The organism is Odoribacter laneus YIT 12061, assembly GCF_000243215.1.
GTDB classification, from domain to species: Bacteria; Bacteroidota; Bacteroidia; order Bacteroidales; family Marinifilaceae; genus Culturomica; species Culturomica lanea.
Window position 1 is genome coordinate 2,316,392 of sequence record NZ_JH594596.1, and the last position, 57,671, is coordinate 2,374,062.

General features: G+C 41.8%; 43 protein-coding genes, 2 tRNA genes and 1 rRNA gene (1 of these 46 cut by a window edge). 23 read left to right on the forward strand and 23 right to left on the reverse strand.

What is annotated here, in order from left to right; genetic code table 11:
- The 3 genes from HMPREF9449_RS09690 to HMPREF9449_RS09705 all read right to left on the reverse strand — a co-directional run bounded on the left by HMPREF9449_RS09690 (nt 1) and on the right by HMPREF9449_RS09705 (nt 5,087).
- Nucleotides 1-1,465: ribosomal RNA gene (locus HMPREF9449_RS09690) — 16S ribosomal RNA — on the reverse strand.
- Between the two features lie 523 nt (nt 1,466-1,988).
- Entirely contained in the window at nt 1,989-3,509 is a 1,521-nt protein-coding gene (locus HMPREF9449_RS09700) for a BACON domain-containing protein (protein WP_009137082.1), read from the reverse strand.
- 87 nt (nt 3,510-3,596) lie between these two features.
- Entirely contained in the window at nt 3,597-5,087 is a 1,491-nt protein-coding gene (locus HMPREF9449_RS09705) for a leucine-rich repeat protein (RefSeq protein ID WP_009137083.1), read from the reverse strand.
- A gap of 434 nt (nt 5,088-5,521) precedes the next feature.
- Here HMPREF9449_RS09705 and HMPREF9449_RS09710 point away from each other — a divergent pair, with 434 nt between their 5' ends.
- Nucleotides 5,522-7,255 carry a tetratricopeptide repeat protein gene (locus tag HMPREF9449_RS09710; protein WP_040611775.1) on the forward strand — a complete coding sequence of 578 codons (1,734 nt, stop codon included), beginning with the start codon at nt 5,522-5,524 and terminating at the stop codon, nt 7,253-7,255.
- 221 nt (nt 7,256-7,476) lie between these two features.
- Here HMPREF9449_RS09710 and HMPREF9449_RS09715 read toward each other — a convergent pair whose 3' ends face one another.
- The 7 genes from HMPREF9449_RS09715 to HMPREF9449_RS09745 form a co-directional block, all read right to left on the reverse strand.
- A complete protein-coding gene (locus tag HMPREF9449_RS09715; RefSeq protein ID WP_009137085.1) occupies nt 7,477-7,926 on the reverse strand; it encodes a V-type ATP synthase subunit K in 450 nt (149 codons plus the stop codon).
- Between the two features lie 58 nt (nt 7,927-7,984).
- Nucleotides 7,985-9,787 carry a V-type ATP synthase subunit I gene (locus tag HMPREF9449_RS09720; protein ID WP_009137086.1) on the reverse strand — a complete coding sequence of 601 codons (1,803 nt, stop codon included), beginning with the start codon at nt 9,785-9,787 and terminating at the stop codon, nt 7,985-7,987.
- A gap of 73 nt (nt 9,788-9,860) precedes the next feature.
- Nucleotides 9,861-10,460, reverse strand: a complete 600-nt coding sequence (locus HMPREF9449_RS09725) for a V-type ATP synthase subunit D (RefSeq protein WP_009137087.1) — start codon at nt 10,458-10,460, stop codon at nt 9,861-9,863.
- A 126-nt stretch (nt 10,461-10,586) separates the two neighbouring features.
- Nucleotides 10,587-11,909, reverse strand: a complete 1,323-nt coding sequence (locus tag HMPREF9449_RS09730; RefSeq protein WP_009137088.1) for a V-type ATP synthase subunit B — start codon at nt 11,907-11,909, stop codon at nt 10,587-10,589.
- Between the two features lie 68 nt (nt 11,910-11,977).
- Nucleotides 11,978-13,735: a V-type ATP synthase subunit A gene (locus tag HMPREF9449_RS09735; protein WP_009137089.1), complete on the reverse strand. Its 1,758-nt coding sequence runs from the start codon at nt 13,733-13,735 to the stop codon at nt 11,978-11,980.
- 26 nt (nt 13,736-13,761) lie between these two features.
- Nucleotides 13,762-14,595 (reverse strand): DUF2764 family protein, encoded by an 834-nt coding sequence (locus tag HMPREF9449_RS09740; protein WP_009137090.1) that lies wholly within the window; start codon nt 14,593-14,595, stop codon nt 13,762-13,764.
- A gap of 86 nt (nt 14,596-14,681) precedes the next feature.
- Nucleotides 14,682-15,287, reverse strand: coding sequence for a F0F1 ATP synthase subunit B family protein (locus tag HMPREF9449_RS09745; protein ID WP_009137091.1), 606 nt, complete (start codon nt 15,285-15,287; stop codon nt 14,682-14,684).
- A gap of 286 nt (nt 15,288-15,573) precedes the next feature.
- Between HMPREF9449_RS09745 and HMPREF9449_RS09750 the strand changes: the two genes are divergently transcribed.
- Complete coding sequence (locus tag HMPREF9449_RS09750; RefSeq protein ID WP_009137092.1) at nt 15,574-16,458, forward strand: LysR family transcriptional regulator; 885 nt, start codon at nt 15,574-15,576, stop codon at nt 16,456-16,458.
- A 156-nt stretch (nt 16,459-16,614) separates the two neighbouring features.
- A complete protein-coding gene (locus HMPREF9449_RS09755) occupies nt 16,615-18,609 on the forward strand; it encodes a fructose-bisphosphatase class III (RefSeq protein ID WP_009137093.1) in 1,995 nt (664 codons plus the stop codon).
- Between the two features lie 76 nt (nt 18,610-18,685).
- On the opposite strand, the gene HMPREF9449_RS09760 is transcribed toward HMPREF9449_RS09755, so the two are convergent.
- Nucleotides 18,686-19,690 (reverse strand): YeiH family protein, encoded by a 1,005-nt coding sequence (locus HMPREF9449_RS09760; RefSeq protein ID WP_040611330.1) that lies wholly within the window; start codon nt 19,688-19,690, stop codon nt 18,686-18,688.
- 238 nt (nt 19,691-19,928) lie between these two features.
- On the opposite strand from HMPREF9449_RS09760, the gene HMPREF9449_RS09765 reads away from it, so the two are divergent.
- The 5 genes from HMPREF9449_RS09765 to HMPREF9449_RS09785 all read left to right on the forward strand — a co-directional run bounded on the left by HMPREF9449_RS09765 (nt 19,929) and on the right by HMPREF9449_RS09785 (nt 24,790).
- Nucleotides 19,929-20,603, forward strand: coding sequence for a MotA/TolQ/ExbB proton channel family protein (locus HMPREF9449_RS09765; RefSeq protein ID WP_009137095.1), 675 nt, complete (start codon nt 19,929-19,931; stop codon nt 20,601-20,603).
- Between the two features lie 23 nt (nt 20,604-20,626).
- The gene (locus HMPREF9449_RS09770) at nt 20,627-21,019 is read left to right on the forward strand and encodes an ExbD/TolR family protein (RefSeq protein WP_040611331.1); all 393 of its coding nucleotides are present in this window, start codon (nt 20,627-20,629) and stop codon (nt 21,017-21,019) included.
- 194 nt (nt 21,020-21,213) lie between these two features.
- Nucleotides 21,214-21,891, forward strand: a complete 678-nt coding sequence (locus HMPREF9449_RS09775; RefSeq protein ID WP_009137097.1) for a DUF4136 domain-containing protein — start codon at nt 21,214-21,216, stop codon at nt 21,889-21,891.
- 89 nt (nt 21,892-21,980) lie between these two features.
- On the forward strand, nt 21,981-22,598 hold the full coding sequence (locus tag HMPREF9449_RS09780) for an outer membrane beta-barrel protein (protein WP_009137098.1): 618 nt from the start codon (nt 21,981-21,983) through the stop codon (nt 22,596-22,598).
- 95 nt (nt 22,599-22,693) lie between these two features.
- Entirely contained in the window at nt 22,694-24,790 is a 2,097-nt protein-coding gene (locus HMPREF9449_RS09785; RefSeq protein WP_009137099.1) for an alpha-L-fucosidase, read from the forward strand.
- Nucleotides 24,791-24,833: 43 nt separating this feature from the next.
- Here the strand turns inward: HMPREF9449_RS09785 and HMPREF9449_RS09790 are convergent.
- From HMPREF9449_RS09790 to HMPREF9449_RS09810, 5 genes are all read right to left on the reverse strand, one after another.
- Nucleotides 24,834-24,906 (reverse strand) — tRNA-Trp (locus HMPREF9449_RS09790).
- Between the two features lie 219 nt (nt 24,907-25,125).
- Entirely contained in the window at nt 25,126-26,277 is a 1,152-nt protein-coding gene (gene lysA / locus HMPREF9449_RS09795; RefSeq protein WP_009137100.1) for a diaminopimelate decarboxylase, read from the reverse strand.
- Nucleotides 26,278-26,287: 10 nt separating this feature from the next.
- Nucleotides 26,288-27,622 (reverse strand): aspartate kinase, encoded by a 1,335-nt coding sequence (locus HMPREF9449_RS09800; RefSeq protein ID WP_009137101.1) that lies wholly within the window; start codon nt 27,620-27,622, stop codon nt 26,288-26,290.
- Between the two features lie 128 nt (nt 27,623-27,750).
- A complete protein-coding gene (gene prmA, locus HMPREF9449_RS09805; RefSeq protein ID WP_009137102.1) occupies nt 27,751-28,620 on the reverse strand; it encodes a 50S ribosomal protein L11 methyltransferase in 870 nt (289 codons plus the stop codon).
- A 17-nt stretch (nt 28,621-28,637) separates the two neighbouring features.
- On the reverse strand, nt 28,638-30,017 hold the full coding sequence (locus tag HMPREF9449_RS09810) for a methyltransferase RsmF C-terminal domain-like protein (RefSeq protein WP_009137103.1): 1,380 nt from the start codon (nt 30,015-30,017) through the stop codon (nt 28,638-28,640).
- A 92-nt stretch (nt 30,018-30,109) separates the two neighbouring features.
- On the opposite strand from HMPREF9449_RS09810, the gene murB reads away from it, so the two are divergent.
- Entirely contained in the window at nt 30,110-31,123 is a 1,014-nt protein-coding gene (gene murB / locus HMPREF9449_RS09815; RefSeq protein WP_009137104.1) for a UDP-N-acetylmuramate dehydrogenase, read from the forward strand.
- A gap of 48 nt (nt 31,124-31,171) precedes the next feature.
- On the opposite strand, the gene HMPREF9449_RS09820 is transcribed toward murB, so the two are convergent.
- The 4 genes from HMPREF9449_RS09820 to HMPREF9449_RS09835 form a co-directional block, all read right to left on the reverse strand.
- On the reverse strand, nt 31,172-32,911 hold the full coding sequence (locus HMPREF9449_RS09820; protein ID WP_009137105.1) for a right-handed parallel beta-helix repeat-containing protein: 1,740 nt from the start codon (nt 32,909-32,911) through the stop codon (nt 31,172-31,174).
- Between the two features lie 76 nt (nt 32,912-32,987).
- The gene (locus HMPREF9449_RS09825) at nt 32,988-35,027 is read right to left on the reverse strand and encodes a glucosidase family protein (protein WP_050810435.1); all 2,040 of its coding nucleotides are present in this window, start codon (nt 35,025-35,027) and stop codon (nt 32,988-32,990) included.
- A 224-nt stretch (nt 35,028-35,251) separates the two neighbouring features.
- On the reverse strand, nt 35,252-36,250 hold the full coding sequence (floA, locus tag HMPREF9449_RS09830) for a flotillin-like protein FloA (RefSeq protein ID WP_009137107.1): 999 nt from the start codon (nt 36,248-36,250) through the stop codon (nt 35,252-35,254).
- The gene (locus HMPREF9449_RS09835) at nt 36,243-36,719 is read right to left on the reverse strand and encodes an NfeD family protein (protein WP_009137108.1); all 477 of its coding nucleotides are present in this window, start codon (nt 36,717-36,719) and stop codon (nt 36,243-36,245) included. The genes floA and HMPREF9449_RS09835 overlap by 8 nt, the downstream gene beginning before the upstream one ends.
- Nucleotides 36,720-37,049: 330 nt before the next feature.
- Between HMPREF9449_RS09835 and folE the strand changes: the two genes are divergently transcribed.
- From folE to HMPREF9449_RS09875, 7 genes are all read left to right on the forward strand, one after another.
- Nucleotides 37,050-37,673 carry a GTP cyclohydrolase I FolE gene (folE, locus tag HMPREF9449_RS09840; RefSeq protein ID WP_009137109.1) on the forward strand — a complete coding sequence of 208 codons (624 nt, stop codon included), beginning with the start codon at nt 37,050-37,052 and terminating at the stop codon, nt 37,671-37,673.
- Between the two features lie 50 nt (nt 37,674-37,723).
- A complete protein-coding gene (gene fabD / locus HMPREF9449_RS09845; RefSeq protein WP_009137110.1) occupies nt 37,724-38,599 on the forward strand; it encodes an ACP S-malonyltransferase in 876 nt (291 codons plus the stop codon).
- Between the two features lie 82 nt (nt 38,600-38,681).
- A complete protein-coding gene (locus HMPREF9449_RS09850; RefSeq protein WP_040611332.1) occupies nt 38,682-40,760 on the forward strand; it encodes an HD family phosphohydrolase in 2,079 nt (692 codons plus the stop codon).
- 19 nt (nt 40,761-40,779) lie between these two features.
- Nucleotides 40,780-41,814 (forward strand): LacI family DNA-binding transcriptional regulator, encoded by a 1,035-nt coding sequence (locus HMPREF9449_RS09855; protein WP_009137112.1) that lies wholly within the window; start codon nt 40,780-40,782, stop codon nt 41,812-41,814.
- 420 nt (nt 41,815-42,234) lie between these two features.
- Nucleotides 42,235-43,155: an ATP-binding cassette domain-containing protein gene (locus tag HMPREF9449_RS09865; protein ID WP_009137113.1), complete on the forward strand. Its 921-nt coding sequence runs from the start codon at nt 42,235-42,237 to the stop codon at nt 43,153-43,155.
- 34 nt (nt 43,156-43,189) lie between these two features.
- Entirely contained in the window at nt 43,190-43,912 is a 723-nt protein-coding gene (locus tag HMPREF9449_RS09870) for an ABC transporter permease (protein ID WP_009137114.1), read from the forward strand.
- A gap of 9 nt (nt 43,913-43,921) precedes the next feature.
- Nucleotides 43,922-45,427: a GldG family protein gene (locus tag HMPREF9449_RS09875; protein ID WP_009137115.1), complete on the forward strand. Its 1,506-nt coding sequence runs from the start codon at nt 43,922-43,924 to the stop codon at nt 45,425-45,427.
- Nucleotides 45,428-45,462: 35 nt separating this feature from the next.
- Here the strand turns inward: HMPREF9449_RS09875 and dapA are convergent, their stop codons facing one another.
- Both dapA and HMPREF9449_RS09885 read right to left on the reverse strand, forming a co-directional pair.
- Nucleotides 45,463-46,353 carry a 4-hydroxy-tetrahydrodipicolinate synthase gene (dapA, locus tag HMPREF9449_RS09880; protein WP_009137116.1) on the reverse strand — a complete coding sequence of 297 codons (891 nt, stop codon included), beginning with the start codon at nt 46,351-46,353 and terminating at the stop codon, nt 45,463-45,465.
- 1 nt (nt 46,354) lies between these two features.
- Nucleotides 46,355-46,876, reverse strand: a complete 522-nt coding sequence (locus HMPREF9449_RS09885; RefSeq protein WP_009137117.1) for a DUF6913 domain-containing protein — start codon at nt 46,874-46,876, stop codon at nt 46,355-46,357.
- Nucleotides 46,877-47,039: 163 nt separating this feature from the next.
- On the opposite strand from HMPREF9449_RS09885, the gene HMPREF9449_RS09890 reads away from it, so the two are divergent.
- Nucleotides 47,040-47,112: transfer RNA gene (locus HMPREF9449_RS09890), tRNA-Arg, on the forward strand.
- A gap of 696 nt (nt 47,113-47,808) precedes the next feature.
- On the opposite strand, the gene HMPREF9449_RS09900 is transcribed toward HMPREF9449_RS09890, so the two are convergent.
- Nucleotides 47,809-48,780: a D-alanine--D-alanine ligase gene (locus HMPREF9449_RS09900; protein ID WP_009137118.1), complete on the reverse strand. Its 972-nt coding sequence runs from the start codon at nt 48,778-48,780 to the stop codon at nt 47,809-47,811.
- A 159-nt stretch (nt 48,781-48,939) separates the two neighbouring features.
- Here HMPREF9449_RS09900 and HMPREF9449_RS09905 point away from each other — a divergent pair, with 159 nt between their 5' ends.
- From HMPREF9449_RS09905 to HMPREF9449_RS09930, 6 genes are all read left to right on the forward strand, one after another.
- Nucleotides 48,940-50,310, forward strand: a complete 1,371-nt coding sequence (locus HMPREF9449_RS09905; RefSeq protein WP_009137119.1) for an MATE family efflux transporter — start codon at nt 48,940-48,942, stop codon at nt 50,308-50,310.
- 103 nt (nt 50,311-50,413) lie between these two features.
- Nucleotides 50,414-51,349 carry a malate dehydrogenase gene (gene mdh, locus HMPREF9449_RS09910; protein ID WP_009137120.1) on the forward strand — a complete coding sequence of 312 codons (936 nt, stop codon included), beginning with the start codon at nt 50,414-50,416 and terminating at the stop codon, nt 51,347-51,349.
- Between the two features lie 133 nt (nt 51,350-51,482).
- Nucleotides 51,483-51,926, forward strand: a complete 444-nt coding sequence (locus HMPREF9449_RS09915) for a retropepsin-like aspartic protease (protein ID WP_009137121.1) — start codon at nt 51,483-51,485, stop codon at nt 51,924-51,926.
- 229 nt (nt 51,927-52,155) lie between these two features.
- Complete coding sequence (gene secDF, locus HMPREF9449_RS09920; protein WP_009137122.1) at nt 52,156-55,146, forward strand: protein translocase subunit SecDF; 2,991 nt, start codon at nt 52,156-52,158, stop codon at nt 55,144-55,146.
- A 155-nt stretch (nt 55,147-55,301) separates the two neighbouring features.
- Nucleotides 55,302-56,999, forward strand: a complete 1,698-nt coding sequence (locus HMPREF9449_RS09925; RefSeq protein WP_040611779.1) for a [Fe-Fe] hydrogenase large subunit C-terminal domain-containing protein — start codon at nt 55,302-55,304, stop codon at nt 56,997-56,999.
- A 30-nt stretch (nt 57,000-57,029) separates the two neighbouring features.
- Nucleotides 57,030-57,671 carry the 5' portion of a PP2C family serine/threonine-protein phosphatase gene (locus HMPREF9449_RS09930; RefSeq protein WP_009137124.1) on the forward strand. 549 nt of this gene lie beyond the right edge of the window, so only the first 642 of its 1,191 coding nucleotides appear in the window; the start codon lies at nt 57,030-57,032; the stop codon falls past the right edge of the window.

The following is a 57,671-nucleotide window of genomic DNA, read 5'->3' on the forward strand; positions in this document are numbered from 1 at the left end:
ACCGGTATTACCCTAGGCCGATCCTCGCGGTTACGGACTTCAGGTACTCCCAGCTTCCATGGCTTGACGGGCGGTGTGTACAAGGCCCGGGAACGTATTCACCGCGCCATGGCTGATGCGCGATTACTAGCGAATCCAACTTCATGGAGTCGGGTTGCAGACTCCAATCCGAACTTAGACCAATTTTCGAGATTTGCATCCGGTCACCCGGTAGCTACCCGCTGTTATGGCCATTGTAACACGTGTGTCGCCCTGGATGTAAGGGCCGTGCTGATTTGACGTCATCCCCCCCTTCCTCTCACCTTACGGTGGCAGTCCCGCTAGAGTGCTCATCATTACATGCTAGCAACTAACGGTAAGGGTTGCGCTCGTTATGGGACTTAACCCGACACCTCACGGCACGAGCTGACGACAACCATGCAGCACCTTGTATATAGCTCCGAAGAGAAAAACTGTTTCCAGATTATGCAACATACATTTAAACCCAGGTAAGGTTCCTCGCGTATCATCGAATTAAACCACATGTTCCTCCGCTTGTGCGGGCCCCCGTCAATTCCTTTGAGTTTCATCGTTGCCGACGTACTCCCCAGGTGGCTCACTTAATTCTTTCAATTAACCCCTAACTGTCTTATCGCTAAGGGCCGGTGAGCATCGTTTACGGCGTGGACTACCAGGGTATCTAATCCTGTTCGCTACCCACGCTCTCGTGCATCAGCGTCAGTTATGGTCTGGTAAGCTGCCTTCGCTATCGGAGTTCTAAGTTATATCTATGCATTTCACCGCTACTTAACTTATTCCGCCTACCTCGTCCATTCTCTAGCTCTACAGTTTTAATGGCGGACCGGAGTGAAGCTCCGAAATTTTACCACTAACTTATAAAGCCGCCTACGCACCCTTTAAACCCAATAAATCCGGATAACGCTCGCATCCTCCGTATTACCGCGGCTGCTGGCACGGAGTTAGCCGATGCTTATTCCTACTGTACTGTCATCACCCTATACATAAGGCTTATTCTCCCAATAGAAAAGAGGTTTACAACCCATAGGGCAGTCATCCCTCACGCGACTTGGCTGGTTCAGTCTCTCGACCATTGACCAATATTCCTCACTGCTGCCTCCCGTAGGAGTCTGGTCCGTGTCTCAGTACCAGTGTGGGGGACCTTCCTCTCAGAACCCCTACCTATCATCGGTTTGGTGGGCCGTTACCCCGCCAACTGCCTAATAGGACGCATGCCCATCTTTGACCACTCTCGTTTTACTCTATTCCCCAGGAAGGAAAAAGAGACTATGAGGTATTAATCCACGTTTCCATGGGCTATCCCTCTGTCAAAGGCAGGTTGCATACGCGTTACTCACCCGTGCGCCGGTCGTCAGCGGTGTATTGCTACACCCTGTTACCCCTCGACTTGCATGTGTTAAGCCTGTCGCTAGCGTTCATCCTGAGCCAGGATCAAACTCTTCATAGTTAAAGTTTTTTTTGTGTTTCCTGTGTCAGGTTATAATTCCTTATCATTCATTGTTAAGGACTCGCACTTGCTTGTTTGTCACTTCAATATTTTAAAGAACTTTCTTAGCTTCTAAAAATCCCCAAAATTTCGGGGGAAAGCGTCGGCAAAGATAATACCACTTTTTTGTTCTGCAAAATCTTTCCGAAACTTTTTTGAAACTTTTTTTTAAGAACTCGCGTTTCGATTTGTTTACCCCTTTCCCTTCCTGCAACTCTTCCCGAAAGCGGGTGCAAAGATAAAACAATTATCACCCCTTTTCCAAATTTTTATGCCCTTTTTTTTACCCAAAATTTAACAGCGTAAATAACCCCCTCTCCTTCAGGAAGTCCGCATTCAAAAAGAAAGGATGCAACAGAATAAATAACCCCGTTTTAAATGACAATACGGCAAATATGCAATCATTGCAAAGGAAAAAGAAGAAAATTACACAATAGGGCACGTCCCTAATGTGTAATAGTGAAAGAGAGCTATAAAATAGAGATCAATTCCAGCCGTGTGCTTCGATCTGTGCATAATCGCTCAGTGAAGTACACTCTTGAAAACAGCGTCCATACTCAGCAGGAGCAGTAAAAAGTGCAGTATGATCGGCACGTTCATATAAATGAATTTTTATCCCTTCATGAAGGGTATAGGGAGATTCGCCTGTGAGCGGGGCCTTACCGAAAGTAAATCTGAAACCGGTCGCTTTTTTACAATCATCGAACATAGAGACAGGAATTATTGTAAGTGCGGTACAAGTATAAAAACACTGTCCAAAATCTATTGCTTCTGTACATCCAGCAAAAATTCCCTCCTTTATACTCTTGAGAGAAGTACATTTCCAAAATGTACGAAAAAAATCGGTCGCCAGACGACAAGAGGCGAATAAATTTTCAGGCAATGAAGTCAAAGAGGTACATTGCGAAAATGAATTCCGGAAAGATTCTACCTTATCACATGAGCGCAACAATCCTTCCGGAAGGACTTCCAGGCTGCTGCATTGTTCGAACGCGCTCTCGAATGTAGTAATTGCACGAAAAGATTCCTGAGTATCGGTTGGAATCGAACGCAGGTTTGTACAATGCCAAAAAGCATTATACAGGGAGGTTAAGCCTGTTGTACCCCATTGTTTTACGGCTGTGATATAGTCACGCATAAGCGCGTCCCCGCTGTTAAAGACAGGATTATTGGAATTTAACCGGCTTACAGTACCCGTAACTGTTATTTCATAAACTCCTTCTTTTTCGTAGATATGAGTAGGAGCATTGGCCGTCACTGTTTCCTTCTGTCCATCCCCCCAATCCACTACACAGTTTACTGCAGTCGTTTCATCTGTATAGAGGGGTAGTCCAGCTTTTGCCCCTGCCGGAACCGTCAGTTCAAAAATCAAAGAACCGAGAGTCAGATTGGCTTCCTGTACGACCTCTAGGGTCGTTTCGGCAGTATTTTCACCCAAACCGGCTGTCAGGACAATAGTTGCCGCCAATTTTTCAGGCAATACGTTCTTCTGAGCCGTCACCGTCAGGATGCCGTCTGCTTTCTCGATAGTTAACCAAGCGGCTTCGGTTGCAAACTTCCATATATCTGTTCCGCCCACCTGCACCCCTACTGTTTCCCTTCCTCCCTCTACCGGAAAATTCAATTGAGCAGGCTCGACCTTTAAGGTCACCTGTTCAGCACCATTTTGTACAACGACAACCGTATCAGTAATTTGTTCCCCATTTCGGGTTCCCTTCACTTCGATATTACTTTTAAGTTGTCCGGTAGAAAGATTCCGGGCTGCTGTCACCGTAAATCCGTCGTCCAGTGTGTTCACTACAAAATGGGGATCAGCTGATCGAACGTCCCATTTATCACAGTTCGTCGTAATATGCACTTCCTGCATCCCTCCTTCCGCTTCAAAAGTAAGCAAAGCCGGGTCCGTCGAAAGGGAAACGGGAATTTCTACAGGGGTCGGATCATCTTTATCAGAACAAGCCCATAAAGCCACTAGTGTACAAAGAATAAATATCAGTTTTTTCATGTTTTACTATTATATTTGATTTAAATTTTCCCTTCTATCCTTTCTTCCTCCTCTATATCCAGATAAAATTATTTCTCCCAGATTTAATTACAACCATTGTGAATAAGAGGCGGAAATTATCGAATAATCTTCCAGTTGGATACATTCTTTAAAGGCCGTTTTATATTCGACCGGAGCTGCAAATTGGTTGGAATATTCTCCCCGTTCATACAAATGAACTTTCTTTTCGCCTATTCGTGTATAAGGAGATTCTCCTTCCCAAGCGCTACATCCCCTAAATATTCCATACCAACGCGTTGCCTGCCGGCAAAAATCGAAAAGAGATACTGGTACAGTAAGCAGATTTTCACAATCGGCAAATACAAAATTAAATTTCACGACTTTAGTACATTTATCAAATAGCCCTTCAGGTATTTTTGTCAGGGAAGTGCATCCTAAAAAAGTACTTTGGAAACTTTCCACCTGCTCACACCGATCAAATAAGCCTGCCGGAATTTCTTTGAGGGAAACATCTCCTGCAAAACAATGCTGAAAGGTAAGAGCTGCCGTACAAGGCGCAAATAAACCTGCGGGGATTTGCTGTAAAGCTTCACAATACACAAAAGAGTAACTAAAATCGGTCACCTGACTGCAAGAAGTAAAAAGTCCCTCCGGTACTTTTTCGAGCCCTCGGCAATAACTAAAGATACTATTGATTTTTTCTATGCCCGTACATTCATCCAGCAAATGCTCCGGAATTACTTTTAAGGAGATACATTCCGTAAAACAAGAACTAAAATCGGTCGCCAAAGTACATCCGGCGAACAAATCGGCCGGAATTTCTTTCAAAGCAGAACAACCATTAAATGCATTCCGGAAGGTTGTCACGGTTGTGAATGCTTGCTCTGCATTTGAAGCAAGTGTGGTAAGTGAGGTACAACCGTGAAAAGCATATTCCATACTTTCAAGTCCCGTTTCTCCCCATGCTTCCACGGCCTTTAAACGGGCTCGTTGGGCATTATCAAGCAATATAGACGAAAGTGCCGTCACCGTACCCAAAATTTCAACTTCATAACTACCCTGTTTCTCATAAGTATGCGTAGGATAGCCAACTGATAAACCGTCGATTATGGCATCCACTTCCTCTTTTTGCCCATCCCCCCAATTAATCGTACATTTGACCACACCTTCTGTAGGAAGTGCCACCACAGCATCCGGCTTTTCTGTGTCATAGCTAAGTATCATAGCTCCGTTGCCCTGCCTTACTTCCAGTGTAGCTTGTGTTTCTTCTGTTCCGCCTTCTACAGAAACCTTCAGGGTCGTAGTCCGGCGCTGACCCCCCAAATTACCTTCAGCCGATAAAAGCATTCCCTGCCCGGTCTGTGATACGGTAAGCCAGGAAGGGGCTCCTTCGACATGCCATACGATGCCGCCGGTTTCGACAGCTATTTCAACCGAACCACCCCGGGTAGGAAGCGAAACCTCTGACCGATCAAGTATTACCCGGGGAATTTCAACCGGAACAGCCTCATCATCACTCCTACAGCCCCATACCGTTATAAAAAGTATAAGGCAAAAAATAAAATTCCAACTTTTCATTTTTTCACATTTTTATTAAACAGAACACCTTGGAAAACAGACTATTTTTTCCCAGAAATTTTTGCTAATATAGGAAGAATCAAACTTTTGGATCAAAGAGCGGGGGGGACAAATGGGGGACAGCTTGCCTGAAACAGAAAATAGAAACACAAAAATCAAAAATAACCGTCATCTAAAATTTAAAACAGTAGAAATAAAAAACAGAAAAATGCAAATAAACAAGATTCAGAAACGAAAACCCTCTTCGATGCCGATGAAAAGATCCTAATCCGGTAAATAAGTCCCTTTAAGGAACGAAGTACCTATCTGTTTCTGAAAAAAGCTTTAAAACGAGATTTGAAAAAAGGGAAGATTGTGACATTTGAACTTCGGAAATGTCCTAATGAATTTAAATTGACCTTTTTTTGCCAATGATATTTTACTATTTTTACAACATGAAATATTTCTGGTGCGTCTTGCTTTTTTTCGGTCTTTATTGCTGTATACCTACTGTACAAACTACCCTGTCGAGCCGATGGATACCAACCGGGACTTCTTTTGATTCACTTGCTTTCCAGATTTCACAAACTCCAGCAGGAAAGCTCTACGAACCAATTCTGAAACAAATGTATTTCCTTTGCGAACAAAGGCCTGATTTACCTATACTTCAATGGAGGACCAAATACTGGGAGGCCCGATACCGCGTATTCCATGCTGAATTGGAAGAAGCCCAACATCTTCTGGAAGAAGCTGCTCAGCAAATCAATCCGGATAAATATCCTTACGATAGAGCTCGTATAATCGGATTACAAAGCCAAATCTACCTGATGAGGGGAGATTTTCTGGAAAGTTATAAAGGCTACCGTCAGGTAAGTGCATTTTACAGCCGTATTAACGATACGCTTATGCTGGCCAACACCTGCGTAAACACGGGCGTCATTATGCAAAATCTGGAAGACTGGAATCGGGCGCTCGACTTTTTTGAACAAGCGGATAGCTGCTTTAACATTCTGGGCACCCCCCATTTCCGGCAAAAAAACCGTTTGAACCTCTCCAACGCCCTTTACCGACTGGGGGAAGAAGAACGAGCCGTAAAAATACTGGAAGAACTCCTGGATGCCCCAGAATGCTGTGCTGACACTTCTTTTAAAATCAACGTTCTGCTCTCCCTTTTCAGTTATACCCACCGTCAGGATCAGGCAGAAGCAGCTTACCAATTAGCTAAAGCTTACGGCAACAAGAAACTAACGGCCAAAAGTGCAACCGGACTGGCAGCCGGCTATCTGCAGGCCGGAAGGGAAGAACAGTCGCTTCCTCTATATCGCAAAGCCCTCGCTTACATAAATGAAAATCGTGATTATGAATTTATACTTCCCGTTTTACAGGGCATGACAAATACCTTTGCCGCCTTAAAGAATATCGACAGTGCTTATTACTATTTATGTCATTTCGAAGCAGCACGCGATTCGCTTTCTGTAGCTAACGGACTAGCAGAGATCAGACATATGGACAGCCGGGCAGCTATTGAACATTATGAATACCGGCTGAGCCACCTCCGGGAAAAGTCATTGTGGCAAAGCCGTTTGATGTTTCTCCTCTTTTTTACTGTTGCCTGTATTGCTGCGTTCGTATGTTATATTTTCTGGACTCGCCGGCACAAGGAACGTATCCTCAAACAACTACGCGAAGCTGAAAACAAAGAACTGTGCATACGGCTGGAACACGAGACGCTCTACAAAGAACAACTCCGCCGGGAAGTTGACAGCCGGAATCGGGAACTGGCAGAACGGGTATTGGCAATTAACACCCGGAACCGGATGCTAAACGAATTGAAACAGCAACTCGATAAGGAACGGCAGACAGGCAACATCCCCCAAGCCGTTACAACAAGGTTAAAGCAATATATTATGAACCAGCATGTGCCCGACGAAGAAGAAGGCACCTTTTTCCACGTGCACTTTGAAGGGATTTATCCCGGTTTTTTCAGCCGGTTACAAGAAGCACATCCTGACTTATCGGAACACGAAATGCGCTTCTGTGCTTATGTACGCATGGGGATGGATAATAAAATGATTGCCCGTATCCTTTTCGTACAACCCGACAGCATCAAAAAGCTACGACACCGGATACGGAAGAAGGTTTCACTTCCTCCCGACGATTCTCTTGAAAACTATCTACGTACCATCTAAAAATATCTCCCCAAAGGAAGAGGGAAGAAAGCGTTCAAAAACAAAAGGGATTGTCCCAAAAATCTTTCGATTGTCGAACCTTTCGACCGGACAAAGAGATCTTAATCAAGGATTTAAAGCCTCCAAACAAAATGGAGCATTCGTTCCTACCAGAAATACTTCTCTTCAAAAAAGTCGAAATTTCAATTTTTGAGACAACCCCTTCCGTCTATTCTATTAAACTATTTAATAGCCGTACTGATCATAAAGGTTGCTGCCACCGCAACGATAGCATATAACTCCGGGAATACAGCCAGAATCAATGTTTTACCGAATACGTCGTAACCGGATCCGATCCCTATAATCCCGTTTGCACATACCTGTCCCTGACGAATAGCTGAAAACAAACAGACAAATCCCAGCCCTAAACCAACACCGAATACTGCAGCTGCTTGCAACCAAGTGATTTCCGGAGTAAGAACTCCCTGTAAAAGGAAAAACCCTAGAAATCCGTACAACCCCTGAGTACCTGGCAAGGCACATAATACCATATAATTACCGAATGCCTCATCGTTCTTCTTCAATGCGCCTACCGTTGCATTTCCTCCAATCGTCACACCATACGCACTACCGATTCCGGACAAACCGAGTATTAAACCCACCCCGATATAAGCTAAAATAATTGGTTCCATAATCTTTAAAATTTAAATTTAGATTGTTATTAATTAATTATCTCTTTTTCTACTAAAATCAATTTTCGGTTCTCCTCCGGAAAGGCTGGTATTTTTTACCTCCTCCTTCAAAACCGGCATTTTTATAAAACTCGACAAACGTCAAACGCATCGGATGTACGAAAGATCCCAAACCTGCCATAAACAAATTCACACTATGTCCGAATAATAAAATAATGAGCATCACCAACTGCTTTACAACAGGTATATCTCCGCTCATATTGACGGCCAAATCATTAAATACCAACCCGAGTACAGCACTGGAAATACCCAAAGCAAACAAACGGATGTATGAGAGCGTATCTCCCAGCAAACCAGTAGCGGTATTATAAGTATCCCATAAACCCGCTCCAATATTGATAAAAATATTGCGTTTCAGGTTATTGAACAAAAATATGAAAGATCCGGCAACACCTGCTACCACATACATTGGGATTTTTACGTCGTATCCTTTTAAAGAGAGCCCATAACAAACGCCCTCTCCTAAAATCAAAATCAACCAGCCAATCGTAGACAAAGCTGCAGGCAAACCATAGCGCCGCCACAAATTAGCCACTTTCAGGAACATGCCGAAAATAATCTGTACGACGCCGATAATCAAAGCCAAATTGAATAACTGCTGCGAATCCAGCATCATCGCCCGCATTTTTACGACCCAAGGCACTTGTACTTCCAGCAACTGTATTCCAAAAAATGTTCCACTTACAATTCCCATCACTACAGTAGCAGCTCCCAGCCATTGCGCCAGGGAAAGAATCGGCTTGAGTTTCGGTTTAGCCCAGATCTTATAAATGGATATACCGATCAACAACAATAAACCATAACCGGCATCCCCCAAACAAAATCCAAAAAACAAAACAAAAAACGGTGCAAAAAACGGTGTCAAATCGATTTCCCGGTAATTGGGCAAAGAATAAAGTTCCCCAATAAATTCAAACAAACGAGCAAACTTATTGTTTTTCAACAAAATCGGAGGGTTATCCGTATCTGCAGGCTCTTCAAATTCATAATAAACCCCTTTATCCGCCAGCCAATCAGCCGTATTTTCCTTTATTCCTGCAGGAACCCAACCTTCCAGCGCAATCACTTTATCGTCGATTAACATTTCCGAAGCATCCACAATCTTCAGCTCATCTGTATCTTCATACAAACTTGTCCGGTAAGCCTTTAAACGCTCGATAGACCGCACTGCAATCCGATTGATTTTATGATAAATCGACTCTTTTTCTTCTCTCAGCTCGTCGATATGCTGCTGAATCTCTTCCGCAGTGGCTTGAGGAAAAACGACAGCATCCGCTTCCGGTTGTACAGACGTCCCGGCAGGAGTTACCGTAACAAAATATTGTTGACCTTTTTCCTGACGAATAGGAAAGGCATTGTATTGTTCTTCCCATTCCGGTAAATATTTCCGGTCCGGAACAGTAAAAAAGCGTAAATCCCATCCGGCATCACGCAATCCGTTCATTTCTTCTTTCGGAAATTCTCCCCACGGTTCATAAATCTGCCCATCTTTTTCCAGGCTGACAATCTGAGTATCAATTTGTTCTACTCGTTTATATTGTTCTTCCAAAAAAGTTAATAATTCCAGTCCTTCCTGATCCGGATTTTCCTCAACTTCTTCAGGTGCCCGTTTTGCCAGGCGTTTAATCATCTCCCCGATCCGTTTAATAATAAACATCTTCTGCTTCAGCTTTTCGTCCTCAGCCGATCGTTTCTTATTTTCATGGACATGAACCACTCCCTTTTCCCGGAGTTCTTCCAGGAATTGCCGATAATCCTTATAAAAAATCAGCAGGGATAATTTTTCCATTGGTACTACCATTGTCTATCTCTTTAAGATTCAAATTTCGGAGACCTCCTTATCTTTCGTCGGTACTCTTCCATTTGATCATTCATTACATTTCATTTTGTTCTCCTTCTTTCCGGTTTTTCACAATTTTCTGTGCAGACTTCGAAAGGTTTTCTTCATCTTCCAAAAAACGCTTAATTTTCCGTATAGCCTCCTGGAAACCTGGAATTTGTACTTTTTCATACAAATTTACTTTTTGCGTGGTCTTTTTCCTCGCTTTATCCAGCAACTCCATTTTTCGAACATAAAACTCTCTCTCCAAAGCAATATCCACCACTTGTTTAATATGTTGGATACCATCCAGAAGCCAGCCCGGAGTATTGAATAAACTGAAATCTTTTACTTCATATTCCACATGATCCAATACAGGAGTACGGACTCCGGCAATCTTTTTTACCGACATATTGACATCCTTCACAGCTAATATTCCCGGCGTATACTCGTCGTAGAGCTGCAACATATTATTGATAGCTTCCAGCGTCGATTCCAATTTCGAATCAAATTCATCCGCCACCTCTTTCGCTTTCTTCACCTCCGAACGCAAAGCCGACTCTTTGTTTTTAATTGTTGGAAGAGCCCGTACCCGCATTTTCAATTGCTTATCGAGATTCTGCAAGGATGTCTTATTGTATTGAAATTTTATCATATTTCACATTTTTGATTTACGATTCCGGCTATTTACCTTTTCTCTCTTTACGGATCCTATCATTCTCCGGCGCTACCTTTTCTTTTGTATACCGAAAATGAGAAACGACTTCTTCCGAAAAAACCGTCAATCTTTGTAGTTTCCGAATTCATCTACAATTTCCTGCTTAATACCCAATTCAGCCTTGGTAAAATATTTCCGGAATAGTGTCCAAGCAGTGTCCAGCATCTGCGTAATACCGATATTTACGTCTATCGCCAGCAACTCATTGGAATAATCTTTTGCAAATTCCAATGTACGACGGTCATAATCGGTCAGGTCAAATCCATTTTCCAACTTTGTCCGGGCATTCGCAGCATCCGCATACAAACGGATAGCAGCATTCATCACCTGAGGATGGTCCTTTCTGGTCTTTTTACCGATTACTAATTGCTTCAAACGGGACAAACTCCGGAAGGGGTCTACGATCACCTTTCCGATTTCTGTATCTTTACGCAAAAACAACTGTCCTTCTGTAATATAGCCGGTATTATCCGGAACCGCATTTGTAATATCCCCGCCCGAAAGAGTCGTCACGGCAATAATCGTAATAGATCCTCCTGCGGGAAACTGAACAGCTTTCTCGTAAATTTTTGCCAAATCCGAATAGAGCGAACCGGGCATAGAGTCTTTAGAGGGAATCTGGTCCATACGGTTAGAAACGATACTCAGAGCATCTGCATACAAAGTCATATCGGTCAGCAGTACCAGCACTTTTTCATTTCTTTCTACAGCAAAATATTCCGCAGCAGTCAACGCCATATCCGGCACCAACAAACGTTCAACGGGGGGAGCCTCTGTCGTATTTACAAAGCTTACGATCCTGTCGAGCACTCCGGCGTTATCGAATAAATTTTTAAAATACAGATAATCGTCATTCGTCAATCCCATACCTCCCAAAATGATACGATCGGTTTGGGCCCGTAAAGCCACATTCGCCATAACCTGATTATAAGGCTGATCCGGATCGGCAAAAAACGGGATCTTTTGGCCGGATACCAAAGTATTATTCAAATCGATACCGGCAATACCTGTAGCGATTAATTCTGAAGGTTGTTTACGTCTTACCGGGTTTACAGACGGTCCTCCGATTTCGCGTTCCTCTCCGTCAATAGCAGGACCGCCATCTATCGGATCTCCGAAAGCATTGAAAAAACGTCCGCAGAGATCTTCTCCCACTTTCAGGGTCGGGGCTTTTCCCAGAAAAGTCACTTCTGCATCTGTCGGAATCCCTTCCGTACCGGAAAATACTTGCAGGGTTATATCTTCTCCCCAGATTTTCACGACCTGAGCCAACCGTCCATTCACAATCGCCAGTTCATCGTTTCCCACTCCCTGAGCCTTCAGCGAGCAAGTTGCTTTCGTGATCTGAGTGATTTTTGTATAAACTTTTTGAAAAGCTGTTGTCATATTATTTTATTTGAAAATTTAAAAATTATTCCATGTCGTCCATTTCAAATTTTTAAATCATTAAAATTTCATTTTTTTCTCTCTTTGATGATATCCAGCACTTCGGCTTCGTACTTTTTAAACGCTTCTGATTGGAACTCCGAATAGTTCATTTGTTTAAATCCATTGATCAAACGTTTAAAATAAGGATTTACTTCCTCGAAAGATTCAAAATTGAAATCCGAACGGGTAACGTCCAACACCATATGCAACATATATTGCTGTCGTTCCATAGAAGTAGAACCGTCGATATTATCAAAAGCATCTTGTTGCAGAATCACAAAGTCGATCAACTCTGATTTCCAGAAAATCACATGGTAATCCAAAGGTACTCCATCATCCCCCAAAATATCGATTTGCTCTGCCGTTTCCCGTCCTCTCACCAACATATTACGGGCCTCATTCACATCGCTGATCCAGTCTCCCGAAATATTTTTCTTTGCATATTCGATAAATTCAGGATATTCCAAATACTTTGAATAGGATTCGAGCGTATCAATAGCAGGATAACGTTTGGAATCAGCCCGATTCTGAGAAAGGGCATAAAAACAACGGGCCACTTTCTTTGTAGACTCGGTCACCGGTTCTTTCAGGTTACCTCCTGCGGGAGAGACCGTTCCGATAAAAGTAACAGAACCGGTTTTTCCATTCTTCAGATACACCATTCCCGCCCGGGAATAAAAATTGGAAATAATAGCAGACAAGTCCATCGGAAATGCATCCGGTCCGGGCAATTCTTCCATACGGTTGGACATTTCCCGCAAAGCCTGAGCCCAACGGGAAGTAGAGTCAGCTAACAACAAAACCTTCATCCCCATTGTCCGATAATATTCGCCTATCGTCATGGCGGTATACACGGAAGCTTCCCGGGCAGCAACCGGCATATTGGAAGTATTCGCGATAATGGTAGTCCGTTCATACAATTTACGTCCGGAACGCGGGTCTTCCAATTCGGGGAATTCCGTAAAAATTTCCACTACCTCATTAGCACGCTCCCCACAAGCCGCCATAATAATGACGTCTGCATCTGCAAAACGGGCCAAAGCATGCTGCAATACTGTTTTTCCAGTACCAAAGGGACCGGGGATAAAACCCGTTCCTCCTTCCAGCATCGGATTCATCGTATCGATTACCCGGACACCGGTTTCCATCTGACGAGAAGGACGGGGCTTATCTGTATAAGCGCGTATGGCCACTTTTACAGGCCATTTTTGTATCATAGTAATTTTGTATTCCTGTCCCCTATCGTCTTTCAGGACAGCTATCGTATCTTTAATCGTATATTCTCCTTCCGGAGCGACAGACACTACTGTATATTCTCCCTCCATCTTGAAGGGCACCATAATCTTATGGTCCAGCCAATTCTCCTTCACATTTCCTAACCAATCTGCGGCGCTTACACGGTCTCCCGGTTGGGCAAGAGGGGTAAAACTCCACTTCTTATCGTCTTCCAACGGATTGGTATATTCTCCTCGTTTCAAGAAAACTCCCGTCATCTTGTCGAGATCATTTTGCAGACCGTCGAAATTCTTCGACAGCAAACCAGGACCCAATGTCACTTCCAGCATGTGGTTTTCAAACTCAACCGGCACACCGGGTTTTAAGCCACGGGTACTTTCAAATACCTGCACATAAGCAATATCCCCTACGACCTTTATTACCTCTGCCATCAAACGCTCTTCTCCCAATTGAATAAAACAAATTTCATTCTGGGATACAGGGCCTTCGACCTTCACCAAAACCAGGTTAGAGATTATACTATGAACTTTTCCTTGCGTTTTATCCATATTATAATTGTAAATTTAAATTTTAATCACTTTCCGATTATAAATTGTTCATCAAATTCAAAACTTTTCCGGAATTTCTCCACCAACTCCATAAAAACTTTCCTGCCAGATTCCGAACTCATCCGGCTCCATCTTTCCACGATCATCAATTTCAACATAAAGCTAATGACCTTTTCAATGGAAAAATACTCAAAGACAACAGCCTCATCCAGAAAATCCCAAATCAACAGATCCAGTCCTCTTTCTCTCTCTACCAAATTGTCATTTTCCATAAGAGAAATCACCTTTTCAACATAAGGATAATCCATCGATAATCCAAAATCCTTGGAATTAGAGGTACGAAGGGCAAGGGCAAACTCATTTTCACCAATCACTTCCCGGCTGACATCCCGACCGTATTTTTTACTATTAAAAGCAGCGATCAGGTTTTTCATATTCATGGAAAATTCAGCATATTCCCTTACTAACTTATTTTCAGAATGCATCATATACGCATAATACATCCAACTCAGCACATTTTCAGGAGCAACGTCGTATTTCAGACGTTCTTCTTTAAAATCTGTAATAAATTCACGTAAATAAAGAGGCAATACGGTAGGTTCCTGAACTTCTTCCTCCAGTTGTCTCAAGGGATATACAGTTTTTAATGCCGGATCCGGTTCCTGCTTGTTCAACAAACGCAATACCTGAGCATTATCATTCGGGAGAAAAAACAAATCCAATAGAGCTGCATCTTTACCCGTAACATAATCTTTCGCTTCCTCACGGAATTCCTGAACCGTTAAAGGTAATTTCCGCTCATCCCAGGCAATCTCAGGTAAGCTGGCGACTAAAGTATAATAATCTTTTTCAAATGCCATATTTTCAGTTTTTGACATTAGGCAGGGAAACATTCCGACACTCATAGTACCGCCCATTTTGTCCGGATGCCCGCCAGCAGTCAGAATTATTTGTACAATAAGCTCTTTGTAAAACTTCTCATATATTGGTTAAAGAAAGCTTCAAAAAGTTCTTCTGAAAAAGCAATTTGATAACTTCCATCCTGCGGGCGGATCAGAAAACCCTCCTTCATATTCCCGACTTTGATCTCCAGCCCTTTATTTAATAAATTCTTGTATTTACTGGCGACAAAAGATTCGAACTGTTCTTTTTCCTCCGGAGAAAGCACAATATCCAGATTGAGATTTCCGGAAGTTACATCCCACTTCTCTACAATGGAAATTAGTAAGTTCTGTACAAAAGCTTTGTCTTCAAACCCTGTTTTAGCCATTTCTCCAGCCACCTCACCGGAAATCAGGTGGGTGATAGACTGCTTTAAAGCCGTCAATGCCTGACGAGCACTTAAAGCCATCTCCGACTCGGCCTTTTTCTTCAAATTGTCCACCTCTTGTTTCCCTCCGGCAATAAAATCTTCCGCTTTTGCCTGAGCATCTGCAATGATTTTTTCAGCCTGTTTGTTTGCTTTATCGATGATTTCATCAGCTTCTTTTCTGGCTTTCTCTACCCCTTCATCATATAGCTTTTTTGTTAAAACATCTAGCTTATTTTCCATATCTGAATATAGTTTTGAATTATTCTTATAATCTTATTCGTTTTCTCTTTCCAATTCCTTGAAATACACCTCACAAAAATCCTGCTATCCTCCATAATTTGAAGCCTCCAAATTAATATTTTTAGATTTAATAACAAATAAATCCTCCGAATTAAAACGATTTAAATGACTCTTTATCCTCCCTAGCCCGTATTAAAAAATATTTTATCTTTACGGGGACACCTATTCCTTTGTTTTAGCCGATTAATTTCTTTTAATTTGCGTAAATAAATTTAACCCAACCGGAATGCTGGATCACAAGTACAAAGTATTTTACCATTTAGCTAAAAATCCCAATACGACAAAAGTAGCCGAAGAGTTATTACTTACGCAACCCGCCATTTCTAAAAGCATCAAAGAATTGGAAAAAGAATTAGGAATTAGTCTGTTTCTGCGGGAAAAAGGACGGATGCAACTAACAGAAGCGGGCAAATACCTGTACGAGAAAACCGATTTTTTAATACAGCGCGAACGGGAGATTAATTACGAAATCGGGAAAATGCGGATGTCCATCAAAGGAACTCTTTATCTCGGAGCCAGTACGACACTCTCTCAATATATATTACCAGAAGTATTGGCGCGGTTTACTACCCGGCATCCCCAAATCAGCATCAGCATGAGCAGCGGCAATACGGATCAGATTGAACACGAAATTCTGGCTGGCAACCTCCAATTGGCTTTTATCGAAGGAAATCCTTCACAGCCTGATATCCACTATATTCCTTATATCCGAGACGAAATTGTATTGGTAACGGCTAAAGACACCCCTGTCGAAGAAAATATATCTCCCGAAAAATTCATTCAGCTTCCCTTTGTATTCCGGGAAAAAGGTTCCGGAACATATCACATTATCCGCAAGCATCTCAAAGAAGCCGGTATAGATATCAATCACCTGACGAATCGTCTGGTATTGGGATCAACGGAAGGGATCAAACATTACCTTCTGCATTCCGACTGCTTTGCCCTGCTTTCTATATACAGCGTCCGGGAAGAATTGTCTGCCGGAAAACTAAAATTGATAGAAATGAACGACCTCTGCATCCACCGTATGTTTTATATCATTCATCGCCAAGGGGAACCGGATCCTTATGCCCGGCAATTTATGGAATTTGCTTTAAATCAAAAGAAATAATCCTTCGGCCGAAACTGTTTTAAGTTTCGTTCGCTATACACCATTAGTTCGCGGAGCCTGTAAAATTGTACCGAGAACACTAAGCTTAAGCCCGGCTTCCTGAACGTTGAAATTTTACCGATCACAAATCAACTAAAACCGAAACGACCTTCTCTCATGGCCCTGTTAAATCAAATTTCTCCAGAAGACATATACAACGACATACGTTATCTGGAATTATTAGCTCAAAATTTCCGCAACATCGCCGCTGCCAGTACGGAAATCATCAATTTGGAAGCTATCCTCAATCTTCCCAAAGGAACGGAACATTTCCTGGCAGACATCCACGGCGAATATGAAGCCTTTCAACATGTATTAAAAAATGGTTCGGGTTCAATCAAACGCAAAGTCAACGAGATCTTTGGTAACACCCTACGGGAATCTGAAAAAAAAGAGCTCTGCACTCTGATTTATTATCCCCGTGAAAAACTGGAATTGGTAAAGGCAAAAGAAAAACAAATCGATGAATGGTATATGGTTACCTTGAATCAATTGATCAAAGTATGTCAAAGTGTCTCTTCCAAATACACCCGTTCCAAAGTCCGCAAAGCACTCCCCCCGGAATTTTCCTACATTATCCAGGAACTCCTCCACGAATCTTCAGCAGAACCCAATAAACACGACTATATCAACGTCATTATTTCTACTATTATCTCTCTCCAACGTGCGGATGAGTTTATCATTACTCTTTCCCTGTTAATCCAGCGATTTACGATCGATTCCTTACATATCGTCGGAGATATATACGACCGTGGACCGGGAGCCCATATCATTATGGATATCCTTTGCCAATACCACCATTTCGACATACAATGGGGCAACCATGATATTTTGTGGATGGGCGCAGCAGCCGGAAATGAAGCTTGCATCGCCAATGTCCTGCGCATCAGTCTACGCTATGGCAATCTGACAACGCTTGAGGATGGATATGGTATAAATCTATTGCCCCTGGCTACTTTTGCCATGGAAACTTATAAAACCGACCCTTGCACCCCATTTATGCCCAAGCTAAGAAATACCGATAAAATTCTGGATGAGAAAACAGTCCGGCTCATCGCCCAAATGCACAAGGCGATTACAATCATTCAATTCAAACTGGAAGCCCAGATTATCGATCGCGAACCCGAATTCCGGATGGAAGACCGTAAATTACTTCACCGAGTCGACTTCCAACAAGGCTTTTTCTTCTCTAATGAGCGGGAATATCCGATGCGGGACACTTATTTTCCTACTTTAAATAGCCAGAATCCTTACCAGCTCACGCCGGAAGAAGAAATGCTAGTGGCAAAACTGAAACACTCGTTTATCAACAGCGATAAACTACAAAAACATATGCATTGCCTTTATGCCCATGGGAGCATGTATAAAGTCATCAATTCTAACCTGCTCTTTCATGCATCCCTCCCACTTACTCCAGACGGAAGTTTTAAACAGGTTCGGATAGCAGGGGAGTCCTATCAGGGTAAAAATTTATTTGATAAAGTGGATGTTCTCGTACGGACAGCTTATTTCGGTGATACAGGAAGCAAAGAAAAACAATTTGCACTGGATTATATGTGGTATTTGTGGTGCGGACCGGACTCCCCTCTATTTGATAAAAACAAAATGGCTACTTTTGAAAATTATTTCCTGAAAGACGCTGAAATTAAAGAAGAACAGAAAGGTTGTTATTACATTTTCAGAGACACGGAAAAAACCTGTGATATGATATTACGGGAATTCGGTATTTCCGGGGCACATGCTCACATTGTCAACGGACACGTACCGGTAAAAGCCATTCAAGGAGAACAACCCATACGGGCCAACGGAAAAATGCTGGTCATCGACGGAGGCTTCAGCAAAGCTTATCAACCTGAAACCGGTATTGCAGGCTATACTTTAGTATATCATTCCCGAGGATTGCAATTGGTACAATACGAACCTTTCGAATCTACCCAGAAAGCCATAGAGGAAGGGTTGGATATCAAATCCACCTCCTTCATCATCGAATTTACCAGTCATCGCATGATGGTAAAGGATACAGACAAAGGTAAAGAATTGAATACCCAAATCGAGAACCTGCAAAAACTGTTGTTTGCCTATCGTCACGGTTTTATCAAAGAAACAAGTTAAATCACTCTACGAGAGGATATACATTTACTCCCGGACGTGAAAGCATCCGGGAGTAACTGTATACCTAAAATCCGATTTACATCAGCACCGGCACGACATATTTAACCAATAAATAGCCACCAGCCAACAACCAACCATACAGGACCAAGGCCAGGATAAAAGGTTTTGCCCCTGCCTTTTTAAATTTTTCAATACTGGTTTCAGCCCCCAGAGCGGTCATCGCCATGGTCAGTAAAAAGGTATCGAGATTATTGATAAAATCGACTATTCCCTGAGGCAACAAATCAAAGGAATTAAAACCGATCACCACTAAAAATCCCACTGCAAACCAAGGGATGGTAATACGGCGGCTTCCTTTTTCTGCTTGTTGCGCAGCGCCTTTGGCCATCAAGAAACTAATCACCAGCAATGCAGGTACCAACAATATCACCCGAATCATTTTAACAATAATAGCGACATCTGAAATCTCCTTTCCCATTGCATTACCGGCGCCCACCACATGTGCTACTTCGTGTAGGGTTGCTCCCGTATAAATTCCCATCTGTTCCGGATTCAGGTCTACAATTCCATTCCGGTATAATACGGGATATAAAAACATAGAAACGGTACCGAAGATCACGACCGTAGATACGGCGACTGCTGTTTTATAGGGTTTGGTTTTAATGGTAGCTTCCGCACCAAGTATGGCTGCCGCTCCACAAATGCCGCTCCCAACTGAAGTCAACAGCGCCACATCTTTATCCATCTTCAACAACCTACCGATCCCGACCCCGCCAACAATTGTAATCAGTACGACGATGGCATCTATCAATATGGCAGGACCTCCTACTTCCACAATATTCTGGAAGGTCAGCCTGAATCCATATAAAATAATTCCCAAGCGCAGCAACTGTTTCGAACTGAACAAAATTCCCGGTACCCAAGTTTCAGGCAGGCGATTTCTCAAGCTATTGGCATACAGCATACCCAAAATAATACCTATAATTAACGGGCTAAAAGACAACTTTTTAAAAAAAGGGAAATCTCCGATATAGAATGCCGCACAAGAAAATAATGCAATTAACAGAATTCCATGAAGCATATTGCCTCTTTTTTCACTTAATCTCATATCAGGTGGTTTAAATTTAAATGGATTAAAAAACGGTACAAAAGAATGACATTTTTTCGAAATAACGGGAATCAAAATAGTTATCGGGCATAACTTTTAGTTATAGTTCTCCGCAACTGTCAGGAAACGGATTTTATTCCATCGCTTTTTATACTATCGTTTTTTTGTTTGGTTCAAAACAACTATCTTCGCACACGAAAAATCCGGAACTATGAATATAATGTTATTACTGACGACAGCAGTAACCTCTCAGCTACCCGAAGCGAACCTGAGCTTATGGAGTCTGATTGTCAAGGGAGGTTGGTTAATGATCCCTATTTTCCTCTTATCCATTGTAGGTATTTATATTATATGTGAAAGGATTTCCGTTCTTCGCAAACTCAGCAAAACTCCTAAAGATTTTACAGAGAAAATTATCCATTATATGGAAACGGGAAATTCTGCGGCGGCATTACAGGAATGCAAAGCAGAAGACAGTCCTTTAGCCCGTATTCTACAAAAAGGGATTCGTTATTCCCATATTCCTGTCCCGGAACTACGGAATAGTCTGGAAAATACCGCCAGTAGTGAAGTTGCCGGTCTGGAGAAGGGATTATCCTTATTAGCAACAGTTGCGGGAATCGCCCCGATGATTGGATTTCTAGGAACGGTAGTCGGTATGGTGCAGGCTTTTTACGATATGTCGCTAGCCGGTAACAACATCAATATAACCTTGCTGTCCAGAGGTATTTATACGGCAATGATCACCACTGTTGCTGGTCTGATTGTCGGTATTATTGCCTATTTCGGTTACAACCTCTTAGTAGGGCGGATCGAAAAGACCACCGACGATTGGGAAAATTCCATTTCCGCCTTTCTCGATTCCTTATATGCGGTAAAAAAATAAAAGCTCCAGCAAAAGTACGACTTATGGCGATCCAGAGAAAAAGCAAAATAAATCCACATTTTAACATGTCTTCGATGACGGACATTGTATTTCTCTTGTTGATTTTTTTTCTGGTCACTTCTACTTTAGTAAATCCGAACGCCTTAAAACTTCTATTACCCAAAAGTACCAATCAGCTTCCCAGTCAGCAATCGGTAACGGTTTCTATCGATAAAAATCTGGTTTATTATTTCAATGCCAAAGTCACTCCTTTTTCCATGCTGGAAAGTAAAATCGTCAGTGAACTCAAAAATTCTGCAGACCCTTGTATCAATATTCAGGCGGAAAAATCGGTACCCATTGAATACGTAGTCCGCATTATGAACATTGCCAAAACGCACGGTTATAAATCCATTTTGGCGACAGAGCCTGAGTAAAATTTTAACATTCGCTTCTCTCTTCCTTTCTTTTATTCACAATCCTTTTGTTTTTTTTCCTCATCAAGCGTAAAAAAATAAGTGCAACCATTTAAAATCGTTGACGTATACCCCCATATTATTAAAAATGATTTATAAAAAAATCTCGCACGCAGATGATAATAAAAGAATGTTAAACTAAAAACAAACTAAGTATGAGACGTTTACTATTTTTACTACTGATCGGATTGTTTGCGCAACTATTGGTATCCTGTTATCCTGAAGGAGCCGACAATACGGAAGATTACGACGTTGCTATGACAACCTACGACCGGGACAAAGATGCTAGCTTTTTTGCCGGTCTCACCACCTACTCTATGCCTGATACCATTGTTTATTTCGTAAGCAAAAACGATGAAATTAACGGTGGCCATCAGTTCGATCAAGCCATTCTGCAATTGGTTGAATCCGAATTTAATGCTTTAGGTTATCAAAGAATTCAGGGTTCTGAAACGGATAAACCCGACTTTATTGTGACTGTTTCAGCTTTTTCCAATGTAAATTATTACTTTGTATACAACAACTGGTATAACTATTGGGGTTGGTATCCAGGCTGGGATTGGTTTGGCTGGGGATATTATCCGGGTTGGAACTGGCCGAGTTTCGGTCCTTACTATCCCTGGGGTAGCATAGACCTCTATTCTTACCGTTCCGGTTCCATTGTAATCGATATGCTTGACCCGTCGAATGTAACGGAATCCAGTAATAAAATACCCGTACTATGGAGTGGCATCGCAGACGGCATTATTGCCGGTTCGACCGACTATATACTTCAACGGGCTGAAACACAAATCAGACAATGTTTTATCCAGTCACCTTACTTAGGCAAATAAAAGGATTGCTGACAACCCGCAAAGTTATCGCGATCCCATAAGATTAATAACTGACATTCAATATTTAAGATATAAAAAAACGATTGAGTATGAAAAAAATATTAGTAATCGCAATCCTGTTATTTGGGCTGAGTCCACTATTAAAAGCTCAGATGCTTAATCTCAACTATCAGATAAGTGTGCCCCTCGGCGATATCAAAGACTTTACCGACAAAGGTAGTTTCAGAGGTGCCGATCTCGAATATCATCAATTTTTAGGAGATTATTTTTCCATTGGTGGAGCCATTGGCTGGAATGTATTTTACCATAACCTGGATCATCACACCAATGATTTCCGCTTTCAAGGAAACAACAATATTTACACCATAACGGGTAACCAATATCGTTATATCAACACTGTTCCCCTGATGGCCATCGGACGTTATTATTTTACAGACAATACAACTTCTGTTCGTCCGTTTGTCGGCTTGGGAGTAGGTACCCGCTGGACAGAAAAACGGCTGGAAGTAGGACAATATTCCTCTACCATTTCCAGATGGCAATTCAGTTTTGCCCCAGAAATCGGTATGTATGTACCGCTCAGCGACCAGATTGCTCTAAATTTCGGAGCCCGCTACAGTTATGGCACAAGAGCCGCACACGGGAGAGTCCCCGAATTCCAAAGCTTTACTTTCAATATCGGTCTTATCCTGATGGGAGCTCAATAAAACATAAAAATTCCGGCAATCAGCCGGAATTTTTTATATCCCTTCTTTAAAATCTCGTTTCAAACTAGCATATTTGCATATTAATATTTTTTAATATGCATAAATTATTTTTATTATCGGCTCTCTTTCTGTTTAGCGCCTGTGATCAGACGCCGCCCCCCACCCCTATTTTACCCCTCCCGACTTCCCACCAAATCGAATGGCAAAAACTGGAGACATACGCTTTTGTACATTTCGGGCTGAACACATTCAACGATCTGGAATGGGGATACGGAAATACACCGGCCTCGACCTTTAACCCGACGGAACTCGATTGTGAACAATGGGTGCGTATTATAAAAGCCGCAGGATTAAAAGGGGTTATGTTGACCGCTAAACACCACGATGGTTTTTGCCTTTGGCCCTCTCAATACACAGATTACAGCGTTAAAAACTCCCCTTGGAAACAAGGCCGGGGGGATCTGGTAAAAGAGTTATCGGACGCCTGCCGGAAATACGGGCTGAAATTCGGGATTTATCTTTCTCCCTGGGATCGTAACCATGCCGATTACGGTCGTCCTGCTTATGTCGAATATTTCCACAATCAAATGCAAGAATTACTTAGCAATTACGGAGAAATCTTCGAATACTGGTTTGACGGAGCCAATGGAGGAGATGGTTGGTACGGAGGCCATTCGGAAAAGCGGAATATCGATGCGCGTACCTACTACAAATATGAAGAAGCTCGCCGGACCATTCAAAAATTACAGCCCCAAGCTGTTATATTCGGCGGTACCTGTCCCGATATCCGCTGGATCGGGAATGAAGAAGGATGGGCCGGAGAAACAAACTGGAGCTTGTATGACGAGGCGGCTCAAAAATACCCGGCAGAATTGATACACGGTATGCCCAAAGCGAAACGCTGGACACCCGGAGAATGCGACGTTTCTATTCGTCCCGGTTGGTTTTATCATGCCCGCGAAGATCATCAGGTAAAAACCCTCGCTCACCTCGTGGACCTCTATTACCGAAGTGTCGGACGAAATGCAAATTTTTTACTGAATTTTCCAGTCGGCCTAAACGGTAAAATACATCCTCTCGATTCCGCCCGAGCCTTGGAATGGAGACAAACCCTTGCAGCAGAATTAAATCAGAATTTACTGAAACACGCAAAAGCCGAAGCACAGAATACAAGGGGAAATTCCCGGAAATACGCCCCCTCTCATACGACCGACGGAGATTGGGATACTTACTGGGCTACCGACGATAGTATTCACCACAATACCCTTACGCTTTTCTTCCCTCAAAAACAAACCTTCAACCGACTTCTCCTACAGGAGTATATTCCGCTGGGACAACGGATAATCGCTTTTCAAATCGACTATTTTCAGCAAGGACAATGGTATCCTCTGGAAACGACCGATTCCATGACGACTATCGGCTATAAACGCATTATACGTTGCCAAACGACTGAAGCGGAGAAAATCCGTATACATTTTACCCGTTCCCGGGGACCGCTGTGTATTAATAATGTAGAAGCTTATCTGGCACCTCCTCTTCTTACCGAACCGGTCATATCCCGCCAAGCCGATAACACCATTCTTATACAAAGCGGAGATCCGGAAACCCGGATTTATTATACAACCGATCATTCTCTACCCACCCCCTCTTCCACTCTATACGACCCGGCTCATCCTTTTAAACTAAACAGCAAAGGAACCATAAAAGCAATAGCTTATTCTCCGCAAAACGGACAGCAAAGCCCCTTATCCTGTCGCCAATTCGACATTCCAAGAAATCATTTTCACCTTCTCAATAGCCGGCAATTGGCAGGAAACGACAAAACGCTCCTCCAGGAACTGACAAAACGCAGCAAACTGATGTTTGATGGAGATGCCTATACCGCTTTCTATTTGCCCGCAAAGGCAAAACAAGAAATTCATATCGACCTCGGCAAAAAATACCGGCTCAACGGTTTTACCTATACCCCCGATCAAAGAAGATGGGGCGGGGGAGTCATTACTCATTACGAATTTTATGTAGAAGATCAACTGGTTGCCGCCGGAGAATTTTCCAATATCGTACACAACCCCATTGAACAACAAATTTCCTTTCCGCCTACAAACGGACAACGAATCCGATTTGTCGCCCGGACAATCAGCGGAGGTCAAAAAGCCGGCATTGGGGAATTTACGGTACTGACAGAAGAATAGGTCAAAAAAAATCATCTGGCTATACACCAGATGACCTCAAAAGCACGGAAGGAGGGGCTCGAACCCCCGACAGCCGGTTTTGGAGACCGGTACTCTACCAACTGAGCTACTTCCGTATTTTGCGGTGCAAAGGAAAGAAAACTTTCCCAATAATGCAATTTTTCGTTTAGATTTAAACGCCTAAAAATTCAAATATTCAAAAGTAAAAATGTACAAGTGAAACGTCCTCCTACAAACAGCTTAACGGAACTAAAACTCCCGTATCTTATTTTCCTAAGGAGCATAAAGTACGTTTACCCCCTTTCCCCCTATCGCATCCTGCAAAATCTCCCGGATTAATGTTGCGGAACAGAAAAAAAGGTTGCAGGCAAATCCCGTAAATTATACTGAGATGCCATTGCTTCTCCGTATGCTCCTGCAGAATGAATTACAATCAGATCTCCCCGGGCTGTTCCCTTCAAGCTCACATCCTTCCCAAAACAATCTGCCGACTCACAAATAGGCCCGACCACATCATACTTTTCTTCCGGTTTATCCGAACTTATATTTTCAATTTTATGAAAAGCCTGATAAAGGGCGGGGCGTAATAAATCATTCATTCCTGCATCCAGAATGACAAACTTTTTATTCCTTCCCTCTTTGACATAAAGCACCTTGGAAATCATATCCCCGCAATGAGCAATAATAGAGCGTCCCAATTCAAAATGCACCTGCTGATAAGGCTCCGCCTCAAAAAACTTAGCAAACGTCGCAAAATAATTTTCAAAATCAGCAATAGGTTCTCCATAGGGGTGGTTATAATCAATCCCCAAACCACCTCCGAAATTGATATGCGGAAAAACGATTCCCTTTCTCTTCAGCTTTTGCTGTATTTCATTTACCTTCAAGCAAAGACTTCTGAAAACCCCCATATCAGTTATTTGCGAACCGATATGAAAGTGCAAACCGATCAGTTCTACATTCGGCAACATCCGGCTCTCCTCTATCACATGCTCTAAATCATACAGGTAAATACCGAACTTATTTTCCTCTATGCCTGTCGTAATATAATGATGCGTATGAGCATCCACATTGGGATTTACCCTTAAAGCTATCCTTGCTTTTTTTCCGCAAGCAGCAGCAATTTCATCAATGACACGGATTTCCGGTAAAGATTCACTGTTGAAACAAAAAATATCTGCATTTAAAGCAACCCGTATTTCCTCATCGTTTTTACCCACTCCGGCATAAACGATTTGGTCCGGAGCAAAACCGCATTCAACGGCCCGGCCGACCTCATTTCCGCTGACACAATCCGCACCCAATCCCGATGCACTGATCAATTTAAGCAAAACAGGATTAGCATTTGCCTTTACCGCATAATGTACGTGAAATAAAGGATATTTAGCGACTTCAGCTTTCACTTTCTCCAGTGTTTTCTGAAGCAGTTCTATATTATAATAATAACAAGGGGTAGGTAAATTTGTCAAATGTGTTATCTCTTTCATAGTCGTAAATTCAAAACATACTTTCAGATTCTATATCCAATAATTTATGACTCAGGTCTACCAAAGCTTTTTGCTTATCTTCCCGTTTGACAAGAAGTGAAATATTATGCTCACTCCCTCCGTAAGAAATCATCCGCAAAGGGACGTCCGTAAGAGCGTTTAATACCCTCGCTCCAAGCCCTGTTTTACCGGCAGCAAAGGCCCCCACAATACATATAATGGAAAGATCCGTATCCACTTCAATCGTCCCGAATTTTTCCAGGTCTTTTAAAATATTCTCCAAATGATCTGTACAATCAATAGTCAACGAAACAGCCACCTCTGAAGTTGCAATCATATCAATCGGCGTTTTCCAGGCTTCAAAGACTTCAAAAACCTTTCTTAAAAAACCATAGGCTAAAAGCATATTCGTCGATTTGACATTGATGGCTGTGATACCATCCTTTGCCGCAACAGCCTTTACATTCTCGACAGGACTTTCCTTTGTAATCAAAGTACCTTCATCTTCCGGATGAAGCGTATTCTTTAAACGCACCGGAATATTCTCTTTTTTTGCCGGTTGTATACTGGAGGGATGAAGAATTTTCGCACCGAAATAAGCTAATTCCGCAGCTTCATCAAAAGACAACTGCCGAATCGCCCGGGTTTTCTCCACAAAACGAGGATCATTGTTGTGAACCCCATCAATATCCGTCCAAATCTGAATCTCCTCTGCCCTTAATGCCGCTCCGACCAAAGCCGCCGAATAATCACTCCCTCCCCGTTTCAAATTATCAATTTCCCCGTAAGCATTCCGGCATATAAAACCCTGAGTAATAATAAGCGGCTGAACATCCGGCTGAGACAATTCCCGTTTTAAATTTTGCTCTATATAAAAATAATCCGGTTCCCCGTCTTTATCAATACGCATATAATTTAAAGCCGACATCAAAGAAGAAGGAATACCACATTCCTGTAAATAATAATACATCAATGTCGTAGAAATAATTTCGCCCTGAGCCACGACAGCCTTCTCCTGCAAAGGATAAAAATCCTTATTGACAAAAGAACGTAAATAAGTAAAAACAGTCTGAATAAATTCTGTCGCCTTATGGATAGAAGGTTCTGTCGCGTATAGCTCACTGATCACAATATAATAATTTAACTCCAGGTTCTGAAGAATATCGATGGCCTTCTGTTTCTCATCCCGATACAGACAATTTGCCATTTCGATTAACGTATTTGTCGTACCCGACATGGCCGAAAGTACCACAATTTTAGGCTGACCATCATCTATTAGATGAGCCACTGCCCGAATTCTTTCTGCACTACCTACAGAGGTTCCCCCAAATTTTAAAACTTTCATTTTGTTTTTTATTATAATTATTTAGCTGGCATAATCCGATCCTCCGGAATAACTTATTCCAGACATTCTCACGAAGATTTTTGCATGGGCAAATATCTTACAAATTGTTTTAATAAACAATACTTTGTTTATAATTCAACAAATTGTTTATTCTTTGTAAAAGATACAGCCACCCAATTCTGTTTCATTTTCTGATCCCCATAGGTCATACCCAGTTCTGCTGCTTTTTGGCGGATGGAAGGTAAATCCTTTGTATAGAATCCGCTCATGATCAAGATACCGCCGTCTTTCAGACAACGCTCATAAAAAGGCATATCGGTTAGAAGAATATTCCGGTTGATATTAGCCAGGATAAAATCAAATTCTTTTTCCTTTTCCAACAAGCCGGCATTTCCGATTTTAATCTGAATATTTTGAAGCTGATTATTTTCAATATTTTCTCTGGCATTTCGATAGGACCATTCGTCTATATCAATTCCGGTAACAGTACTAGCCCCAAGCTTTGCTGCCAGAATAGAAAGGATTCCGGTTCCGCATCCCATATCCAAAACTCTTTTACCTTTCATTTGTCCGGAAAAATCCAGTAAAGTTTCCAACATAAGGGTAGTTGTCGGATGATGACCGGTCCCGAAACTCATTTTAGGTTCAATGATAATATCGTAATCTATACCGGGAATAGTCGGATGAAACCCGGCCCGGATCAAAATTCGGTTATCTACGACGATAGGAGTAAAATTCTTTTCCCACTCCAGGTTCCAATCCCGATCTTGCAGTACGTAAAAATTCCAATCAATCTGATAATCAACAGCTAATGACTGAAGAATTTCCAGTTTCTGAATTCTCTCTTCCTCAAATTGTTCACAAGTGATATAAGCTGTAAAGCCTGTATCGGTATATTGAAATCCTTCATATCCGATACTACTCATCGTGGCAATCAGTATATCGGCTATTTCTTCCGAAAAAGGAGTAATGTTAAAATTTATCGCTGTATAGTCCATCTTCCATCATTTAAAAGTTAAATCTTTTCGCCGGGAAGTTCCATGCGAATCCGCCATTCCTTAGGATAATAATTATTCAAGCGGTTTCCTAAACTCTTTCCCCACCCCAATCCAATTCCTCCATAAGTAATAAGTATCCATTCTCCCGCTTTGGCAGAAACGGGTATTTCTTCCTTTTTCAGGAACCGGAGGGCCGTCTCTAAATCCACCTCGTCCCGCAGGCAATTTGATAAATTCAAACGAGCATACAAAGCCAAGGGAGGTAATCGTTTTACCTTCTGATGAATCAGTTCTGCCACTTCACACCCCTTATAAATCACCCGAAGAGATTGTTGGAGGGCATAGACAAAATCGTCTTGTGAAGCTGGCAAAATAAGGATACGGGAATCTTCATTCCGTATCGCCAATGTCGCTACATCAGGTAACAAAGCCGTCAATTCTTCCGGTAACCGTAGGGGAGAGGAAAGACGTGTTTTTTTAGCTTTCCAGCCACCCCCTCCGGAAGCTTCGTTTTTCCGCAAAACACTGATAAAAAAACCTTCTCCCTCCACTTTATGAGGATAAAACCGATACCCGTATAACGGGGTTTCGGCAGCCGTAATTTCAGGAAAGGGGTGTTCAATTTTTATACTTTCGGCTCCCCATTTTTCCTGTATCCATTCGACAATTCTTTCATTTTCTTCGGGATTATAGGTACAAGTACTATAAATGAAATAACCTCCCGGCTTTAAAGAATCCCAAATATCGCTAATGATCCTTTTTTGTCTTTCGCGGCATAGGTGAAGATTAGCTTCGCTCCATTCTTCTATCGCCTCCCGATCTTTACGAAACATGCCTTCCCCGGAACAAGGAGCATCCACCAATATCAAATCGAAAGCTTGATTCAGCTTCTTAAAATCGGCAGGATCATTCTGAGTGATAACGACATGATCCCTTCCCCATTTAATGAGATTTTCTTTCAGGATAACCGCTCTCGAACGAATCACTTCATTTGAAACCAGTAAACTTCCATCGGGAAGCTGAGAAGCCAATAAAGTAGATTTTCCTCCCGGAGCAGCGCAGAGATCCAATACTCTTACCGCTTCCCCCTTTAGCAATTGCTTTAATATATAACTCAAAAACATGGAAGAAGCCTCCTGTACATAATAGCCTCCCCCATGTAAATAGGGATCTAAAGTAAACAGCGGCCGCTTGTCCAAATACAAACCTTCCGGGCACCATTTGACGGGCCGCATTCCTTCCCATGCGGAACAACGCACACCCGCCGGCGCCAATTTCGCCGTATTAAAGCGGATACTCACGGGGGCTGCCTTTTGCAGGACATCCAAAAATCTGTCCGTCTCTGTCTGTAAAAGACGATGCATACGTTGGGTGAAAGCTGAAGGCAAATTGTTCATTGTCCGGAGATATTCTTATATTTGCTGCAAATATAATAAAGCCCGACATCAAAAACGAAAAAAGAAAAGGCTTTAGCTAGTTTAGAATCAAAATGAGAATAGAAAAAAATTTCAGTCTCCGTCCCTATAACACTTTCGACGTCGACGTAAAATGCAAATATTTTGTAGAAAGTGAAAAAGAAGCAGAGTTCATTGACTTTATCCGGGAATACGAATTAAAGCCGGAAGAGATCATCTTATTGGGGAGGGGAAGTAATTTTCTTTTCACAGAAGATTTCGATGGCACCGTACTTTATCCGTTTATGCAAGGAATCGAAATCCTATCGGAAAACGCGGAAAAAACGAGTGTAAGAGCTGGAGCCGGAGTCAACTGGGATGATTTTGTCGCTTGGACAGTAGCCCACAATTTATGGGGAGTGGAAAATCTATCCCTTATCCCCGGACATGTAGGAGCTGCCCCCGTACAGAATGTGGGAGCTTACGGTACAGAAGCTGGAGATTGCATTACTATCGTCGAGGCCATCGATATAGAGAAAGGCATAAAAGTACAAATTCCAGCAACCAATTGCCGGTTCGGCTATCGGGATAGTATCTTTAAAAAAGAATGGAAAAACAAATTCCTGATTACTTATGTGGTTTTTGAGTTAAGTAAACAAGCCCGTCCCAAACTGGAATATGGAAGTATAAAAGAAGAACTGAAGCGTCTGGGAGACAGATATAGTTTACAAAATATCCGCCAGGCAGTCATAAACATCCGGAACTCGAAATTACCCGATGTTTGTGACTTACCCAATGCCGGCAGTTTTTTTAAAAATCCTGTCATCGCCTCCTCCCTGGCTTTACAACTGAAATCGCAATACCCGGATATGCCCTTGTACACCGTAAACGAATCCTATTCCAAATTGGCAGCCGGTTGGCTGATTGAACAAACCGGCTGGAAAGGAAAAAATCTGGGGAAAGCCGGCGTATACGAAAAACAGGCACTCGTCTTAGTAAACCGGGGAAATGCAACAGGACTGGACATTGTCCGCCTGGCAAATGAAATTAAAAAAAGCGTTTTTATGAAATTCAATGTATGGATAGAACCGGAGGTAAATATCATTTGATAAGCGTGCATTCTTAGAATTTATGAAATTTCCTTCTGCCGGGAATCCCTAATCTTCAGTTTCCTGAATAAAAATATTGCTGCAATTATCAATCACAAAAGGTCTTTGTTCCTGCCCTTGATAGGAATAAGCATCCGTATGGATAATCCGATTTCCTTTAAACACGAAATCATCTACACCATATAAATTTACCAAACGGGGATCAAAGATATGAAATGTATTCTCTTCTACTCGTATTTTCCGGTGATAACGGCTCGTTTCCCGCTGCTCGTAGATACCAGAACCCACTGCAATACAGGCCTTTCCCCAGATACCATAATTACAATTATCAAATACATTTTCCCGAATCACCACATCTCGCACACCTGATTGTTCATACCAATACGAACCGTCCCCTTCAAACAAAATGGCAGCTCCTGGCACATGAAAATAGTTTTTCTCTATCCGGATCTTTCCTCTGGAACCTAACAATAGACCCCGGGCCCGATTATTTCTCATTTTACAGGCGCGAATCAACACCTCCGGATAGGGTCCCATAGCAGCCACCACATCTTTCACCCGAGTTCCCTCCGGCAAAGGGGCGGTCAGACAAACCCGGGTATATTTTTTATTCAGACGCTCCACATTTTCCACACTTAATTCTCCGTATTGTATTAAACTCTTATGATTTACCAATTCCAATTGTTGTCCCGGCCGGATGAAATCAAATCCCTCTTGTGCCGGGTGCATCAATTTGACAATCAGTTCTTGTGGCCCTATAATAGAATCGATAACGGCATATATTCCGTGGATATTGGTCGCATCGTCTTTTTGGTTTTCAAATAAACAATTCAGCATCCGGATAAAACCATAACAATTGGAAAAATGAGTCGCATCTGCCGTAATACTTATCATCCGGCCCGTACCCGGAGAAGGCGTAACCTGCACATGATCCAGCTCAATATCTCCGCTTCGCTGGGCAATCACGCCCATCCCCCCGCAATGCCAAATGTTTACATGCTGTATACGCACCCTTTTACTATCGGTAACGGTAAAAGCCGGGATTAAACGCTGTGCCGCCCCGAATACCAATATATTCCCAGGCGTACCTTTTATCTTATCTTTAAATATCCGGACATTTCCGTTTTTCAACTCCTGAGCCGGCATACATCCTCCCGACAACCAATAGTCTTTTACCATATACGCAGGTTCCCGCTTCTCCACATCAAACTCCAACAGGTTGCTATAAGGATATTTATTTCCTTGATTATCTTTAAAATGCAAACATCCGTTTGAAAAATAATACGGGTATTCCGAAGCAAACGACACGTCTAGCCAACCTTCTCCGCAAGCTTCTATTTTTCCCTCAGAATGAAATGTACGGGTATAATCGATGGATAAATTCCGGACTTCAATATTCTCCGCCTCCCGGATCAAAAATGGACAAACAAAACCGGAAAACAAGAGGACAGCCCCGTTGCCTTCGAGAACAATATCCGACAAACCGGTCAAATCGAAAGCAAACCGTTTTAAACCTTCGTCATTATTACTGACAAATACATACTGCTCTACGGCATAATCCGGTTGAAAGTATAATTTTTCCGCCGGTAATTCCAAACGCCTTGCTTTTACTTTTTTACATTCATCCAAAGCTCTCCGCAAAGCCAAAGTTGCATCCTGCCCTTCCTGATAACCGACCAGGTAATCCTTCAAATAAACGACTTTTTCTTCGGCTTGCTGCCCCGTCGAACAAGAAATGAGTATACTACCAACCAGATAATACAGCCAGATGCCCGCTATTTTTTTCATCTTAAGTAATCGTTAAACGTTCGCAAATTTTAGTTTTTATCCCTCTCCGGAAAATTTCTTCCTCTGCATTCCCTTTTTAATGAGAAGAAAATTTTACGGACAAAGGACAGTCGGCCGGAGTCGTCTTAGAAAAAATAATTTTGTCCTTCTCTTTTACTACCACCCGAAGTTTGGCTTGTTTTCGGCTCACTTCTATATCGAACGTCCTTCCAAAAGCACGAATATTCCTCAAAGCCATATTCTCCCAATCCGCGGGAAGCCGTGGGGTAAAGACAAAAGAAGCCAATCCCGTAGGGCGGATGCCGAACAACCCTTCCGTAATCACCCGACTATATAACCCGCTTTCCGCTGACAGATGGCGCTGGCTTCCTTCCGGCCAGGCCTCAATAGCATAAGGCACATGCTCCCCTACTAATCGTTGACGGGAATAATATTGTAAATAAGCTGTAGCTTTTTCCGTCGCTCCTGCCGCATACGCCCCTCTCAAAGCGTATAAAGTAGAACGATCCCAGAATGTAGTGCTTCCTTCCTGTGTCAACAGTCCGTTTTCCGTCCATAAACGAGGTGAAAACAAAGCCTCCAGTGTTCCTTCTGCCCTGTCGGTGATTCCCATTGTCAAGGGAATACAAATCCACGACCTCAATAAGTCATTCCCCCGATAGTAACGATAAGTATCAAATTCCCCCATCCGGGCTCCGAAATATTCCTCTATTGCCTGTTGCAATGCCTGGGCTTCTTTTCGGTAAAGCGCCAATTGACGGGAAGAAATCCCCAATTCTTTCCCGAGAAATACAGCAGAACACAACGCATCGTAATACAGTGAAGAAGTACATAAATTCGCATCCCCTGCCGGGAAACGTCCTTCCAGCTCATCCGTATCGGATTCCACCACACCGGCAGTATTTCGTTTTCGTTTACAATATTCCAGACACCATTCAATCAAAGGCCAAAGTTCTTTCGCTTCACTCTTACTTCCCCGGGCTAAAGCATAACGAGCCGCCCCATAAGCGATCATAGCAGCATCTCCCCGATCTCCTGCTCCATTCCAAATATCTTTCCCTTCAGCAATAATAGAACTCGGTATCGGCTTGTAGTCTGCATTCATAAAGCGGGCAAAATGCCGGAAAGCATTTAAAGCAGATAAATTTCCCACCTCGTATCCCAGATAGGGGAAAAACGGATTTACATATTCAGCCTGATCATTTGCCCAAATTGCTGCGTAATAAGACTCTCCGCCCGGACCGTGCATATACCCTCCTCTTGTTTTATAGATACTTTCGGCAGCCCTTATTTTAGCAAACTTGAACATGGTATTAACAATAGGATCGGGAGTCTCCAAACACAAATGAGCTCCCATTTCTTCCACAAATTTTTCCCTTTTATAAAGTTCTGCTGCATAATCCGGCTGAACAGCCTTCTCTGAAAACCGATACGCTTGAATACCTGCATAAAAACAAACCGACTGACCAGGGGCAATCTTATAGGTTCCGCTCCCCTGTGTGGAAGTAGAAAATACATACTCCCCCTCTACTCCTTTTGTAGAATCCGTATGGGAACATATAGTTATTTCCGGAACAAAAACTTCCAATAAACGATCGGAAATATTGTTTATCTCATACCGTTCGCACCAAACGGGCAAATCCATGGAAGGATAAAATGTACGGATCACTTCAACCACCGGTTTTTGTGCACGCTTACGAGCCGCTCCGATGTTGACATAACCCGTAGAGAAATCACTTTTTACCTGCATAAGGCCTTTCAAGTAAACCGACTTCACCTGTTCATGCTGTAAAGCCAAGCCATTTACGGTAACCCAAGACAAAATATCCCCGGCAAACCGATGCATAAGACTGGCATGCGTGTTATTCGGTATTGTCCGTAACATCGGCCACACCACGGATCGTTCCAAACAAAACTTTTTTTCGGCATTTACACCATAACGTAACACGACAGACAGCTGCTCTCCGCTCATTTCGATGTGGTCGTCATGGGGCAGACGATCTTTTATTTCCCACAAAATTCCACCATCCTTCTCTATTTTCCACCGATTCTGTGCCTTCAGTTTCCCCCCGCAAATGATTCCTATGATAATAAAAAAGATAAAAACAGATTTCATATATTCAGAATTTCCTTTTAATACTCCCCGGGAATTTCTCTTATTCTTTTTAGTCACCCTGCCCTCTCTGAGAAATTTCTCATTCTGGTTTTCAGTCAGCAATCCCGATGGGCCTTATCTTATAACACATAAAACACCTTTCGGATGTATTTCCCCGATTCCTACATTTCTTTATTCATTATACATCCTTCGTTTAGATTGTAATCTCCTTCATTTTTCAGAAATTACACCAGTTTATCTGTCCTCTTTTTCTTATCCTCCGGTTTTGCAATAGTTTCCCTCATTTGGGTATCGGCTTCAATATTTTTCATACGGTAGTAATCCATTACGCCGAGATTACCGGAACGGAAAGCTTCTGCCATTGCCAAAGGTACATGAGCTTCTGCCTCTATTACTTTTGCTTTCATCTCTTGTGCCAAAGCTTTCATTTCCTGTTCCCTTGCTATAGCCATTGCCCGGCGCTCTTCTGCTTTAGCCTGAGCAATCTTTAAATCCGCATCAGCCTGATCTATTTGTAAACCGGCTCCGATATTTTTTCCTACGTCTATATCTGCAATATCAATAGAAAGGATTTCGAATGCCGTACCCGAATCCAATCCTTTATCCAATACTACTTTAGAAATAAAATCCGGATTTTCCATCACAGCTTTGTGGGAATCGGAAGATCCGATAGAGGACACAATACCTTCCCCTACACGGGCTAATATCGTTTCTTCACCTGCTCCCCCGACCAATCGTTTTATATTCGCCCTTACCGTAACACGGGCTTTGGCAATCAACTGAATTCCGTCCTTAGCAACAGCACTGACGGGAGGAGTGTTGATCACTTTGGGGTTTACACTCATCTGTACCGCTTCGAAAACGTCCCGCCCGGCCAAATCCACGGCTGTCGCAATCTGAAACGTCAAATCAATATTCGCTTTCGAGGCGGAAACCAATGCATGCACCACCTGAGCCACATGTCCCCCGGCCAAATAATGAGCTTCCAATAAATCCCGGTACAATTCAATCCCGGCTTTTTTACCTTCGATCATAGCACCTACAATGATAGTAGGAGGCACTTTTCTCCACCTCATCAATATCAATTGCAACAAGGAAATCTTTACATCCGAAACCAACGCCTGAAACCACAGACCAATAGGAATAAAATACAAAATAACCCATAACAAAAACACACTGCCGGCAATAGCCGCCACCAATAAAACAACACCTGTGTTATCCATCTTTTTCTTTCTTTAATTTAACAATTACTTTATCTTTATATACTTTTACCACTTCCACTTCAGCACGGGAATCGATATAACCACTTTGAGAAAGCGCCTCTACGACCACCTCCCCGATTTTTACTTTTCCCATAGGAGACAAACGTCCGAGACAAATCCCGCAGTCTCCCACCTTCACCGATTCATCTACCCCTTCAACAGTGCTATCGATGCTCGAATGCAAACTCAATTTCTTCCAGGTCTGCGCCCGAAGAGCATACCATGTCACAACAAACCCACCCAGGGCTGTCGCCAACAAAATAAAATTACCAGCCTTCGTTCCAAAAAATTTATATCCCAGGTATACCCCGAAGCAGACACAAGCAAAACCGATAATTCCGGCTACGTTAACTCCCGGAAGAACTAAAAATTCTATAATCAGCAAAAAAAAGCCGATTACAACCAATATGAGTACAATAATCCATTCCATACGCCCATCTATTAAAAACGAAATTTCCTCAGACGGTTTAAACAACTTGAACTGGATAAAGATATAAAAAACTCCTGTTCAAAAAAATTCTGATCCGATATTTTTATTTACCTTTTTCTCCCCCTTTTCTAAACAATTTCTTCTCTGTCTTTTATGTTTTTTTATCCGATCAATCTTCCCCAAACAATATGCAACTTACTGACAACAAGCCTATTATTCATCCAAAAATTGTATTTTCGAGAAGCATTATTTTTTAATCAGATTTTTTATATTTACTTTGTACTGTTTTTGCGAGCCTGTTATAAAAATAATTTTTAATCAAACCCAAGTATGGAGCAGGAAATTACCAATGAGGAAGAGTTTTATAAAAAGGTAGAATATTTTAATGCCGAACGGACAAAACAATTGAGTTATCATTATCAGGAAATCTTAAAACTACTTGGAGAAGATCCGGAAAGAGAAGGACTCTTGAAAACACCGTTACGGGTAGCGAAAGCGATGCAGTTTATGACGCAGGGATATAGTCAGAACCCGGAAGAAATATTGAGTTCCGCTCTCTTTAAAGAAGATTACCGCCAAATGGTTATTGTAAAAGATATCGAAATTTATTCTCTCTGCGAACACCATATGCTGCCTTTTTACGGCCGTGCTCACGTGGCTTACATCCCGAACGGATATGTAACCGGTCTAAGTAAAATCGCCCGGGTAGTGGAAACATATGCCCGTCGGTTGCAAGTACAGGAACGCCTGACCTATGAAATCAAGAATTGTATACAAAATACCCTTCACCCTTTAGGAGTCGCCGTGGTCATCGAAGCGAAACACATGTGTATGGCTATCCGGGGAGTAGAAAAACAAAATTCGGTAACGACCACTTCCGATTTCAGCGGAGCTTTTGAGAAACTGGCCACCCGGGAGGAATTCATCCGGTTAATCAGTTCAAAGTTACACTAAACCCACGGGGAAGACAAATAAATGAAATCACATCTCTAAAACTTAACAATATGAAAAAAGCATTTGTATTTCCCGGACAGGGAGCACAATTTGTAGGCATGGGAAAAGAATTGTACGAAAATTCTCCCCGGGCAAAAGAACTGTTTGAAAAAGCAAATGATATTTTAGGATTCCGCATCACGGATATGATGTTTAATGGAACAGAAGCCGATCTAAAACAAACAAAAGTTACTCAACCGGCTATTTTTTTGCATTCTGTGATTTTAGCCGATAGTCTCACCGAAAAACCGGACATGACAGCCGGACATTCTCTGGGAGAATTTTCCGCTTTGGTAGCTGCTAAAGCCCTTTCTTTGGAAGATGGACTGCGACTGGTACATGCCAGAGCTTTAGCGATGCAAAAAGCCTGCGAAGCCACCCCTTCGACAATGGCGGCTGTCTTAGGCATGGCAGACGAAGCCGTGGAGAAAATATGCGGGGAAATCGACGAAGTAGTCGTGCCCGCCAACTACAACAGCCCCGGACAGATTGTCATTTCCGGCAGCAATAAAGGGATCGAAATCGCCTGCGCGAAACTGGCAGAAGCCGGAGCTAAAAGAGTGTTACCCCTCAATGTAGGAGGAGCATTTCATTCTCCTTTGATGGAACCTGCCCGCAAAGAATTGGCCGAGGCCATCAACAATACTCATTTCTCTGAACCCATCTGTCCTATTTATCAGAACGTAGATGCTCAACCGTATACAGATCCGGAAAGGATAAAGAACAACCTGATCGCCCAGTTGACCTCTTCTGTACGATGGACACAAATCATGCAAAATATGATCGCCGACGGAGCGACCTCTTTCCTGGAAATCGGTCCCGGAAAAGTCCTGCAAGGATTGATAAAAAAGCTAAACAGAGATATGGATACCAGCGGTATTCAATAAGATAAAAAAAAGGTTCCATACGGAACCTTTTTTTATAAAATCTTTATATCTTTAGTCGCGAATTGGCCATTTTGATTTAAACATGTCAGACAGAATACGTAAGAGACAACTAAATATCGCTTTCCGGATTATTATTATATTGATTATATGCAGTATAATCGTTTTCCTTTTTCCAAAAGCTGGAATTTTCCAATACGAATTTCAGAAAGGAATGCCGTGGAGATACGAGACACTTTACGCTCCTTTCGATTTCCCGATTTATAAAACGGAAGCAGAACTGGATAAGGATAAGGAAAAAATCGTTCAGGAACAGACTCCTATCTTCAATTTGAATCCCGAAGTAAAAACGAACCAGCTTCATAAATTTGCGACAGCTCTCGATCCGTACAAAAATCCGGCAACAACCCAGACGATAGAAAATTTACAACGGAAATTAGCCCGTCTTTACGATGCGGGAATTTTGCAACTACCGGAAAACTTAGTAGCAGAAAATCTCAAAACCATCAAAATCGTCAACAATAACATCGGGAGGGATGTAGATTTTCCAAAAACGTATACTTTAAAAAAAGCCTATTCGACTTTGACGGATTGGATTAATTCCTCCAATCTTCCCCAAAGCACGAAAGAACATATTCTCAGTCTGAACCTGAACAATTACATTCAACCCAATCTGGAATTTGATGCTTCCAAAACGAAGCTCCAATTGCTCAATCAACTTAAAAATATTAGTCTTACTCAGGGAATGGTCAGGAACGGAGAAGTAATCATTGCCAAACGGGAACTGGTTACCCCGGAAAAAATAAAACTTCTCCAATCGCTGAAAAAAGAATACCGCCACAATGCGGGTTCTTCTGTCAGTAATTTACGGACTTTAGGCGGACAGATTATTTTGACCCTGGCTGCTATTGTGATATTTTCGATTTTCTTCTACTATTCGAAAAAACGGATTTTTTATAACAACAAAGAATTTATTTTTCTTTACGGTTCGTTTTTAGCCACCGTCATATTGGGAAGTATCGGGTTTTACCAAAACATCAATATGCTGGCGCTGCCCGTTTTATTTTTTATCATTATTGTCAATATTCTGGTGGGCAGCCGGTCGGCTTTATACATGCTTTTAGGCACTTCCCTGCTGATTTCTTATTTTGCACCGAACAGCTATATGTATCTTTTCATGCAGATAGCTGCCGGTATTGTCGCCATTTTCAGTCTGGCACAGTTGCAACGCAGAGGTCAGCTATTTCTTTCTATTTTCCTCATTTTTATCACCTATGCAGCGGTATATATTGCTTTTATTCTGACCCAGGAAGGAGAAATCGAGCTTACTCATGCCTTCGGCATACTTTGGTTATTGGTAAACTGCCTGCTATTAAGTCTCAGTTATCCGGTCATCTATATTTTCGAGCGTATTTTCGGATTTACGTCAGAAATTACGTTGATGGAATTATCAAATCCCAATCATCCGGCATTACGTGCTTTGACCAAAAAAGCTCCGGGAACTTTTCAACATTCCCTCATGGTAGCCAATCTTGCAGAAGAAGCAATTTACCGCATCGGGGGGAATCCCCTGCTTACGCGAACGGGAGCCTTATACCACGATATCGGGAAATCTTATGAACCGATTTTCTTTATCGAAAACCAAACAGGAGGTATAAATCCGCATGACAAATGCGAATTTGACGAAAGTGCACAGCATATCATCAACCATGTTACAAAAGGTGTCGAACTGGCTAAAAAATATAATTTACCGGAAGTCATCGTCAATTTTATCCGTACTCACCATGGAAAAAGTAAAGTAAAATACTTCTACAATTCTTTCAAAAACAAATACCCGGATAAGCCTCTGGACGAGTCCTTATTCACCTATGCAGGTCCCGATCCCGTCAGTAAAGAATGTGCCGTCGTCATGATGGCGGATGCCGTAGAAGCCGTTTCCCGTACCCTTCAGGATAAAACAGAAGAAAACCTCAAGAAATCGGTAAATGATATTATCGACGGACAGGTAAACGAGGGACGTTTCCAAAATTCAGATATTACATTCAGAGACATAGCCATCGTAAAAAGGGTTTTTACCGAAATGTTAGCCAACATTTATCACTCCCGGATTGCTTATCCCAAACTGAAAACGGAAGCAGAAACCGAATCTCCAAACGAAACGTAAAACCTTAAAACAAACAAATATGACACAAAAAGCAATCACGATTAAAGATTTAGCTGCAAAATTAAATATTTCTGTATCCACAGTATCCCGTGCCTTAAAAGACAATCCGGAAATCAGCCAGCAAACCCGGAAAACAGTACAAGCTCTTGCCAAAGAACTAGGCTACAAACCCAATCCCATAGCAGTAGCTCTTAAAACGCACAAAAGCCATACCATCGGTATCGTGGTACCTCAAATTGTAAATACTTTTTTTGCAACTGTCGTAAAGAAAGTAGAAGAAGTAGCCGACAAATACGGATATAACGTATTAGTAGCCTCCTCTAACGAAAGCTTTGAAAAAGAAAAGAAAAATATCGACGTCTTTTTGGCTAACCGGACAGACGGGATCATCCTTTCTATTTCAAAAGCGACCAGTTCTTACGAACACATTAAAAATATACAAAATCAAGGAGTTCCCTTAGTTTTATTCGATCGGACCACCAAAGAACTAGACGTCTCGAAAGTCATTGCAGATGATGCAGATGCAGCTTACAAAATCGTACAACACCTCATTCATGGGGGAGCGAAAAAAATTGCTCTCCTCACAGGACCGGAACATATGTCTATCGGTAAAAACCGGATGAAAGGATATCTGAAAGCCATGACTATTAATAAACTGGAAATCAACACTGACTACATCGTCAGATGTGAAGATTTTTCCGTTAAATCGGCCAAAGAGGCCACCAATCGCTTACTGAACCTAAAAAATATTCCGGACGCCATTTTCGGTATTAACGACGATATGGCCATAGGAGCCATCGAAGCCATCAAAGAAAAAGGGCTCAAAATACCGGAGGACATTGCCGTATTCGGTTTTTCCAATACCAAACGTTCCCGTTATATGAATCCCTCCGTCAGCACGGTCAACCAGTTCCCCGAAAAAATCGGAGAAATAGCTGCCGAATTACTGTTTGAACAGATATTAACTCCCAAACATGCTCAGATTCGGGAAGAAGTCGTAAACTGTGAACTTTTGATCCGGGAATCTTCCGATCGTTCTTATTTAAACGACTAGTATTTTTCAAAATTGAAGGCAAAACCTTTTGTGTCATAAAAAGAAATTGCCTGAAGATTCTTTTTATCCGCCTGGATGGAGAAACATTTACCGACCAGCTTAGAAAAGGACTCTTCAGGCAATTTTTCGTTTGCAATTTTCCATTATTCCGTTTTAAAAGGAAAATTTCCCTCTTCTTTAGGCATCCCTTTCCTCTTTTATCTGCCTTCCGATATTTATTTTTATAAAATAACCCTAAATTTTACTTGTTTTATTTGTTCTATTTATTCCTCACCTTTCTTGTATCCTTCTCTTTTTTAATACTGATTTTACAAAATTTACGTTCTTTTTCAAGAGCTGCGAATTGGCGGTTAAAGTTTGTTAAAGCAGTCCATTTATGCTTTCCCGTAATTATATTTGTATCAATCTAAAAGCAGCTTTATGGATATTGTAGTAGAAAATTTATCGAAATCATTCGGTCCGCAAAAAGCAATTGACAATATTTCTTTTCAGGTAAAAAAGGGAGAAATATTGGGATTTCTGGGACCGAACGGGGCAGGTAAAACAACGACAATGAAAATCATCAGCTGTTTCCTTTTTCCGGATGCGGGCAATGTTCAGATAGGAAAATATTCCATCCGGAAAAATGCTTACAAAATCAAGCAGCACATCGGCTATCTTCCAGAACATAATCCTTTATATGACGACATGAATGTCATCGATTTTCTGGTTTTCATTGCAAAGGTACACAATATTCCTCATTATAAAATTACAGCCCGGGTATTAGACATGTTACGTATGTGCGGATTGGAAAATGAAAAACAGAAAAACATCCGGGAATTATCAAAAGGTTATAAACAACGGGTAGGATTGGCTCAAGCCTTAATTCACGATCCGGACGTGGTGATTCTGGATGAACCGACCACCGGTCTGGACCCCAATCAAATTGTAGAAATCCGGGAACTGATCAAATCGATCGGAAAAGAAAAGACTATTATCCTCAGTTCTCACATCCTGGCACAGGTGGAAGCGACTTGCGACCGGGTATTGATCATCAATAAAGGAAAAATCGTAGCAGACGGGACATCTTCTGAATTACGTAAATCCAATACGGACAAATTACTTAAAATAGCCATTAAAGGAGGAGATACCAATACGGTATACGAAGCTTTGACCATGCTGGAGAATCTGGAAGACATTGAAATTACGGGAGAGAACAGTTTTCTGATTCAAACCTCCCGCAAGCATAATATTGAAAAGGATATATTTCATCTTTGTGAAACCCAGCAATGGTACATAAAAGAGTTAATTCCCATTGAAAAGCGTCTGGAAGACATTTTTCAGCAAGTGACACAAAACTAATCTGCTTATTATCCGACTCCTTGTTTTAGACGATATGAAAACCATTAAAATAATCATAGGCAAAGAACTCAATACAGCTTTCAATTCCTGGAGTATTTACACAGGTTACCTCTTATTTTTCTGTATTTGCGGATTTATTTGCTGGTTATCCGTATCGAATATCTTTTCGTTGGGACAAGCCAATATGATGCCTTTTTTTACAGTCATCAACTGGACCACCTTTTTCCTCATCCATGCCTTAACGATGAAATCGGTAGCCGATGAAAAGAAAAACGGAACGCTGGAGCTTTTGCTGACAAAACCAATCCGAACCAATCAGCTCATCGCCGGAAAATTCTGGTCGCAGCTTTTCATTGTCCTCATTGCCTTAGTGTTAACCTTGCCTTATTATTTTACCATGGCTTTTTTAGGGCATATCGATCATGGAGCCGTTATTTTAGGTTATTTCGGTCTCGTTTGTATTAGCTCCTGTTATATCAGTATCGGTATTTTTGCTTCCTCTTTTGCTAAAACACCTGTGACAGCATTTTTTATCAGTCTAGGCATCGGACTCTGTTTTCAATTGCTATTTGGCATATTGGCCCAACAATTCAGTTCCGGTTTAGCAGCAGGTCTATTTACTTATTTATCTATTTCAGAACATTTTGATTCTCTTTCCCGGGGAATTTTAGATTCCAGAGACGTTATATACTTCATTTCGGTAATTGTTCTCTTTCTTTCTTTATCGAAATTATTTATTTGTAAAACACGGTTTTAAGATGATTTCATGAAACAGCTTATACGAAATAACATCTATATTATTGTCTGTATTCTTCTGATAAACATAGGCATGTCTTTTGTGTTTATCCGGATCGATTTTACGTCGAATAATCGCTATTCATTGAGTAAGGTAAGTAAAACCATAGTTCAAAACACCCTCGATCCGATCACAGTTGATTTTTATGTAACCGAGAACTTGCCTCAGGATCTGAAAAAGCTGGCCAAAGAATTCGTCTATTTGTTGAAAGAATATAAATCTTTAAGCAATGTTAATTTTACTATTAATATCATACATCCTAATAATGAGCAAACGAGGCAAAAAGCTATAGAAGCGGGTATTCAGCCCTTGTTGATAGAAATCAGCGAAAGGGATCTGGAAAAGATTCAGAATATTTTTATGGGAGCCATTTTCCGGATCGGGAATAAACAAAGTGTTATTCCTTTCATCAATCACAATACTCCTTTAGAATACGAAATCACCCGCCTTTTAAAACAAAGTACCGATACGTTAAAGCCCCGGGTGGGATTTATTAAAGGGCATCGGGAAGCTTCTCTGGGACAAATGCCGCAATTGATCAATGAATTATCCCATCTGACAGATATTTCTGTCATCGATTTATTCAACACTCATGAACTGGAACGCTACAATGTGTTGTGTATTATCGATCCGAAGGATGTATACAGTCCTTATGAAAAAGAACAAATTGACAAATACCTGAGGGAGGGAGGCAGGCTGTTCATAGCTCTCAACCATGCAGTAGGGCAAATCAACGAAAGTCAGAACAACGGTTTTATCAATTGGACAGGTATCGAAGATATCCTGGAAGAAAAAGGCTTGAAAATTCAATATGATTTTGTGGTAGACAACAACTGCGGAACAATTACCGTCAATCAGCAAAACGGTTTTATGAATTACCAGAGTAGTGTGAGTTTTCCTTATCTTCCTATCATTACAAATTTTAGCAAGCATACGATTACCCACGGCTTAAACGCATTATTGCTGCCTTTTGCCAGTAGTATTCAACAAGTGAAGACAAACTCTACTTATATTTTCACACCTTTAGCAACCACCTCCTCCATTTCCGGCAGGCAACAAGCCCCGATTTTCTTTAACCTGCAAAAACAATGGACACGCCGTGATTTTAATAGTCCTCATAATATTGTAGCCGCCCTGCTAACAAATGAAGACAACAACAGCGCCATCGTAGCCATAACGGATGCCGATTTTTTGATTAACGACGTAGGGATATTCGCACACCCTTTGCGCACGGATAATATTAATTTTGCAATCAATTCGATCGAATGGCTGGCCGATAATTCCGGTCTGATCAAACTCCGCAATAAGTTTACAACTTTTGCTACCCTGGAGCCAATTGACGATTATGCCAAAAATTTCCTGAAATATTTTAACTTTCTTCTCCCAATTATTCTAACGTTAGGGTATGCAGGCATCCGCTTCCGGTTCAATCGGAATAAAAGGATCAACCGTTCCCGTCCGGGCTACATTGATTAAACGGGATAGCTCCAAAGATATAGCTCTCTAAACATTCAAACCGATTTCAACTCCTGAAGCAAGGCTTTTAAATGCCGGCATAGTCCTTCGCTCGCCTCAACAAGCGGTAAACGTAAACAATTAGAACGAATTGTACCTTTTACCTGTAATGCAGCTTTTATTCCTGTCGGATTCCCCTCGATAAAAAGGGCCTTACACAAATCCGACAACCGAAGATGTATCTCCACTGCAGCCCCGAAATTCCCCTCGTTCGCCAAACGCACCAGAGTAGAAAACTCCGCAGGACAAACATTGGCCGCAACAGAGATAACTCCGCTCATGCCGATAGACATCAAAGGCAATATCAGACCATCATCCCCGGATACCACCGCAAAGTCTTTTCTTTTGTATTTCAGAATTTCAGTGGCCTGTTCAAAATTCCCGCTGGCTTCTTTTACACCCACAATTCCGGGACAATCCTGAGCAAGCCGGACAACCGTCTGTGCTGACATATTCACCCCCGTACGCCCCGGGACATTGTACAGAAAAACCGGTAAAGGAGAACTTTCACTCAACGTTTTAAAATGACGATACAATCCCTCCTGAGAAGGCTTATTGTAATAAGGTGTCACGCTCAATACCGCACAACACTCTTTCACAAAGGGAAAATTCCGAATATTTTTCAGTACTTCTGCCGTATTGTTTCCTCCTATTCCAACCATTACGGGTAAACGCCCTTGGTTTTCTTCTAAAATAATTGTCAATACCTGCAGACGTTCCGCCTCTGTCAAAGTTGCAGCTTCAGAAGTCGTACCCAGAGCAACCAAATAATCCACTCCTCCTTGAATCACTTCCCGAACCAATTGACGCAAAGAAATTTCATCAATTTCCCCTTTTTCATTAAAAGGAGTCACCAAAGCGACACCTGTACCCCTGTAAAAATTCATATCAATATTTTTTTAATTCCGACAATACTTGTACGATACCCTCTATCAGTTCTTTTGTATGCTGAACATCCTCCAGCATAATATCCGATTCAAAATTATCCTTCGCTTTCCCGATTTTACACTTAGCCTGAGAAGTCTTTAAAATATAATCGATCAAAGCAGAGGAACGATCCGATAAATCTAACAACAAATCGTAAGGAGTATTCAGTACCGGAGGAAGATCGGTATTCAAAATTTTTCCGCCGAAACCCAGATCTTCATTCCGGACATATACAATATCCTGCTGTGGAGTAAGGGAAAAAGAATCAGGTACAAAGCATAATTTATGAATCTTTACGCCCTTCAGCCCTTTCGTCAACTTTTTCATCCATTCTCCGTCTTCTCTATTAGCTACCCAGAAAATCAGGCAAGTCTTCATCGTATCCGCATTGTGAAATTCTTTATCCCGCTTTACTTCTCCCATTCTTTTCAACAAAGAACTCTCCTTCATCCGATGAAAAACACCTTTAAAAATCTGTTTCATACCTGTATACTTTACCAATCTCTTGACAAAAATAATAATTTAAGTATTCTTCTGCTAATTTTGTTTCTTTTCCAACACAAAAACTTCAGGCTTCAAAAAAAACAACAAAAAATTTGCAAAATCGAATTCTCTCTTCTATATTTGCACCGCTTTACAAAGCAACGGACTCGTAGCTTAATGGATAGAGCACTTGGTTACGGCCCAAGAGGTTGTGGGTTCGACTCCCGCCGAGTTCACCTTTAAGTCCGTCACAAGACGACAAAAAGCAAACAAAACCTGTAAAATCAACGATTTTACAGGTTTTTCTCTTTTCCGACAACAACAAACAAACCGATCTGTCCGCCCGGAAAAAATGTCCTTATCGGATCAAGCAAAATTTCCTCTCGTTTTACACAGTAGGGACGTGCCCTAATGTGTAATTTTTACATCATTTTGTCCGCAAGGACTTCAGATAAGAAGTATGAACCGAGAAATCTCCGTTTTTCGCAAAAAAGATCCGTCCCTCTGGGGGAAAATAAAAACTTGATTCGCAGCTTCTGCTAATTTCTGATTTTTAGCCGGGGAAATTACTCCGGTAGGCTGGATAGTTTTACGAGTTGCGATTCCGTAATTTGAATACACTAACGTATACCGGATATCCCTGAAGCCGTTGTGTACGCACTTCTCTAAACCGATTATCAACCGACTTTCCCTCCTTCAAAAGATTATAGTGGAATTCGGGGAAAAAATAAGGCAAATCAATGGTTGGGCATCTTGTCCGGAAGAAAACGAATTAGTCAAATCGGTCCTATCATTTTGCCAAATAAAAATAAATCGGAAACGCTCGTTCTATCCTTCGGTAGTGCATTAAACCGCTCCTAAAAGAAATATCAATTTTTCCAAAACCTTACTGGATACGACAATTCCTGTTTCCCAGGACAGAGACCCTTATTTTACAATTTTTCTTCAATGATTTCCGTCAGGATATCTTTTAACTGACGGCCCATCGCCTTTACCATTTTGGGGATAAAACTATTAGCTGTCATTCCAGGAGTAGTGTTTACTTCCAACATTACCACTTCCTTTCCGCGGACAAATCCGTCTACCCGGATGATCCCTTCACATCGCAAAATATCATATATTTCCGAAGTCATCTCCTGTATTTTTTCCGTCACATCTTCTGAAAAACGACCCGGAATAATTTCATCCGACAGCTTCGCATCATACTTCGCATCATAATCAAAAAATTCTTTTTTCGGCACAACCTCGGCTACCGGGAAAACCACTTTCTTTCCTTTCGCTTTATATAAGCCGCAAGTGAATTCAATTCCATCAATAAAAGCTTCCACAAGTACTTCGGGACATTTTTCAAAAGCTTTATTTAAAGCTTCGTCCAACGCCTCCGCTGTCTTCACCTTTGAAACCCCAAAGCTGGATCCCTCTGCATTGGGTTTTACAAAACACGGTAAACCGACAGCTTTCAAAATAGCTTCCCGGTCGTATTGCTTCCCCCGGAACAGAATAATCGGATTTGTTGTAGGAATGCCAAAACCCTGCAGATAGTTGGTACAAGTATATTTATCAAAAGTAAGGGCCTCACACAGCGTAGAGCAGGTGGAATAAGGAATTCCCATCATATCGAGATACCCCTGCAACATCCCGTTTTCCCCCGGATTTCCATGAATCGTTATATACGCATAATCAAACGTTATTTTCTCCCCTTCCTGTACAAAAGAAAAATCATTTTTATCTACTATATATCTCTTCCCGGCATATTCCACTTGCCAATCTCTCCCCTTCAAAAACATCAAATACTTATTGTACCGCTCGCCGTCTATCTCAGCATAAATATGATTACCGGACTTTATGGAAACTTCATATTCAGAAGAATTTCCCCCTGCAATGACCACAATATTTTTTTTCATTTCAATTGAATTTTAATGACTGTCCCCTCTTATAAACCCCTCCCATACCTAACCTTCTAACGACCTTCTTCAGGGGCAAAAGTACAAAGTAAATCTCAATTTACAACTTCCCGTTTTCAATTATTTCCTAACTTTGCAGCCACATTGAAAAATCATCTTATGAGAAAAATAACGGATCTCACTCAAGGCAGCATCGTCCGTAATCTATGGATTATGGCCGTACCTTTGATTTCGTCCTCTTTCATACAGATGGCATACAATATGACGGATATGCTATGGCTGGGCCATTTGGGAAGTGACGCTGTCGCTGCGGTAGGAGCCGCGGGATTTTTCGTATGGCTTTCCAATGCCCTTTCTTATATGACCAAAACCGGCGCAGAAATTACAGTTTCCCAGTCTATAGGAGCTCGGGATCCCGGAAGGGCCGCCGTTTACGCCAATCACGCCCTCACTCTTTCCGTCCTCATCGGCTTAGGATATGCTATTTTTATCCTTACCTCTGCTGACGTTCTCATCCGTTTTTTTCATTTCGACGCCTCCATTTCCTCTCAATCCGCAGGGTATTTACAAATTGTCGCTCCCGGCATTTTCTTCCAGTTCAACAACAATACCTTCAGTGGCATTTACAATGGTCAGGGAGACAGTAAAACTCCTTTCCGGATTACAGCCATCGGTTTGCTAGTCAATATTGTGCTCGATCCTCTACTGATATACGGCTACGGCCCTTTTCCGCGTCTGGGCACTGCAGGGGCGGCCATTGCCACCGTGTTAGCCCAACTGATCGTCTACTCTTTTTTCGCTTATCGTATATTTTCCAACCGCTTTCCTTTGGGAAAAATGCATTTATTTACTGCCCTAAAAAAGAAACCGGCCAGCCGGATTATCTTTCTAGGCCTGCCTGTGAGCCTGCAAAATGCTTTATTTTCCATGTTCTCTCTGACACTCGCTGCATTGGCAGCCCGTTGGGGAGCCATAGGAGTAGCTGCTCAAAGTGTAGGTTCTCAAATAGAGGCCCTTTCCTGGATGACGGCAACAGGATTCTCCACAGCTTTAGCTGCATTTGTCGGTCAGAACTACGGAGCCGGGAAGTACGAACGTATTCGCAAAGGTTATCGGCTTACACTATATATCGCGGGCAGTATAGGACTTAGTGCGGGGATTTTGTTCTTCCTTTTCAGCCGTGAAATTTTCAGTATTTTTATCCCGGAAGCCGAAGCTGTAGAAGCAGGAGGAACCTATCTCAAGATACTGGCTATCTCTCAGCTCTTCATGGTTACAGAGCTTGTCACCCAAGGAGCTTTTAATGGGTGCGGACGTACCATTCCCCCCTCTCTCACCGGCATATTATTTACAGGAGCCAGAATTCCTTTAGCCTGGTATCTATGCTCCTTTCCTTCCCTAGGTTTAAACGGGATTTGGTGGAGTATTACTCTCTCCAGTATTTTCAAGGGCACTTTGCTTCCCTTTTGGTTTCTTTATTTCCAAAAAAAGATATTAAATGCTAAAAAAATTAAAGAAAAAATTCTCTAATATTATTAGCGGATATTAAAAAAAAGGTCTAAATTTGACGTCGGTATAAAACCAAACTAAAAAAGAAAAAAATCTTACGTATAACTATAAAAATTATTTCAAAATGAAAGTAACAGTTGTTGGAGCAGGTAATGTTGGTGCAACATGCGCAAACTGTATTGCTCAGAAGGACATTGTCAATGAAGTGGTTCTTTTGGATATTAAAGAAGGAGTTTCTGAAGGTAAATCTTTGGATATGTGGCAAACGGCTCCTATTAATATGTATGATACCCGCATTAAAGGTGTTACCAATGATTATGCGGCAACACAGGATTCAGAAGTCGTAGTCATCACCTCTGGTCTGCCCCGTAAACCGGGTATGAGCCGGGACGATTTAATTTCAACAAATGCTGGTATTGTTAAATCTGTAACTGAAAACATTATCAAACATTCTCCGAAGGCCAAAATCATTATCGTTTCCAACCCCTTGGATGTAATGTGCTACTGTGCTTATTTGACAGCAAAAATCGACTCCTCCCGAGTATTCGGAATGGCAGGTATTTTGGACACAGCGCGTTATAAGGCTTTCTTGGCTGAAGCTTTAAACGTTTCTCCGAAAGACATTCAGGCTTTATTGCTTGGTGGCCATGGAGATACGATGGTTCCGCTACCTCGTTATACAACTGTTGCAGGCATTCCCGTTACTGAATTAATTGATGAAGAAAAATTAAATGCAATCATCGAAAGAACAAAAGTCGGAGGTGGTGAATTAGTTAAACTGATGGGTACTTCTGCCTGGTATGCTCCCGGTGCTGCTGCTGCACAGATGGTAGAAGCTATTGTACGGAATTCCAGAAGAGTATTCCCGGTTTGCGCTATGTTAAACGGAGAATATGGCATGAAAGATATCTATCTGGGCGTACCAGTTATTCTCGGTAAAAACGGTATCGAAAAAATCGTTGAAGTGAAATTAAACGAAGACGAAAGACAATTACTGGAAAAATCTGCCGGTGCCGTTAAGAGCGTTATGAAAGTACTGGACGACATGAAAATGTTCTAATATTTTCTGTTTTCGGATTCTCGAATGAATTCAGAAATAGAAGTTCTAAAGCCGTGAGCAAAAGCAATTCGATCTGTTTCTTTGCCCACGGCTTCCTTATTTGTTTGTTTACCCCATATCCGAGTATCCTTCCATGAGAAAAAAAAATACCGGTCCGATTACAGTTCCCATCGAAAAGGTAGAACTGGAAGACCACAGTTATCACATTCTCGTCGCAGTTGAAATTAACGGTATCGCCGGAGATATGATTATCGACACCGGAGCTTCCGTCACCGTAGCCGACCGGCAATTATTTCCTCGTTTTGAAGAACCGGAAGAAGCCGTAAAAATCCAATCGGGCAGTATTACCGGAGAAATCAAGGATGTTCAGGTTATGCATACGGAAAGCTTTCAAATAGGCTCTATACAGTTGCAAGAAATGTGCATCGCTCTCATCGATTTAGACTATGTCAACAAAATGTATAAAAAGCACTTAAACAGGAAAGTAATCGGTCTATTAGGATCGGATTTCTGCATTCGTCACGGGATTATTATCGACTATCCTCATTTAACACTGACGATCAGTCAACAGGATTAACCTTATATTCCTTTTTCCGGACTTATAAGATTGCAACAAATTGTTTTCCCTTTTCTTCATTTTTTCCCTACACAAAATTTTATACGAGCTATACTTCTCTTTTTTAAATATCAACTTCGGATAAATCAGAAATAACAGTGATTATTTCAAAAAAATATTATACTTTTGCGCATTAAATCTTCGTGGAAGAACAAATAAAGTTTAAGTAATATAAAAAACAATTTCTAAAATGCGAAACAAAGGAGCGATAACATTACTCACGATAGCGCTCGCGCTAGTGAGTGCTTACCAGTTGTTTTTCACTTTCAAAACATCCCAGGTGGAGAAAGCAGCTCGGGTATATGCCGCCGGCGATCCCGAAAAAGAAAGAGCATATCTGGATTCTATTGCTAACAAGAATGTGTACAATTTTTTGGGGTTAGCAAAATTTACGTACAAGGAATGTAAGGAATTGGAACTTCCGTTAGGTCTTGACTTACGAGGCGGTATGAACGTTACGATGGAAGTTGATGTAGTTGACGTAGTAAAGAGCCTTGCAAACAACAGTCAGGATCCGGCTTTCTTAAAGGCATTAGATGAAGCGGTAAAAATGCGTACGACAAGTCCGAAAGATTTCGTGACTTTGTTCGGGGAAGCATTTGCCAAAATCGCTCCGAACGCACAATTAGCTTCTCCGGATATTTTTGGGACAGTCGAATTAAAAGATAAGATCAAAATTGGTGCCAGCAACAAAGAAGTATTGGATGTCATCCGGAAAGAAGCTGAAGGGGCCATTGACAATACGTTCAATATTCTCCGTACCCGTATTGACCGCTTTGGAGTAGCCCAGCCGAATATCCGTAAAGCAGATATCTCAGGACGAATCAACATCGAACTTCCGGGTATCAAAGATGCTCAGCGTGTAAGAAAACTTTTACAGGGGACAGCTGCTCTTGAATTTTACGAGACATACGAAAACGCCGAGTTCTTCGAAAATCTAAGCAAAATCAATGAAAAAGTCAGGGAATTGGAACGCTCTGCCGACGTCTTAGGCCTGAATAAAGATACCCTTTTGGTAAGTGAAACGATTGAGAAAGAAACGGTAACTACGGATACAAATGATGAAGGATTAAAATCACTTATCGAACAAACTTCTAAAGATTCGCTTAATTCTATAAATGAAGAGGAAATGAGGAAACAAAATCCGTTTTTCTCTCTTCTCATTCCTGCACAGTCCCAAGACGGTTCTTTACGCCCGGGCTCCACGATAGGATATGCGCTTCTGAAAGACACAGCCGCCGTGAACGCTTTATTAGCGCTTCCGCAGGTAAAAGCATTGATTCCCCGAAACGCCCGTCTGTTATGGGAGATGAAGCCCATGGGAGATATGGTTGCCTTACATGCCATAAAAATTACCACCCGTGACGGAAAAGCTCCCTTGGATGGAGGAGTAGTGGTAGATGCCCGTAAATCTTTTGACGACCATAATGGAGGTGCGCCCATTGTATCGATGAATATGAACGGTGAAGGTGCTAAGACATGGGCCCGGCTCACCAAAGACAATATCGGACGTAGCATCGCCATTGTGTTGGACGGATATGTATGTTCTTCACCGACTGTTAATTCAGAAATCAAAGGAGGTAGTTCTCAAATTAGCGGTGGATTTGATGTAAAGGAAGCAGAGGACTTAGCTAACATTTTGAAATCCGGTAAATTACCGGCACCGGCACGGATTATTGCCGATGAAATCGTAGGACCGTCTCTGGGACAAGAATCCATTCAAACCGGTATGTGGTCCTTTATCATTGCTTTTGCATTAGTATTGTTTTACATGCTTTTCTTCTATAGTAAAGGCGCTGGCCTCGCTGCCGACATCGCATTATTGGCAAACTTGTTCTTCTTGTTCGGTATTTTGGCTTCTATCGGAGCCGTACTTACCCTGCCGGGTATTGCAGGTATTGTATTGACGATGGGTATGTCTGTAGACGCGAACGTATTGATTTACGAACGTATAGAAGAAGAAAAACGGGCCGGTAAAGGCTTGAAATTAGCCATTAAAGAAGGATATAAGAACGCTTATTCCGCTATTATAGACGGTAACGTAACGACCTTATTAACCGGTTTTATTCTTTATTACTTTGGAGAAGGACCGATTAAAGGTTTTGCAACGACGTTGATTATCGGTATTTTCACTTCTTTATTCTGTGCGATCTTTATCACGCGCTTGATCTTAGAACGGGCTTCTAGCAAGAATGATAACGTACCTTTTACCACCGTTTTCACCCAGAACTGGCTGAGAGATGTAAAATTCCCCTTCTTACAAAAGCGGAAAATCTCTTATATCCTTTCTGGAACGGCCATCATTCTTTCTATCGCTTTCTTATCCACAAAAGGATTGGATAAAGGTATTGACTTTGTAGGAGGTCGTACTTATACCGTTGTTTTTGACAAACCCGTACAAGTAGAAGAGGTCGCCGAAAGCTTGGCACAAGTATACGGAAGCGCTCCCGAAGTGAAGACATTCGGCGGTGAAAACCAAGTGAGAATTACTACAAAATACAAGATTGATGCGGAAGGGACTGAAGTAGACGATGAAGTCGAAACTTTATTATACGAAGGCTTAAAAGATTATCTGCCGGAAGGAACCAGCCGGGATCAATTCTTGGAAGTAAATCGGCAGATGTCGGAAAAAGTAGGTCCTGCCGTAGCAGAAGATATTACCCGCGCCGCAATTTGGTCGGTAGTATTAGCTCTGATCGTTATCTTTGTCTATATCATGTTCCGTTTCTCACAATGGCAATACGGTGCCGGTGCGGTTATCGGTTTGGCTCACAACGTAATTATAGTCATGGGAGTATTCTCTATATTCTCCGGAATATTACCTTTCTCTCTGGAAATTGACCAAGCCTTTATCGCTGCCATCCTAACGGTAGTGGGATATTCCATCAACGATACGGTGGTCGTATTCGACCGTATCCGGGAATATCATACTCTTTATCCCAAACGGGACGATTTGTCTGTGACAGACGCAGCCCTGAATTCCACGTTAAGACGTACCTTCAGCACTTCCTTATCAACAATTGTCGTGTTGCTGGCGATCTTTATCTTCGGAGGAACTTCTATTAAAGGCTTTATATTCGCTTTGTTGGTCGGTATCTGTGTAGGTACATATTCTTCTCTATTTGTAGCTACTCCGATTTCTTACGATCTGAGACGGCGATTCGAGAAAAATAAAAAGTAAAATAAAACATATTACTTAAAGGAAGCCACCTCAGGGTGGCTTTTTTTATTTTTAACGAAGTTGTTAAAGTAAAGCAATCTGTAAACAAATTACAACCTTTTTTTTATATTTGTAAGAAATGCTTATTCTACAATTTTAAGAGTTTTTACCACCCTATGAAGCAGAGACCAATCTATACAGAGCCTGAAAATTGCCAAGATTGTTATAAATGTATACGAGAATGTCCGGTAAAAGCAATCCGGATTGAAAACAATAAGGCTTATATTATAGCAGAACGATGTATTTATTGCGGGCATTGTACACAAATATGTCCCACCGGTGCCAAAAAAATCAGAGACGGGGTACCGGCAGTCAAAGAAATTCTCAGACAAAACAAGCAAGTCATCTTATCTTTGGCCCCTTCTTATGCCAGCGAATTTGGAAATTTACCGATTTCATCTTTAATCGCAGCCATTAAACGTCTGGGGTTTAGCGGCGTATCGGAGACGGCTTTGGGAGCAGAATTGGTATCTGCTGCCGTAAATGAATTTTTATTGCATTCTCCCCGCAGTATTTACATTTCTTCAGCTTGTCCGGTTGTCGTAGAATACATCCGGAAATATGCCCCTGAACATATCTCTTCTCTCACGCCGATATTTTCTCCTTTACTTGCCCATGCCCGATTTTTAAAAAAACAATACGGAGAAGAAGTCAAGGTTATTTTTGCAGGCCCCTGTATTGGTAAAAAAACGGAAGCCGATAATTTTAAAGATCTGGTAGAAATCGCTATTACCTTCAAAGACTTAAAAATGTGGATGGAGAAAGAAGGTATCCAACCGGAAAACGAAAAAGGAGAAGAAATGCATTTTATTCCCTATAATTCTGGCAAAGGAGCACTTTATCCTGTTGAAGGAGGGATGTTAGCAGGCATTGACGGGGAAGACAAAAAGGTCATCAAAATGGCATTCTCCGGTATGGAAAACATACAAGATGTCATTCGCAACCTGGATGACTCCCCCCGCAAAGACACGCTCTTTCTGGAATTATTATCTTGTAAGGGAGGGTGTATTAACGGACCGGGTAAACTGAGTTCTTCCTCCTTGGCCATCAAACGGTACGACGTTACCCGCAAAATCAACTCAGCGGATAGGGACAAACCCTTAAACCTAAGTGATCTCACGAATTATTACACGGTAGATCAGCAGATTGAAAAAGAACATTATACGGAGAATGAAATCCTACAAGCATTGGCTGCAGTCGGAAAAACCTCCGCTGCCGATGAATTAAATTGCAGCGGTTGCGGTTATGACAATTGCCGGGATTTTGCCCGGGCATTATTGGCAGGACGGGCGGAAGAAAACATGTGTGTATCTTACATGCGGAAAATAGCTCACGACAAAGCGACTGTCCTTTTACAAAAAATACCTGCCGGCGTCATTCTGGCCGATCCAGACTTGAAGATAGTCGATATGAACCGATATGCCGCCAATCTACTGGGGGAAGAAACGACATTGGTATATGATGCTTCTCCCGGTTTGCAAGGAGTTGCCTTAGAAGCTATTTGTTCTTTTTCGGCTTTATTCGGAGCAGCACTTTCTACCGGAAAGGAAATTATAGAACGACAAATTAGAGAAGGAGATAAAATATGGATGCTTTCCATCTACAACATACAACCGCATCGTTTAGTATTCGGTTTACTTCAAGACTTGCGGGAACCTTACGGCAAAACAGAATGGATGATGGGGAAGACCAAAGAAGTAATCAGCAAACACATGGAAACCGTACAAAAAATTGCCTGCCTCCTAGGGGAAAATGCTTCTTATACAGATGCAACCTTACGGGCTATCATGGAAACGATGAAAGGGAAAGAATAATGCATAAGAAACGGTAAATACAAAAATACCATGACGAAAAGTCTGCCTGAAATTTTTATAGAAGTGGATTATTTCCAAAAAAACAAAGCCGGCAACCAAGTGTGTGGGGATAGTTTTATGTCGCAAAAATTAAAGGGAGAAGGGCGAATTATAGGGGTTTTATCGGACGGTTTGGGGAGCGGTATTAAAGCCCGCGTCCTTTCCGCTATGACAGCAACCATGGCGATGAACTACACGGCCTTGAACGAAACCATTCTCCGTACAGCCCGGTCAATTATTGATACCCTCCCCAAAGACGAAGTAAAACAAATTGGTTACTCTACATTTTGTATTTTGGATATTGATTGCTTTGGCAATACGAAAATAATTGAATACGAAACGCCTTCTTTCTATCTTTTCAGGAAAGGGGAAAGTATAAAAATTCAAAAACAAAGAATCCCTATTGAACGCCCGGATTTAGCTGACTCGTATCTTTGGATTTCTGAATTCCGCCTAGAAAAAGAAGACCGTTTGGTTTGTTTTACCGATGGAGTAAGCCAATCCGGAATGGGTTCGGAAAAACTTCCTGCCGGCTGGGAATCCCAAATAGAAGATTACATTCAAAATCTATTGCTGCGTCAAGTCGGTATTTCAGCAGAAGAATTGTCCCGCCGTATCGTCATTCAGGCAGAG

Coding starts and splice junctions, on each gene's coding strand:
- HMPREF9449_RS09855 (WP_009137112.1), top strand. CDS start 40,780: ATGACACAAAAAGCAATCACGATTAAAGATTTAGCTGCAAAATTAAAT.
- folE (WP_009137109.1), top strand. CDS start 37,050: ATGGAGCAGGAAATTACCAATGAGGAAGAGTTTTATAAAAAGGTAGAA.
- HMPREF9449_RS09800 (WP_009137101.1), bottom strand. CDS start 27,622: ATGAAAGTTTTAAAATTTGGGGGAACCTCTGTAGGTAGTGCAGAAAGA.
- HMPREF9449_RS09740 (WP_009137090.1), bottom strand. CDS start 14,595: ATGGCATTTGAAAAAGATTATTATACTTTAGTCGCCAGCTTACCTGAG.
- HMPREF9449_RS09810 (WP_009137103.1), bottom strand. CDS start 30,017: ATGAACAATTTGCCTTCAGCTTTCACCCAACGTATGCATCGTCTTTTA.
- HMPREF9449_RS09885 (WP_009137117.1), bottom strand. CDS start 46,876: ATGAAACAGATTTTTAAAGGTGTTTTTCATCGGATGAAGGAGAGTTCT.
- prmA (WP_009137102.1), bottom strand. CDS start 28,620: ATGGACTATACAGCGATAAATTTTAACATTACTCCTTTTTCGGAAGAA.
- floA (WP_009137107.1), bottom strand. CDS start 36,250: ATGGATAACACAGGTGTTGTTTTATTGGTGGCGGCTATTGCCGGCAGT.
- HMPREF9449_RS09710 (WP_040611775.1), top strand. CDS start 5,522: ATGAAATATTTCTGGTGCGTCTTGCTTTTTTTCGGTCTTTATTGCTGT.
- mdh (WP_009137120.1), top strand. CDS start 50,414: ATGAAAGTAACAGTTGTTGGAGCAGGTAATGTTGGTGCAACATGCGCA.
- HMPREF9449_RS09785 (WP_009137099.1), top strand. CDS start 22,694: ATGCATAAATTATTTTTATTATCGGCTCTCTTTCTGTTTAGCGCCTGT.
- HMPREF9449_RS09720 (WP_009137086.1), bottom strand. CDS start 9,787: ATGGTAGTACCAATGGAAAAATTATCCCTGCTGATTTTTTATAAGGAT.
- HMPREF9449_RS09755 (WP_009137093.1), top strand. CDS start 16,615: ATGGCCCTGTTAAATCAAATTTCTCCAGAAGACATATACAACGACATA.
- HMPREF9449_RS09865 (WP_009137113.1), top strand. CDS start 42,235: ATGGATATTGTAGTAGAAAATTTATCGAAATCATTCGGTCCGCAAAAA.
- HMPREF9449_RS09915 (WP_009137121.1), top strand. CDS start 51,483: ATGAGAAAAAAAAATACCGGTCCGATTACAGTTCCCATCGAAAAGGTA.
- HMPREF9449_RS09925 (WP_040611779.1), top strand. CDS start 55,302: ATGAAGCAGAGACCAATCTATACAGAGCCTGAAAATTGCCAAGATTGT.
- HMPREF9449_RS09850 (WP_040611332.1), top strand. CDS start 38,682: ATGTCAGACAGAATACGTAAGAGACAACTAAATATCGCTTTCCGGATT.
- HMPREF9449_RS09775 (WP_009137097.1), top strand. CDS start 21,214: ATGAGACGTTTACTATTTTTACTACTGATCGGATTGTTTGCGCAACTA.
- HMPREF9449_RS09735 (WP_009137089.1), bottom strand. CDS start 13,735: ATGGATAAAACGCAAGGAAAAGTTCATAGTATAATCTCTAACCTGGTT.
- HMPREF9449_RS09705 (WP_009137083.1), bottom strand. CDS start 5,087: ATGAAAAGTTGGAATTTTATTTTTTGCCTTATACTTTTTATAACGGTA.
- fabD (WP_009137110.1), top strand. CDS start 37,724: ATGAAAAAAGCATTTGTATTTCCCGGACAGGGAGCACAATTTGTAGGC.
- HMPREF9449_RS09750 (WP_009137092.1), top strand. CDS start 15,574: ATGCTGGATCACAAGTACAAAGTATTTTACCATTTAGCTAAAAATCCC.
- lysA (WP_009137100.1), bottom strand. CDS start 26,277: ATGAAAGAGATAACACATTTGACAAATTTACCTACCCCTTGTTATTAT.
- HMPREF9449_RS09730 (WP_009137088.1), bottom strand. CDS start 11,909: ATGACAACAGCTTTTCAAAAAGTTTATACAAAAATCACTCAGATCACG.
- HMPREF9449_RS09745 (WP_009137091.1), bottom strand. CDS start 15,287: ATGGAAAATAAGCTAGATGTTTTAACAAAAAAGCTATATGATGAAGGG.
- HMPREF9449_RS09725 (WP_009137087.1), bottom strand. CDS start 10,460: ATGATAAAATTTCAATACAATAAGACATCCTTGCAGAATCTCGATAAG.
- HMPREF9449_RS09760 (WP_040611330.1), bottom strand. CDS start 19,690: ATGCTTCATGGAATTCTGTTAATTGCATTATTTTCTTGTGCGGCATTC.
- secDF (WP_009137122.1), top strand. CDS start 52,156: ATGCGAAACAAAGGAGCGATAACATTACTCACGATAGCGCTCGCGCTA.
- HMPREF9449_RS09905 (WP_009137119.1), top strand. CDS start 48,940: ATGAGAAAAATAACGGATCTCACTCAAGGCAGCATCGTCCGTAATCTA.
- HMPREF9449_RS09715 (WP_009137085.1), bottom strand. CDS start 7,926: ATGGAACCAATTATTTTAGCTTATATCGGGGTGGGTTTAATACTCGGT.
- HMPREF9449_RS09825 (WP_050810435.1), bottom strand. CDS start 35,027: ATGAAATCTGTTTTTATCTTTTTTATTATCATAGGAATCATTTGCGGG.
- HMPREF9449_RS09835 (WP_009137108.1), bottom strand. CDS start 36,719: ATGGAATGGATTATTGTACTCATATTGGTTGTAATCGGCTTTTTTTTG.
- HMPREF9449_RS09875 (WP_009137115.1), top strand. CDS start 43,922: ATGAAACAGCTTATACGAAATAACATCTATATTATTGTCTGTATTCTT.
- HMPREF9449_RS09900 (WP_009137118.1), bottom strand. CDS start 48,780: ATGAAAAAAAATATTGTGGTCATTGCAGGGGGAAATTCTTCTGAATAT.
- HMPREF9449_RS09700 (WP_009137082.1), bottom strand. CDS start 3,509: ATGAAAAAACTGATATTTATTCTTTGTACACTAGTGGCTTTATGGGCT.
- HMPREF9449_RS09820 (WP_009137105.1), bottom strand. CDS start 32,911: ATGAAAAAAATAGCGGGCATCTGGCTGTATTATCTGGTTGGTAGTATA.
- dapA (WP_009137116.1), bottom strand. CDS start 46,353: ATGAATTTTTACAGGGGTACAGGTGTCGCTTTGGTGACTCCTTTTAAT.
- HMPREF9449_RS09780 (WP_009137098.1), top strand. CDS start 21,981: ATGAAAAAAATATTAGTAATCGCAATCCTGTTATTTGGGCTGAGTCCA.
- murB (WP_009137104.1), top strand. CDS start 30,110: ATGAGAATAGAAAAAAATTTCAGTCTCCGTCCCTATAACACTTTCGAC.
- HMPREF9449_RS09870 (WP_009137114.1), top strand. CDS start 43,190: ATGAAAACCATTAAAATAATCATAGGCAAAGAACTCAATACAGCTTTC.
- HMPREF9449_RS09765 (WP_009137095.1), top strand. CDS start 19,929: ATGAATATAATGTTATTACTGACGACAGCAGTAACCTCTCAGCTACCC.
- HMPREF9449_RS09770 (WP_040611331.1), top strand. CDS start 20,627: ATGGCGATCCAGAGAAAAAGCAAAATAAATCCACATTTTAACATGTCT.